The sequence below is a fragment of the Paraburkholderia madseniana genome (assembly GCF_009690905.1).
Classification (GTDB): domain Bacteria; phylum Pseudomonadota; class Gammaproteobacteria; order Burkholderiales; family Burkholderiaceae; genus Paraburkholderia; species Paraburkholderia madseniana.
Genome location: NZ_VOSW01000074.1, coordinates 1 through 46,123 on the forward strand (window position 1 = coordinate 1; position 46,123 = coordinate 46,123).

Genomic DNA, 46,123 nt, shown 5'->3' on the forward strand with positions numbered 1-46,123 from the left:
GCAGGCAGCCGAGACAGGATAACGGAAGGAATTTCGCCGGATTGCCGTGACGATGAAAATGACCATCGTCACGGCAATCCGGCGATGGCTAAACTCGTACCTTGACTTCGGCCGACTAATGGGTGTCACGATAAAGCGGCGGACACCGCGATATAGTTGTTGGCGACATGCCGGTATGCGACCGCACCCATTTTCCGGTAGCGAAAGTGATAGCCCGCGAGCAGGTTGTTGTCGTAGAAATCGTACTGCGTCCCGTCGGCCGCAACCGTCTTGCCATCGCCCCAGTGTTTCGGCAGGTCGAGCCGCAGGTACAGTTCGATCAGCTCGCGCTGCGCGGTTCGAGCTTGTCCAGGCTCATGTGCCGACGGTTGACGAACGACAGCATGTGCGCGGTGACATCCGAGTCGAGATGGCGGGCCGCCTGGGTCGGGTCGAGATTGCAGCCCATCGCGAAAATCGTCAGCAGGTAACGCTCGGCGGCATTGCGAATCTGCGGATCGCTCCCGGACAACGGCCCGAAGTGCCGCGTGAAATGGGTCCAGTGCTCGCGGTCACTTCCCCAGCGACGAAGCCGCCAGCAAACTGCTGTACCTGGCCTTGCGCAACATCGAAAAGGATTGGAAGATGCCACCTATTACCTGGCGGCAAGCAGCCAATCAGTTCGCCATTCTGTTCGGCGAGCGGTTCACCGCCGCCATCAGCTGAGATTTTTAACCGACCTCAGCACACAAAATTCCTGACACCTCCCTGCTTTTCGAACACCAATCTAGTCGTGAGCTGCCGTAGTTAGTCTTCCGGAGACGACTCTGTGTCGGTCCGGCGGCAGATATCATCTTTAACGCTCACATCCAACTCAAAGTCTGACCACCATCAACAACGACGACAGCACCGGTCATATAGCTGCCCGCGCCTGAAGCCAGGAGGAGCGTTGCGCCGTCCAATTGGTCCACTTCACCAATCTTGTGCATTGGGATACGTTGCAGGATATTCCCCTCCAGTCCATTTTCCTGAAAGGAAAGATGCATTTCCGTTCGGAAGTTTCCCGGGCAGAGTGCATTCACCCGTACACCCTTACGCGCAAGTTCAAGAGCCATGGTTTGTGTAAGCTGGATAAGAGCCGCCTTTGAAGCACCGTAGCTCGCCAGATGACCGGCCGCACGCAGGCCCGAAGTCGACGCGATATTAATGATCGAGCCGCCGCCACATTCGACCATACTCTGCGCTGCTCTCTGTGCCAGCAAGAATGCCCCTTTTAGATTTGTGTCGAAGACTCTCTCGATATCCTCGAGCTTTTGGGACAAAAACCGCTCTGCATACAGAACGCCAGCGTTATTGATCAAGATGTCGATCGGTGCACCGATCTCCTCCTGCGCGCTCTGCCATGCCTGAGTGATAGATTGCGGCGATATGACGTCTAGCGCTACGCCGCACGCACGATACCCCTCCCCGCGAAGACTTGCGACTTCGGCTTGCACCTTGTCGACACGCCGCGCCGCCAGCACCACCGCTGCGCCAGCCTGAGCCAACACACGGGCGATGTGAAGTCCGATACCGCCGGAGGCGCCGCTGATAAATGCAGTCTTCCCTGCCAGACTAAACAACGATTGAATGTCATTCACGATATCACCTCGAAGAGTCCGTAGCCGGGCCCAGCCGCGAGCGCGGCATTTCGAGCGAGGTTCTCCGTGACTTCCACCAAGCCGTTCAACGCTGTCCTCAGTGCCTGCGCGAGGCTGGCTAGTTCGGAATCGCCTTCCAGACGTCGGATACCGCCCTACGCGGACACAAATCAAGGCGTCCAGTATGAGAATCTCGTCCTCAAGCTCATATCTGCCCCCTTCCGTCCCGGACAGCCAAGCAAGCAGACCTCGAAACTTTGCGTCCATTGTGAACCGGGGGCGAGTCCCCTTCAACTCCACGATGCGAAAGACCACATCCCTACGCAGCGAACCGGATCACGCTGCGCGCGGGTAAGCATGCATCGCCGGGCGGTCGACTTCAGGCGGGAACACGCACCATGAGCCGTCACCGTGCCAGAAGAAGAAAATGGCAAACGAGCCCGTCGGCCGCGATACCTCAACGCAGACATAGCGCCTTCGATTCAGGCGCGTGCGACTGAATTGACTAACACGAGCCGGCATAGCCGGTGTCGGTGCAAGCCATTTGTCGACCAGAACACGCAGGGACTTCTCGCCGGTATCCATGTCTTACTCCTTCAACCACATTTGCCTATGTTGGCGCCGTGCATGCTTCTGCAAAAATGCACCACGCTGTCCTTGCAGAAGGACTGTCGACGCGAGTCCCGCGCGCGATCAAGCGCAACTGCGCTGAGAGCAACTGAACCCGCAAGCGCATCTATCACTAGACGCGCGTACTGCTGTGTTTATCGCGTCGTAAGTGGTGTCGTGCTCGAATCCCAGCTGTTGCCGCTAACCCTTGCGCCGATGGATCCCAACGCGTTATCAAGTCAAGCGCAGAGCACCCAACGACCAACATGAACCATTATTTTTGTTGTTTGACCTAATTTTACTTGCAAAACGACCTACTTTCCAAGAAAAAACTCGCCTTTCGACATCAGTAAAATCCCTTGCCTCTGGGAATCCCTCTGGCTTTTAAATAGGGAACGGTTTAATCGTCGTATTAATATATTATGGAAATTTTTAGTCAACGAATTTTTTTTATTGGCTGATCGACCTACACGTCGTATGTTGAACTGAACAGCGGGACGTTTTCTGGCACCGCTCTCCCCCGCCTAGATGCGTTTCCCGCGCGCCGCGCCTGGCGGCATTTGAACATGGCGCCGACTGCTGCATCACACCGCTCCGCCCAGGGGCGACTGACCAAGCACGAATGGGGAAGCTTGAGGTTTCCTGTCCCAGGATCGAGCATGTGCTCACGGGCCAAAAATATGTGTTCTATGGCCAAGACGCGGCTCGCACCGGGTGCTGTCGTAGCGAGATTGCCAACACCTTTTTCGATTCAGCACGATGCTTGCCTGCGCGTGAACACGGCCTCGCTTATCGCTGAGAGTGGCCCGGCAATTTCACGCGGAGAGGCCTGCGGATTTCACGTTCCTGTGATTTAGGCGGATTAGGTCGCAGCCATCCGAGCTCCGCAGGAAACCATAGACATTCGCTTCTGCCTGCAATATCCGGTGGAGCGGAGCGGCAGCGAGTTGGTCGTCATGAACTAGAAGGACCTTGCCGATAATCTCAAAGCACTCGGAGTCCATGCGCCATACGCCTGAATTGCGCCCCTTGGAGCGATTGCTCTCAAGGGCGCCCTCCGCGTCTTCGAACAACTTTGGCATGGCTTTCCCGAATCCATCACGCCACAGAAAGTAGGTCATATACAGCGACCGAACCAGCTGACTCATGAGGAAATCATTGCCAGCATCTCCGCGGCATGCCATCAACGACAGATGGTGAGTCAAGCAAAGCTTGGTGGCAAATGTCCTGTCGACGGGCAGAAGCAACTTCTTGTTGAGCCGAGGCGGGACGCAATGAACGCCAGCCGGTGCACCTTTGCGAATCTTGTTCGACTGTTGCAACTTCTTCATCATAAGTCTACTTGCTAGTCTGCAGACAAATCTAAGTCGCCGCCGGCGGCGGGCAAATCCCGGGAACATTCCTGCGCCTTGCGGCCATCACACCCTCTTCGCGGGCGGCGATGCGGGACGGCCAGCAACAGCCTGCGATGCGTTTCAATCTCCCCCAATCAAACCCTGCCCCGGTAAAAGCACCCTCGAAACTATGGCGGCAAAACGGATAAGGATGTTTCCCCTATTTGAGAAAAACAGAGGGCAACCGGTTCGCGAGTTCCCGATAGCCCCCCCTGAAACAGATCCTTCCACGCGCGCAGAAGTATGAACGCAGCGAGCCGATGGGGTACTGGCACACCGAAGCGTTCGATGAGCACATCGTGGATTTCATCCTGCTGTGCGCGCAGGAATGGATTGACGGTCAACTCATGGCCGATGGTCGTCGGTAGCGTCGGTCGGCCCGCCAGACGGAGCGCGGCTGCTTTCTCTTGCCAGCGTCCGATGTGCTCGTTGCCGGGTTCGCATACGCGAGCGAACTCCAGATTGGACAGTGTGTATTCGTGAGCGCAATGCAGGAGCGTAGACGGCGGCAAGGTAGCTAGCTCGTCTAGAGATTCAAGCATTTCTTCAGCCGAGCCTTCGAGCAGTCGGCCGCAGCCACTGGCGAATAGGGTGTCGCCGGCGAAAAGATGGCCTGGCTGACCATCGACGCCACGCTGGAAAAAGACGATGTGGCCGTGCGTGTGTCCCGGCGTGGCAATGACGGTCGCACGAAAATCTAGTTCGCTCACTTCGACTTCGAACCCATCGGCCACCGGGCAGGTAACGCACGCTATCGGTTCCCGCGCAGGTCCATAAACTGGCGTGCCCTGTTGTCCGCACGAGCGCAGCAATGTCCGAACGCCGTCGACATGGTCGCCATGATGGTGCGTAAGCAATACTGCCGTGACGACCAGATTTCGGGACTTGCAGAACAGCTCGATCGGCTCCGCCGCTCCAGGGTCAACGACAATCGCGCAGGCACCGTCAGTGACTACCCACGCGTAGTTATCCTCAAAGAATGGTACCGGGATGTATTCGAGGCTTTTTGCCATGTTGCTTGTCGGCTAGATCGATGAGGTTTAGGACGCCTGGCGCAGCGCCGGGGCTCGGACCCGCCGGAAGTGGGGGAGGAAGGCGCCGCATCCAGGCCGGGTTGTGGGAGTGTCGAGGACTGGGCGCGGGACGGCATGTCCGGAGTCGCCTTGGCTATGGTAGCTACTTTGCCTGCGACTCCGTATGAGATGGGTTTCAACTAATGTTGTCGACTCATACACGTCGCTCGCTAAGGTGAGGCACCGTCTGCGATTGACGAATGTACTCTTCCCAACTCTCATACCCAAGAATGCCATCATCGTCGAAGAAGAGGATTGCACCCTCCATGATGAACAGGTACTCCGTGTCTTCAAGTGCCGTCGTCGCACCGTGAATCATGCCATTTGGCTCGTAGACATAGTCACCGGCCTCCAGCGTGGCATCACGCACTTTCAGCTTACCCTTGATAATCCAGGTGTGCGACGCTCCAATGTGCTTGTGCGGGGGCGCCTGGAATCCCTTCAACCAGCGAAACAATACTGCGAGTCGTCCCGATTCGTGACCTGCCCACAGTACCTTTGTGAAGGAACGTTCAGGATCATTTGGATCAGGATACCAACCCTCAGTATCACTATGTTTTACCAGAGTGTCCATCAACGCGGGGTTAAGCGGGGCAATATTTTGGAGGGGCATGGCTGTTTCCTTGTTTCCAGTGAAAAGACTGTGTGCGGGCTCGCTTACCCTTCACGACACAACGCGCGTAAACGACTCCTTGTCAATGATTTCGACCCAGTAGCCATCCGGGTCTGCCACAAAGGCAATACCTTTCATCGATCCGTCGTTTGGCCGCTTTACGAACGAAACATTTTTCTCAAGAAGCTGGTCACAAAACACATTGACGTCGGGTACAGAAAAGCAGATGTGGCCGAAGCCGCGGGGATCCTTATTGCCGTTGTGATAGCCAGCAAAGTCAGGATCGGATTCGGTTCCCCAATTGTGGGTCAGCTCCAGGAGCCCCCTCTGCGTTGGGATCCAGTCCAAATCGCCAGAATTTTCATCGCAGTCCGAGGGAGCCAGAAAATATAGCGAAAACCGCCCCTCCGGAAAATCAAACTGGCGCACCATCTTCATATGAAAGTGCTCTTGGTAGAACCGTACAGAAATTTGCGGATCACGAACCCGCAACATCGTGTGATTAAGGATGATACTCATAACGAATTTCCCTACGAATTGAGAAAATCCTTGAAATCATATGATTGATATCGAGGCCATGTTACCTTCGCTTCTGACTCAGACTGCCCAGAAAATCACATATTTCAAATGTCAAATGACTATTTGCCCTCTTGCGCGGCGGACAAGAATGCGCGATCTTAAGATTCGGGTATAACGACGTGCCGCTGAAATACATAGGGCATTCCAGAATCCACTTGCCTTTGTTCTTTCGCATTCTTTATGTTCCATGCAGTAACGTTAGCTTAAACGCCGGCACTTAATCGGAACATGTGATAGCAGGACACGGTTTGGTCTCCCGGGGCCACTCATTAAGAGCATTGAAATTCTTAATAAGTACGAGCCAGGATATGCAATTGATCGCATTAACCCGACACCGCTTCCCACGAGGCGCATACCGCGTCGATCCCTTCGTCGGGAGCGCCGGGTTATTGAAAGGGCTGGCAAACCGCACCAGCCCCGGTTCGAGAGTGGAACCTGCTTACTGCACACCACCGATACAGAGGTACTTCAGTTCGAGGTAGTCTTCGATGCCATACTTCGAGCCTTCGCGGCCCAAGCCGCTTTCTTTCACACCACCAAATGGTGCTACTTCTGTTGAAATCAGACCCTCGTTGATACCCACGATTCCATACTCAAGCGCTTCGGCGACCTTCCAGACGCGCGCAATGTCACGGCTATAGAAGTAGGACGCGAGACCAAACTCGGTATCGTTGGCCATCGCGATAGCCTCTTCATCCGTCGAAAACCGGAACACAGGCGCGACCGGGCCGAACGTCTCTTCGCGGAAGATGAGCATGTCAGGTGTCGTGCCTGAAAGGATGGTTGGCTCGTAAAAGTTCTCGCCGGCAGCATGGTTCTTGCCACCGACCACAACCTTCGCACCCTTCGCGATAGCGTCCGCGACGTGTTCCTCGACTTTCGCGACCGCGTTACAGTCAATCAACGGCCCGATAAGTGTTCCATTCTCCAGTCCATTGCCGACCGTTAACTTCAATACCTCGCGGGACAGCCTCTCCACAAATTCGTCGTAGACGCCGTCTTGCACCAGCAGACGGTTGGCGCAGACACAGGTCTGGCCTGCATTGCGATACTTGGAAGCGATTGCACCCTTCACTGCCGCATCAAGGTCTGCATCATCGAATACGATAAAAGGAGCGTTGCCACCAAGCTCCATCGACGCTTTCTTCACGGTGGTCGCGCACTGTGCCAGTAGAACCTTGCCGACTTCGGTAGACCCGGTAAAGGACAGCTTGCGTACCGTGGGATTGCTCGAAAGTTCACCGCCGATAGCGCTGGCCGCCCCCGTTACGCAGGCGATGACGCCGTTCGGCATGCCGGCCCGCTCGGCCAGGACGCACAGTGCGAGCGCCGAGAACGGCGTCTGACTGGCGGGGTTCAGGACCATCGTGCAGCCGGCGGCGAGCGCCGGACCAATCTTGCGTGTCAGCATTGCCGCGGGGAAGTTCCACGGTGTGATCGCAGCGCACACGCCGATCGGCTGCTTCAAGACGATGATTCGCTTGTCGCGGGCGTGACCGGGGATGGTGTCACCGTAGACACGCTTGCCTTCTTCCGCGAACCACTCGAGAAACGACGCTGCGTAGCCGATTTCGCCCCGGCTCTCAGCGAGCGGCTTGCCCTGCTCGGCGGTCATGATGACAGCGAGATCGTCCTGATTCTCGAGCATGAGTTCGTACCAGCGCCGCAGAATGGCAGCGCGCTCCTTACCCGTTTTCGCTCGCCACTCAGGCAATGCCTTCTCGCAGGCTTCGATGGCGCGACGCGTTTCGTTGGCCCCCATCTTCGGTACGATGCCCAACACTTCGCCGGTAGCAGGATTCGTGACCTGGATGATTCCGCCGTTGTCCGCACCGACCCACTCGCCATTGATGAAGCAGGTATTTTTGACAAGGCTCTCGTCCTTCAGAGCGACTGAGGCAGCAAACCGTGTATTCAACATGATGATTCAACCTGAAATAGAGTCGTGTGAGACGTTGGTCTCGAACAAGGCCTTTAGAACGCGGCCTGATAGATAGCCAGCGCGTCCCGCTCAGTCAGCTCGCGAGGATTGTTGACCAGCAGGCGAGTCTGCTTCATCGCATCGGATGCCAGCGTTGTGAGCGCGTCCTCTGGGATACCGACGTCGCGAAGACGCTGCGGCACACACAATTCGCGGCTCAATGCCTGCAGTTGCTCAATCAACAAGGATGCGCGCTCTGCCGCGGGAGAACGGGACAACGCTGGAAAGAGCTCACAAGCCAGTTCCGCATATAAGCCGTCGGCGTGACTCACATTGAAGCGCATAACGTGCGGAAGAACGAGCGCGTTCGAGAGACCATGCGGCACGTGATAGCGCGCACCGACCGGATAGGCGAGCGCATGCACCGCGGCCACTGGAGAATTCGCGAACGCCTGCCCCGCGAGACAGGAGCCGAGCAACATTGCATTGCGAGCGGCTGCGTTCCTGCCGTCAAACACCGCCGTACGAATGTTCGCTCCCAATAATCGCAAAGCTTGAATGGCGAGCGTCTTCGAGATGAGATTGTTGTTTGCAGATGCCGACGTGACGGCTTCGACCGCATGCACGATAGCGTCGATGCCGGTCGCCGCAGTCACTGCTGCTGGAAGGCCAAAGGTCAGTTCGCCATCGAGAATGGCGATATCCGGCAGGAGAAGCGGAGAAACGATTCCCTTCTTTTCGGATTCGCCGGTTGTAACGATGGCGATCGGTGTGACTTCTGAACCCGTGCCCGCAGTCGTCGGAATGAGCGCCAATGGCAACCGCGGGCCCTTTGCAACGCGCACGCCATATGCGTCGCTGAGGGCGCCCTTGTTGCCGGCAAGCAGAGCTGCGACCTTCGCAACGTCCATAGGAGAGCCACCGCCGATGCCTAGCACGCCGGTCACTCCCTTCTCCTTCGCCAGTTCGACGGCGCCGAGGATGTTTGCCTCAGGTGGATCCGCGGCGACGTCGTCGTAAACGCAGACTTCGATTCCAGCAGCGCGGAGGTTCTCTTCCATCGGGCCAAGCAGGCCTACTTTACGGAGACCCACATCAGTGACGATGAGAACTCGTTGCCCAAGCGTCGGCGCGACGATTGCTGCAACATCCTTGCTGATACCGGAGCCACAGCGAATGAATGGAGTGGTTTCAAACGAAAAGGGCTTCACGCATACCTCTTGATATTTCGAATACAGCGAAGGCGCCGGTGCTAGACGTCGACCGCGTTCAATTTCTGTCGCGCATAGGCTGCCGCCCAGCCGAGCACGGTTCTCGCCGCGTTGATACGAAGGCCGAGCGTGAGAAAGCCGTGAATCTGGTCAGCGAGATGGAGATGGTTGACACGCACGCCAGCGTCCTGCAATCGGTGCGCGTATGCCGCGCCTTCTTCACACAACGGGTCGAAACCCGATGTGACGATCAGCGTATCGGGCAAGCTGGTCAGGTCCAGAGCATTCAACGGTGCGAGGCGGATATCGTCTGCGCCCAGAGAGTGCTGCACATAGTGGTCGCGGAACCAGCGCATGGTTGCAGACGTGAAGGGCAACCCGGACGCAACGCGCGAATAGCCTATTGACTCAACGGTGAGGTCAGTTACGGGATAGAACAGTAATTGCAGCTTCGGTCGGATCTCTTCGGCGTAGTCACGTGCGGACAGAGCGACGAACGTCGCGAGAAAGCCTCCCGCGCTGTCGCCAACGACACCCAAACGGGAAGAGTCGATGCCAAGTCCTTCTGCGTTCTGGGCAATCCACCGGTACGAAGCGATTGCGTCGTCGATAGCGGCTGGAAATGGGTGCTCAGGCGCCAGACGGTAATCCACCGCCACTACGCGGCAGCCCGACGCGCGAGCAAGTTCACGGCAAATTGAATCATGCGTGTCCAGCGAGCCGACGACCCAACCACCGCCGTGGAAGAAGACGAGCCCTGCCGCGAGAGGCCGTTCAGTGTCTTCATTTGTCCAGTATGAACGAAGGTTAATCCGGCCGACTGACGTATGCGCAACAACGTCCGCCGTCGCTACCAACTCATCGTGCGGCAGCCCGTTCATCTCGCACCCCAATGCGTATGCGGCGCGCGCTTCCGGCGCGGGCAGTTGGTGCAGCGGCGGTCGTTTCGCCCGCTCGACCAGGTCCAGATAGGCTAGGACGTCTCGATCCAGACTCATGGGTCTCCTCGCTTTGAAGGTTCAAGGGAGCCTCGCCCCCCTCAATATATTAGTTCTCGCGGGCAGTCTCAGAAACGGACAGGATCATGAACTCATCGCTAACAAAACGGCGAGTCTTGTCATGATATTGCTGCACCGTGCCAGACCAGTTATTGATAACCTTCCCTGTGGCATTCTTGTACCAGCTGTTGCAGTCACCCGACCACGCGGCGTCATCCATCTCGCCTTGCAGTTCGGCGTTGAAGCGCGAGACTACGGTCGGCCGTACTTCCAACGCCTCAACGCCAAGTTCGTCCTGCGCGGCCAAAGCCTGAACAACGTAACCGAACTGGGCCTCAAGCATCGACAGAATCGAGTTATGACCCAGATTGGTGTTGGGACCATACATCACAAAGAAGTTCGGGAACCCGCACACACACATGCCAAGGTACGCGTAAGCGCCGTCCTTCCAGGTATCGCGGAGGCTGTGCCCTTCACGCCCGACAACCTCGACAGGTCCCTGGAAAGACTGTGTTTCGAATCCAGTGCCATAGATGATGACGTCGACCGGATGCAATTCGCCATCCTCAGTGACAATGCCTTCCGGCTCCATGCGAGAGACGCCTGACGTGATCAGCGAAACGTTCTCGCGGACGATTGCCGGAAAATAGTCATCTGTACGCAGAATCCGCTTGCAACCGAGCGGATAGTCAGGAGTGAGTTTTTTACGCAGTTCAGGGTCCGGCACCTGATTTTGCAAATGCTCCATCGCGATGCGTTCAAGTTCCTCAGCCTCCGCGCTGCCTTGCTTCATGCGCAGAAAGGTCGTCTCACGCCATTCGAACAGTTCTTCGCGGTGAGTGGCAAATAAGTTCGGGATGGTGCAGTAGTCCTCGATTTCCTTGTCCGTGTACGGACGGTCCATTCTGGGAACAACCCAGTTCGGACTGCGCTGGAAGACGTCGAGGTGCCCAACAACGGGGGCGATTTCGGGGATGTACTGAACGGCGCTCGCAGCATTGCCAATGCTCGCAACACGCTTGCCGCTCAGATCGACGTCATGCCTCCAGCGCGCCGAGTGGAACTGGACACCCTTGAACGCGTCCTGTCCTTCGATGACCGGAGTTTGCGGACGGTTGAGCTGGCCCCACGCAGCAACGAAATTGCGCGCCGTCAGTACACTGCCGTCGGCCAGAGCAACATTCCACATCAGAGTCTCGTCATCCCATTTCACCGACGCAACCCTCGTTCCCAACCGAATATGCGGACGGAGACCATTGTCGTCGACGATGCGCTGCATGTACGCCAGAATCTCCGGCTGGCGCGCGTACACACGGCTCACAGTCGGGTTCAGAGCGAACGAAAAGCAGTACAGGTGCGACTCGGTATCACAACCTGAGCCCGGGTAAGTATTGTCGCGCCACGTGCCGCCGATATCATCGGCCTGCTCAAGAATCGCGAAATTCCGTTTGCCTGCTTCCAGCAACTTGACACCAAGTCCGATTCCGCTAAAACCCGCACCCAAAATGATGACATCGAGATGGCTCTTCATACAACGTCTCCAGTCTTAAACCCTCGAACTGCGATTCGAGAAACCCGCGCGCAGGGAAAACACCGTGCGCTAGAGCTGCGATTTGTGTAATAAATGGCCTTGGCCGGTGCTGCAACCAAGGCATAGCTTGCATGTCCCGACTATTCGTCTTCCACTGAGTAGCGGCAGAGCGTCTCCCCGCCGTCGACCGGAATGAGTGCGCCGTGGATGTAACCTGACTCGTCGCTGGCGAGGAACACCGCCAGATTCGAGATATCATCGACTTCGCCCCAGCGTTTCAACGGAATGGAGTTCGCGAAGGCATTCATGTAGTCGTCGTCATCAAAGTGACCACGCGTCATCGATGTCTTCGCGTAAGTCGGACAAATGCCGTTCGCGCGAATTCCGTTTCGGCCGTATTCAATCGCGACGCACTTCGTCAAGCTCGATACAGCACCCTTCGAGATGTTGTAGACCGATTGCTTTGGATGTCCGCCAAGACCCGCCGTCGAAACGATGTTGACGATAGTGCCGCCGCCTTTACCGAGGAAGACCTTGATTGCCTCCTGGCAACCGAACCAGGTGCCCTTCAGATTCACGTTCCAGCACGCATCGAGGTCCTTCTCATCGAACTCGTGAACGAGCTTTCCTGACCGGTAAATGCCCGCGTTATTCACGATCACATCCAGAGTGCCGAACCGCTGGACGGCAACGCTCACCAAATCGGCCACCTGCTGCTGTCTGCTGACATCGCACGTCGCGAAGAAGGCTGCACCTCCGCTCTTCTCAATCTCTTCGACAGTCGTCGCCGACGTTGCAGCTTCGAAACCACCCTGATTCCGACCTTCATGCAGGTCTGCAACGACGACCTTCGCGCCTTCTTTTGCATACTGGACGGCGATTGCGCGGCCAATGCCCGAGCTTGCCCCGGTGACGATTGCCACCTTGCCTTCAAGTCGATTCACATCTGCTCCCGATTCACGAATTGTTTGAGCGGCTTATTAGCGTGCGACAAATCCGCCGTCGAGGGTGAGCATCGAGCCCGTCATCCATTCCGCGTCGTCCGACGCAAGGAACAATGCGGCCTTCGCCACGTCGTCAACCGTTCCCAGACGTGGCCATGGCGTAAGACCATGCAGCCACTTTCTGATCGCTTCATCTTCGAGCGCTGAACGCACCATGGAGGTCGCGAGGAAGCCCGGGCAAATCGCGTTGACATTGATTCGCTGCTCGGCGAAGTCCACGGCGATTTCCTTCGTAAGCCCGACCACCGCCGCCTTCGACGCGCAATACGCCGGCTCCTTCGCGAGACCGACAAGACCGGCCATCGATGCCATGTTGACGACCCGGCCGCGAACCTCACCGCCATTGGTCATCTTGATCGGCTCCTGCTTCATGAATTGCTCGATGGCGTATTTGCAGCCCAGCCATACCCCTTTGACGTTGACGGCCATGGTGGTGTCGAAGTCCTCTTCGCGTTCCTCTACGACGGTCGCGAAATCGAACGCGACACCTGCGTTGTTGACCATCACGTCCAGCCGGCCAAATTTCTCAACAGCCGCGACTACCAGCGCCTGCACTTCCTTTGACTTGGTGACGTTGCAGGGAACAAATTGCGCTGCACCGCCACGCTGCACGATGAGGTCATCTGTATCGATGTCGAGGTCCGGCTCGTAACCGTCCGCGTTCGCCGACTTACGGATGTCGGAGCACACTACCGACGCACCTTCCTTCGCAAGCACAAGAGCGATGGCACGACCAATTCCTGAGCTGGCGCCGGTGACCACGGCGACGCGGTTCTGCAATTTCAAAGTCATTCGTGAAAGCTCCTGCCAAGGGTGTTGAGGTGTGCGGCGACATCAGTCTTGCGTTGCCATTGCTCGCGAATCCGAAGCGATGTAACCGCCCAGAATTTGGAAAATGTTATGCAGTAGCTGCGTAACAGCACAGGTTTGAGCAGGCCAAAATTCCCCGCCGAATGGCCAATTACAGAGAATCACGCCAGCCAAACCGAACGGATCGAATCGCGAATGTGCGATTCCCGATGTCAATGGATGAATATCTGATTTGCCCAATGACGCATATCGTCATCGGCACTGAGGCTACTCCGCGCGTAACGCCACAGCCTGCAGACAGGCGGGATCTAAAACGCGCAGGGCATCTGGGAATTGAGCGCCGCTGTCGACGCGTCCCGGTGGCGTCAGGCGGAAGCCAAATCGATAGGCCGCCTGTGCCGTCATTCTCCGTAGTTAACCTTGGTGCCCAGCCAACCGTCCCAACGCCTGGACCAGTAAAGGTTGTGCAGTTTCGTGGTCAATGCGCCCGGTCCGCTTTCTCCACCGAGGATGATCCCGTCGACACTGTTAACCGGCATGATGCCGCCAGCAGTTGAAGTGATAAACGCTTCATCAGCGTCGCGCAGTTCGTCGGCAGTAACCGGCTTGACGTGAACAGGCATGCCAAGTTCCGCCGCCAGTTCGAGCGTTGTTTTCCGGGTAATACCCTCAAGACAGCCAGAGTCCGGCGTGAACAATTCGCCGTGCTTGATGAAGAAGATATTTACCCCCGGGCCCTCGGTCAGGTTGCCCTGCGCGTCACATAACACCGTCCACTCGCGCCCTTGTTCTCCCGCTTCGAAAAGTGAAAGCTTCAGGTCCATCCAAAGGAAGTTCTTTGCCGTGGGATCTACGGAATCCGGTGGAATACGGATGTAGCGCTTGCTGACCAGCAACTCCAGACCGCGCTCGCGCTGCTCATCGCTTGCGATAAAGCGATATGGAATAGCGAAAGCATAAAACCGATTGTTGTAGCTGTTCGGATCCGTTCGCTTCGCAGGCGTCGGCCCGCGCGTGACCGCCCACCAGACATATGCTTCGCGCGTACCAGCGAGCGTTACAAGCTTGTTGAGAATCTCGGTCGTTTCGTTCTTATCGTAAGGACTGCGCAGATAGAATTTCTTGCACGCGCTCTCGAAGCGTTCGAGATGGTCTTCCAGCCGGAAGAAGAAGCCCTTGCTAACACTGACAACGTCATATGCCGCGTCTGCCTGCATGAAACCGCCGTCGGTAATCGGCACGCTTGCCTCGTCGATCGAGCAAAAAGTACCGTTGACGTACGCGCTTCCATGGGCAAACTCCGGAGCGTACTCAAGCCGTGTATGTGACGGGTCCGTCAGCATGACGTTAGCGGCGCGCGTGATGTTCATGTGTAGCCTGTCCTTCTCACCGTTCAACGAAATTGCAAAATCCCCTGGCAGTAGTACCGCAACGGGCAATGCATCCGATGATAGGTCCCCACGTATGACGAAACAGGTTAAGAACGGCCAAAAGAAGTCGCTGGCAGGCCAATCATGGAGTGCATTGCGGTCCATCGCCCTATGCTAGCGTGACCTCATAGCGAGCTCATGTGTATTCACAGAGTTCAGTTGGCCATCGCCGCCCGAACGCGGCTCACCCTGGTCGCGATACCCTTTGCAAGTCGATCGGTTCCGTCAGCGAGCCGCTTCATTTCGCTGGCCACGACAGCGAAACCGCGACCGGCTTCGCCGGCTCTCGCGGCTTCGACACGCGCATTGAAAGACAGCAGCGACAACGTCTTGATGGTGGTGAGGATGTCATCAGCATCCGAGAGGATGCCGTTCGTCTCCGTGGTGAGCGCCATGAGGCGCTCCTGCTTCTTCAACTCGGCTGCACGCTCCCCCTCAACCCCCAGCACCAGCCCTTCGATGAACAGAAGTTCACCGTTCTCCCCAAAGACCCCTCCACCAACCTCGTGTATCCAGACGGAGCCACGATCCTTGGTCTTCAGGCGGTAATCAATGGTCCAGGACTCCTGCCTCGACAGAGCTTTGTTGACCATACTCTCCATGTGAACGGCGTCCTCACGGTCGAGCAAAGACGTCATCGTCCTCGGGTGCTCCCCGAAAAATTCTGACGATGCGTACCCGGTCAATGTCTCGATTGAAGGAGTGACATACAGCACCGAATAAGTTGCATCATTCATGCAGCGGTACAGGAAACCATTGAGTCGGTCGGTGATGCTGCGCAGGATGCCGAGTTCGTCGCCGCGACTGGCCGGTGCGAGCTGGCCAGTTGCGTCGATATGGTTCGTTGTTTTCATTGCCGGGCAAAGCGCGGCTAACTTCCGCGCCATGAGATGAGGCACCAAGACTTCGCGGCTACAACCTCTGCGCGATGCGTCCCAATCGTGTTGGTTGTCAGAAGATTATCTGACGCGGATGGCTTTTAACATGTGCCCTACGGTCAAGTGACCGTGCCGTTTAACACACGTACCGGACTGTCGAAAGTGACTAGGAAACGATCTCTTTGCCCTTTCCCGTTGAACCACGAGCAATTTCAACAGATATTGCCTTGAACAGCCGCAGCACCATATCCAGGCCCGGTGTTTGCCGGCCCGCGCTGTATGTATAAACTATTAACCCTTCGATTTGCGCCGCGATGAGAGTTGCGCGGGCCAGACATTCACGGCCGGACGCTACAGGGTCAATTTCCCGCACAAGATTGACGTAAATCTGACGGTACTCAGCGTAGGACTTGCTGAGCAGCTTGTGAGTGATGGCCGAGTGCTCAGCCAAGGCAAACATCTCGAACGAAAAGCGGCACACACGTGGGTCGCATGCCTCCTCAAATACGTCCTCGATGATCTCGCACAGCCGCTCAATCGCGGGCTTGTCCCTCGGCAGGCTCATCTCCGACCAGCGGTCGTAGTATGCGGAGAAGAGCGCATTAATTGTCGAGCTAAGGAGGTCGTCGTGTGTCGGAAAATAGTGTTGCAGACCCGACGTGAGAATTCCGACTTCCTTGGCTATACGCGCTAGCGTAAAGTTCCCATACCCTTCCGAGGCCAGAACATTCGCTGCTGCAGCGATAATTTCATTGATTTTCGCCTCCCGCTTGCGGCTCTGCATCGTCGGACGAAGATAGCTCGGTTCCGAGCCACTCTGCCGAACAGCAATCTCATAGCGGCCGCGCCGCATGTGCTTTTCGGAACCGAACAGGCCCTCCCGAACACCCGTGGCTGCCAGAGCCGATGTAAGTGCTGCCACAGAATGCGCATCATCACGTAGCTCAATCGCAAGCGTTGTGGCCGTCAGGCCTGCGACCGTTTTGACGCTCCGTTTGGTCGTTCGCGCGAATTCCTCATAATCCTTCTCTGAATCGTCACTGCGAGCGGCGAATATCATCATGCCTTCGGCCTGCGCCGTGAGCACCAGCGCGCGCGCCTTGCATTCGTCAGCCGAAAGCGTCGGATTAATCTCGGACAACAATCCTGCGAAAATATCCCGATATGCAGCGTAGGCTCCCTCGACCAAAGCAGAAGCATAGGACTCGTGTTGCGCGAAAGCCCACGTTTCGAACAGGAACTTCTCTACGTTGGGCTCGTTGATATCCTCGAAAATTTGCTCGATAAGCGCCGCGCACCGCCGTTGCGCCGTCGCGCCGCTACGATTCGCGATGCAGAGATACTGATCGAGAAAGCCCTGCAGGAAGTTCTTGATGATGATGGACAGCAGTTCATCTTTATCCGGAAAGTAGTACTGGAGGTTGCTCAGCGTGAGACCGGCCTTCGCCGCGACCTTCCGCGTCGTAAAGCCCGCATAGCCATCGTCACGAAAAATCTCCGTGGCGGCTACCAGAATGTCGCCGATCCGACGTTCACGGTTGCGCCTCTGCACCGAACCGGCCTCAATCGCCTCACCCTGCACCTTCATCGCGCCGGCGCGCGCAGCTAACTTCTCTTGCACGTGTACGTCCCCCACAAAGCACCCTTCGTTATCTAGTCGACATTATAGGTCAAAACACCAGCTTACGATGATCTTGCCAACAATTCGTTCGACCGATAGTGCACCAAGATGGAGCGCATCATGCGCACTATCGGAGCGCTAAAACTCCATCCCATAAGGGATTCTACTGGGTTCGGTTTTTATTTTTTGCCTTGATTTGTTGGTCACTCAACTTCTAAAATTAGGTCATACAACCAGATATTGGTCATGAGCTACGCCGCAATTGGAGTGCCTCACGACACCTGCACCTTTAGCGCCCGGGAGCAAACATGGAAAGGCAAAATATGGATTCGGCTATCGCGTTCGCTGCGCTAAACCCTGCGGAAATCACGTTGATTGCTGATACAGCAACGGCCACCGGCATTCCCTCATCCGCAACGCTGGAGGGAACTGGGCTCTCGCCGGCCGCCTTGCTCCAAGGGAAGTGCAGGACATCAATGCAGCAACACGTCACTGCTCTGAGCAACGCCGTAGGTCTTACTGGTGACCGCCTGATGGCCCTGCGCGCAGGCTCGCGCGCGCACCTGACCGCCTTCGGCATTGTTGGCTATGCACTTTGGAGCAGCGCGACGTTGCGCGAAGCGCTCACCGTGGCCCGTGAATATGCGCCGCTGCTCAACTTGAAATGCGGCCCCACGCTTTCAGTCGAGGGAGGCACAGCGATTCTGCGCTTCATCGAACCGAGCGGGCTGAGCATTGACGAGACTGAATTCTCAGTCGAATTCGAGCTAGTGAAGGTCCTGACGTTCCTTCGAGACTTACAAATTCCGCACTTCCAACCATCGTGCGTGCGCTTGCTCTCCTCGTGTGCCGAGCATCACAGCAGAGCCGGCACTTTGCTGGGTTGCAACGACGTCGGCAAAGACACCGTCGCTCAAATCCGCTTTGACGCTGCGTGGCTTGACCACTCGCTGTCGCAAGCCAATCCACGCACCCATAGAGCCTGTCTCGAAGCGTGCGATCAGCTCCTCGAAACCCAAAGTACCCATGTCGACCTTGCGTCCAGCGTACGTTCGATTCTCGCGAATGCCTCCACTGCAATTCCAACATTGCCAGAGGTGGCGAGCACGTTGTGCATGTCAGCCCGCACGCTTCGCCGCCGTCTCGACCTGATGAATACGTCGTATAGCCAGTTGCTCGAAGATGTGCGCAAGACACTGGCCATCCGGTATGTCGCGTCGACTGGTTTGACCACGGAGGTCATCGCCGAAAAGCTCGGCTACAGCGATGCCGCGAACTTCAGCCACGCATTCAAGCGCTGGACCGGTCAGGCTCCGCGTCAATATCGTGCGACGTCGGTCGCGAAAGTTGCTGTGCCGAGGGCAGCGCCCGTCGCCGTGCCGCACGCCGCGCAACGCTTCGAGTTGCTTCAGACGGCGGCTTAGAGAGGTAGGCAGGACCGCCCGAACCCAGCCGGGTTCGAGCAGGAACAGGCAACATCACAGGCTGAGACGCGGCACTTCTTCCTCCGGCAAAACAGCGCCGTCGACGCCGACGCGGGCCGTGTATCCGCCCTTCCCCGTCGGCAGAACAAGCACGCGCATTAACACATAGTATGCGAGCGCGCTTAGGATTGTAGCGGGAATCCCTGCGCCCAAGAACCGAAACCACGGCTTGACTGCGAGAGAGATCGGATCGTATGGTAACGTATAGATTACGATGGCGGCCACCGATACTACAACGGCAATCCAGTTGACTCCGCCCCAAAACCAGTATTTACCGAGTGGTGAGTGGGTGAAGATGTGAGAGGCGCTAAGCACCTGTTTGCGCAAGATGAAATAGTCGACAAAGCAAATCGCCGTGAAGCCAGAGAAAATTGTGCCGTTATAGGCAAGCCAAGTCATGGTTTCTTTCAGAGTCCATTCGGTGTGGAATGCAACCCAAACGCCTGGAAGTAGAAGAATGGCCACAAGCCAGTGCCATCGAATCAGCGCGAACCATTTAATCTGTTGGATTGATACGCCTGCCTGGTAAATCAGTATTACAGAGGTTGCGATGTTCGCGAACAGAACAAAGGTCATGATGGCAGTACCGATGTACTTGCCTCCGAGCTGAATCATCCAGATCGTTGGATCAGGCGTTCCCGCAGTAACTGCTGCATATGAGGCGACGCAGGCAAGGAAACCCGATCCAATAACGCCGGTACCCAGCACCATGGGCCCCATCATAATCGAGCGTCGCTTTACCAGGCGCGCGAGCCCGCCAGCGAATGGCCACCAGCCGAGTCCCGTAGCGAACCCAAACTCCAGGGCGTACGCGAAGGACATCTTGGGATTAGTGGTTAACGCTTCAGAGGCTGGGACATTGGTGTTCCAAAGTGACGGCCCGAATTTCACGATCAACAGGCCAAGCATCACCGCTGTGATCAGCAAATGACCCGGGGATATGTAGTTCGCGACGCGCTCAAACATTCGGGGCCCCTTGCTCGCTACGACCCAGGTTCCGAGAAGCGTTACGAGTGCCACAATGACAACCAAAGCTTCGTTCGGCGCCGCCCCTCCCCCCCTTACAGTCTGGATCACGTTCGCCGCGCCCCGGCCGGTCAGCGCAAAAATCACGTATGTCCAGCCAGTTGCTGACGCCAGACTCCCAACCAACGGGAGGACGGCGCCGCGCGTCCCAAACGAAGTTTTGACAACCTCAATCCCATCGATACCGAGGCGGAATGAAGGCATTCCCATACTAAGCTGGACCGGAACTACACCGAAAATTAGCCCCACAATAAAACCGGCAATGCCAAGCCTAGTATTTCCAACGAACGGCAGCGCTCCACCTATCAGAAAAGCATAGGTGGCTGCGGCAAATGTGACACCCGTCCACATGTACGAAAAGTAACTGTCGTACAGCCGCTCACTGGCATGCAGTGGTAAGCGCCCCGCGAGTGCTTCGCGCTTTGCTGTTGCGCCCACCGCATCTTCAACCTGGCCCATTCCGCGCCCCTAGACAAGAAAATGTATGGCGAGAACCCAGAGAGCGATACCCGCCAGAATCCACAGGAAGCTTTCCGTCAGCACACCGCGCGCGGACTGTGCACATTCCGAGGCAAGGTGTTCCGGGCTCTCGAGCGCATGAATGCGAATGAAGAGTTCTGTCGTAATCTCTTCGTCCTTCGGAGCAGGGTCTTCTGCTTCACTAAGCCCATCGACTTCGTTTCGGTTGTGCAACATCCGAACCTCTCCGCTCAAACAAAGGCTAGCGCGTGGAAACATAGAGGTTCAAACACGGTCCCGCCCAGCCGGCATCGCGTCGTAGGGTTTTCACTGACGGCCGGTTACGGGGCTACCTCCCGCTGACATTTCACAAAACTAACATATCGGATCTGCCCTGTGAAACACGTTGCGCTCAGGCGGACGTGCGGTGCTCAACGGCGCAACGGTCTATCAACTCAAGAGTCGATCACCAAGATCCGCCGCCACCAAAGATCCTTGAGTGTCGGCGCGGGGTGTGCACTGGTTCGAAGCAGCGACACATTCCTCTTGGTTGCTGCAAGGCCGACTGGCGGGAAGACCCCTGGTAAATGCCATGGGCACATTAAAAGATCACGAAGTGGATTTTTGACGCAACAGGCGGTCACTGGTCAAGCAGGCGTTGCAAGCGACACTGGTACGTCTCAGTCCAAACCACTGGCCGATTGAAGGCTGGCTCGCAATTCAGCAGACGAAATCTCCTTGAGCTCATTAGATCCAGCATCTGAACAGGTCAATCCGGCATAGACAGGAACAGCCTGTATGAGCACTACAAGGCAACTGTTACGGCTCCGTCGTCGATTTGTTGAACCAGTGTTGCCTTGCTCATCGTTCGTGCACCCGCGCCGTATCCGCCCTTATGCAACGGAATAATAATGACTTTAACCGCGATAAAGTATGCAAGCCCCGAGAACACAACCATGGGGATGGACGCACCCAAATACTTGAACGGCTCACTCGAGTCCGATGTCACCGGGTTGTAGAGCAACAGGTATCCCCAGGTCGAGAGCCCGGTAATGACGACGGCAATCCAGTTCACACCACCCCAGAACTCGTACTTGCCTCCCTTGATGGCAAACAGATGGGCCGGGTCCAGTTGCTCCCGCCGGAGAAAGAAGTAGTCGACCAACATAATGCCGGTCACACCGACAAACATCACGCCGTTATACGAAAGCCAGCTCATGACCTCGGACAGCAACCACTCCGTTCGGAAAGCAAAGTAAACCCCTGGAATGAGCATGAGTGCCAACAGAACTTCCCACTTGATTTGGGCGAAAAACTTGACTTGCTGAATCGAAACACCGGCAAGGTAAATCATCACCACCATGGTCGCTATGTTTGCAGCAAGGACCACCGTCATCGTAGCGCTACCCAGTACTGGCCCGGCAAGGGAGATCATCCAGATCGTCGGGTCGTGCGTACCGGCGCTAACGGCCGCAAGCGCTGCAACCGATGAAACGAAGGCCGCTCCCATCAACCCTACGCCGATGACCGCCGGCCCCATGATGTGGGCCCGGCGCTTCACGAGCCGCGTCAGACCGCCCATCACTGGCCACCATGTCATGGCATTCGACATGCCGAATTCAACCGCCAAGGCAAGACCACGAGTCTTGTCATGCGTCAGCATCTTGTCAGCAGGCAGTTGGTTCGTCCAGAGCGAATGCAAGCCAAACCGATGAATCAGGATGCCGAACATCATCAGCGTGATCAGCATATGCATCGGCCCGATATAGCCATTGAGGCGTTCGAACAACTTCGGCCCTTTGCATGCCAGCAGCCATACAAGGATCAGTGACGCAAGCGCCACCACTATCACCAGCCTTTCATGAGTCCCACCCGTTGCGCCCGAACCGGTCACTGACACTGCGATATTCGCGGCCCCGCGCGATGTCAAGGCTTCAACGACATAAGACCAGCCAATCAGTGTCGCGAGGAGGCCAAGCAACGGGACCACCATGCCGCGGTATCCAAAACACGACTTGGCCGTATCGATAACGTCGGTCCCATACTTGTAGGAAGGAACGCCCGAAGCGAGTGACACGATTGCCATTCCTATAACAAGGCCGATGACGTAGCCCATAACGCCCAAGCGCCAGTCTCCGACGTACGGCAAAAAGCCTCCGATGAGAAAGGCCCATGTCGCAGCGCTAAATGCGCAGCACGTCCACATAAACGAGCCGTAACTCCCGTAGATGCGTTCGTTCGCCAGAACAGGAAGGCGACCCGAGAGCGCCTCTTGCTCGACACTGTTCGCGTGTCCCTGATTGGATTCGGTCATGGTAGATCTCCTATGCAGCAATATATAGAGTGACTACCCAGAGGACCGCCCCCAAGGCGATCCAGAGCAGACCTTCAACCAGCATCGGACGACTGGATCCCCAGCATTCTGAGTTGGCGTGCTCGCCCTCCACCATCTCGTTCAACTGATTGACGAGGTCTTGATTCAACTGGATCCCACGGTCGCTCATCTCTGACGAGACCTCAACGCCTGATGTTGCCATATCCATTTCCGCTCCCAAATTCTTCGGTCTTCGTGCTCTCGCTGGCCATACTCGTCGTCGCGTGGTGTTTTGCCCCTACGGCGCCTTCCGCAGGCAAAGCAGTCTTTCGTGGATCTGAACCACGAAAGACTACAGTCAAAATAAGGGCAGGAAGTCGAAAATCGATGAGTAATTCGGACAACGCCAATCGCCCTACCCGTGACGACGACTCCAACTGCGCTCACCATCAGACTAATTCCGCCGAAATTCGACGAAAAGGTGTGCCGAGGCCTCAATGACTGTGAATTGTGGACATCGTTGACTGCTCGAGCGATCAGATCGTGTGATGTAACTTCGGAGATTCTCTCCACCCTGCTTGCAGTTGATTGCAGCGCGCCGAGATGCGTCCGGCGCCCGTTCGCTGTGATTGACCGCCGTCCTTGCGACGCGGGTGGCATATAGCCGCCTTCCCGAAACGATCTCCCCCCCGCTCGGACAAGCGTATTGGCCGCCGCTCACATGGCTGGCCGTCGCCGGTGCCGATACAGTTTGTGCATCACATGTCGTGATAGTGCATATTTCTGCGAGGGTGCATGGACAAGCTAAACGTATCAGTCATCGGGCTTGGGCAAATGGGTGCGGCGCTGGCGCGCGCATACCTGAAAACGGACGCTCGGGTCACGGTTTGGAATCGTTCAGTTGGCAAGGCGACCCCGCTCGTCGAGCAAGGCGCCGAACTGGCGCCGGACATCGAGGCGGCCGTTACTGCCAGCGACCTCATCATCGTGTGCGTGGCCGACTACGCGACGAGCGACGGCCTGCTCAAGCAACGCCATGTAGAACCGTTGCTGAAAGGAAGGACACTGATGCAACTGACCACCGGCACGCGCGCCGACGCGGAGCGTTCCGCTCAATGGGCCGCTGACGCAGGCATTCAGTATCTCGACGGCGCCGTCATGGACTACCCAGTCGCGGTCGGGTCGAATGAGTGCTTGCTACTGGCCTCCGGCTCAAAGGCTGTCTACGAACGCCATGCGCAGGCACTCAAGGTTCTGGGCGGTCGCTTCACGTACGTGGGCGAACAGCCTGGCGCGGCGAGCGTTCTCGATGGGGGACTGCTGACCATCTACTACGCGTCGGCAATCGGCTTCATGCAAAGCGCTGGGATGATGATGGCTGAGCACGTAACGCCCGAGACGCTGAAGCACGCACTTGACGCATTCAGGCCTGTCATCGATAAGACTTTTGAATACTGCACGGATCGTATATCCAGGCATGAGTATGCTGGAACGGAAGCGTCTGTTCATGTGCACATGCTGGGCGTGAGGTCGCTGCTCAACCGCGCGAAGTCTGCCGGCGTCGAACACAGGCTTCTTCAACTCTTCGTGGACTACCTCGAAAAAGCCAGCGCGAGCGGTCATCAGGCCGACGAGCTCCCGGCTGTTTTCGAAGTGTTTCGGCCCCGTGAAGCGACAACCACGTAAGAGGTCCACACGCCCGGGCTATCCACTGCAGGTCTTCGACATCTGGCGCTATTCTGCCAGCGTGTAAACACCGTCTTCTCTGATAAGCGTCCCGAACCCTGGTTCCGGACGCTTTTCCTCTTGTGTAGTTAGACACACCTTCCACCATGACCAAAACACCAGCAGCAATTCGCGACATCGAACACACGCTCCACGGGTTCGTTGAGCTGAACGCTCATCGCGAGAATGGATCAACCGTTATCACTGGCGGCAAAGGCGTGTGGGTATTCGACGAAAAAGGTACGCCCTATCTCGAAGGCGCCGCAGGCATGTGGTGCGCCTCGTTGGGATTCGGTGAACAGGCTCTCATGGATGCGGCAAACGAGCAATTCGCAAAGCTACCCTACTACCACTCAGTAGCATTCAAGACGACGCACCCGGCCATCGATCTTGCAGAGCGGCTCGCGACACGTGTCCCAATCAAGAATGCGAAAGTTAATTTCTGTCTATCCGGCTCGGAGGCGAACGACTTCCTTGTGAAAATCGTTCGGTTTTATAACAACGCAATCGGGCGCCCACGGAAAAAGAAGATCATTGCGCGCGTCAATGGTTACCACGGCGCCACGCTAATGGCAACCAGCCTCACCGGGATTACCGCCAATCATGCCGGGTTCGATTTGCCCTTGCCAGGCGTGCTGCACGTGTCCGATCCAAAGGCGTTTAGCAACGCATTGTCCGGAGAAACTGAAGCAGATTTCGCCGCACGCCTCTGCGGGGAGCTTGAGGAGAAGATTCTGCAGGAGGGGCCGGATACAGTCGCTGCGTTCATCGCGGAACCTGTGACCGGCGCAGGTGGTGTGGTGATCCCTCCGGCCGGCTATTACGAAGGCGTTCAACAAATTCTGAAGCGCTATGACGTTCTATTCCTCGCGGACGAAGTCATCACGGGCTTCTGCCGCACAGGGAAATACTGGGGCTCGACGTCGATGGGTATGACACCGAATACCATGACGCTTGCCAAGGGGCTAACTTCAGCATATCAGCCACTCGCTGCGATCGTGCTGTCTGATGAGATCTATCGAGGACTTGAGCTTGGAAGCGCAAATCTTGGGTGGTTCGGACACGGGACTACGTATGCGGGTCATCCTGTAGGTTGTGCGGTCGCGTTGAAGGTCATGGAATTGATTGAAGAACGCGGGATTGAAGCCCACGTTGCTCGTGTCGCCCAGACATTCTCAAAACGCCTTGATGTGCTGCGCGATTTGCCATTTGTTGGCGATGTACGGTCGATTGGACTGATGGGTGCGGTCGAGTTCGTTGTCGACAAGAAGACAAAGACCCCGTTTAACCCCAAGGGCTCTTTTGCGAAAGCACTCAAGGAACGTGCCGAGCAGAAGTATCACCTGATCTGCCGCACGCTGGCCGGCGGTGACAGTTGCGCATTCTCTCCTCCTCTTATCATCACGGAAGAAGAAATCAATGAAATGTTCGATCGCTTTACAAAGGCTCTGGCCGATGTAGCCGCTGGCTATATGCACTGACCTGAAGCGGTGAGAACCGGCCACGTTCCCGCGGGAGCATGACCGGACTTCGCTCTCGGTACGGCTTAAGAACCAGCGGCTATGATGCGGAGACAGATGCCATCGTCAGGTCGGCCCACGTAAGCACCACGGGTACCCCGGGAGAGGCTTTGAGGACTCTCGAAACAGCCTCAAAAATCACCGACCGACCGATATAGAACGCCTCTTTCCTCGGGATAACGTGGTCCACTAGCGCAGCTGCACTTAAGGCACCTTCTGTGACCAGGCAGTTCACAAGCTCGCCGTCTACGATGGCGTCGAATACCGCGTGCCCGTCTTCAAACGAGACCGCGTCGGGGGTAGGAAATACGATTTCCATGAGTAATGGCTCTGAATGAATTGCGGATGCTCGCTGTGAAAATTCGGTTACAGCTCAAGCAAGTCGCAATGTTGACACGGGTCGATGCATTTGAATCTATTCTGCACAAACGCTAGCAACATTTCGAGGTTCTGAGAGGACATTTACATGTGTGTCCCGGCCTACAGAATACGTGGCATCGCTGGGGTACTCCGGCTAGGATATGCGCTTCATGCAAACCTTCAAGTGCCTTTTTAAACACGATGCCTAGGGCGTATGCAGCGCTATCCACTCAAATCCTGTGATGCGCGGCCCGCGAATACGACTAATGTCCCTTCCGCACATTGTTATTGATTCAGGCCCGACTAGACTTAGTACGCGATTCCTGAATTGCATATCGATCTCTTTGCGTCGACTGGCTTTGACGCTTCGAACCGACGCATCAGCGTATTCGAACTATCTGAATATCCGTTACGGAGCCTTCTCATGTCGTCAACATCAAACAAGCAACGCCTCCAGGAAGTTCCGGCCGGTACGCCGGCGGACGAAGTAAAACGAATCATCGATGCCGATGGCGGCGTCATCGTCAAAGGTCTGTTCGCAGGGCGAGTCGATCGAATGAATGAAGAGCTCGACCCGCTTATCGCGAAATGGCACGAGGGTGTCAAGGGCAACGAGTGGATGGAAGAGTTTGCTGGCCGTCAAACCAAGCGCATGACCCAGCTCGTTGCACGAAGCAAGACCTTTCGCGAAGAGATGATTGACGACGCGACGATGCTCTCTTACATCGACACGATGATGCTGGAGAATGCCGACTCGTACTGGATGAACGCGGCCCAAGTGATCCAGTTGCAACCCGGCGAAAAAGCGCAAATGTTGCATCGTGACCTTGAGAACTATCCCATCTTCCGGAAATACGGCCCGGAAGGTCCCGAGGTGATGTGCAACTGCCTCGTGGCGCTCTCTGACTATACGGAAGAAATGGGCGCGACCCGCGTCATCCCGGATAGTCACAAGTGGGCCGACTTCGAAGACCGAGGCGACCCGGCGCAGACCATTCCTGCCGTCATGGAGAAGGGCGACGCACTCGTTTATTCCGGAAAAATGCTTCATGGCGGGGGCGAAAACCGCAGCAGCAAACCACGCCGCGCTTTGGCGCTCGCCTTCTGCCTTGGGTGGCTAGTGCCGGAAGAAGCCTATCCGTTTGTGGTGCCGCTTGAAATTGCCCGAACGATGAGCCCGCGCGCTCAGCAGTTGATGGGATTCCGCTCATTCCACAACTCCAAACTTGGCGGCGGCAGTCTGTGGCAGGTCGACTACCTCGAGCTCGCTGATTTCCTCAAGCTGAACACGTCCGAAGTAACAACGTCGTAAATCTATCCGGCGCCGTCGCCCTTCCCAGCCCTCAGCCATCCTTCATGACAGGCTGCGGGCCGGGGTGCAAGAGCAGGTTCCACTGCATATCACCCGCCGCGTAATACCCCATACTATCGCACATAAACATGCCGTGGGTCCGATTCCGTTAGGCAAACTGCTGATGCTTGTCGCAGCCCCTGCAAATACAACCCAGCTCCTTACCAATTAACGGCCACTGTGAAACCGTCCGTCGCGGTCAGCCGTATATGAAGCCGACGATCAGACCGTAGCCTCCAATCCGTTTTCGTCGACCCACGCTCGCGCCCACTGCATCGCTGACTCGCGCGCAGCATCCTCACTAGCGAATCGTCCGCTCTCTCGTACTCGCATCAACACCTCGCCTCGGAAGAAGATGATTCCGCGCGCACTGTAGCTGCCATCGGAATTTCTCACTTCCTCAACGGCGAGGATGTGTTCTCGATACCGATTCATGATGCTCAAGATCTCTGATCTCCTGGATAGGCAGGAAAGGCAATCTGCGCGTGGCAAGCAAACTCGCTCCCTACTCGCCACGCACGCTGCTGCCAACCTTAGACGCCTACTGCTATGAGGACAATGCCGTGGAGGCAAGCCCATACCAAGACTATTGCTTTACCGGCCCACTGTCGGAGAAAAGAACCACTCTCCCGTCCTGTGCCTGCGCTGCCGCAGTCAGTGGCAATCTGTCAGAACGTTGTGCTCCGCCAAAGGTCTTTCCGTCGTCGTTGCTCAGCATCGAGACGCCATCCAGCGCAACCGCGAGGACCGTTCCATTCGAACGCTGAATGATGCCGTTCACCGAGCTGTGGAAGCTCGTCGAGACGTTGCTCCAGGTCTGGCCGTCATCACTACTGCGGTAGATTGATCCGCGAAGGCCGCCGACCAGCAGCGTGCCGTCCCTCAACGCCGTACCGCTCCAGAAGCTGCCGGCATATCCGGTCGGAAGGTAGGTCCACGATGTGCCGTTGTCGGCCGACCTTAGTACGAAGCCTTTCTCAGCCGAAATGAACAGCTCGCCCTTCGCATTCGGGAACATGCCGTAGAGGTTGACATCTGCCTTTGTACTGCCCGGCGGCGGCGGCAGGGCAACGTCCTTCCATGTCGCACCGCCATCGGATGTATGCAGCATCAAGGACCAAAGCCCAACGGCCCATCCCTCCGACTTGTCCTTGAAATACACCGAGAAGAATGGTCGATCATTGGCGATGTCGACGCGCTGAAGCCGCCACGTCTCGCCAGCGTCGTCTGTTCTGAGAATGGCGCCCCACTGCCCAACAGCCCAACCCGTCTTATCGTCGACAAAGACCACAGACGTCAACATCGAACTGATCGGCACGCTAGCGGCCTGGCGATAGTGTTCGCCGTTGTCGTCCGACAGCAATATGGCGCCATGGTCGCCAACGCTCACGATCCGCTTTCCTGCCGTGGCAGCGCTAAGCATTGCCGCGCCAAGCGCTCCAACACTGTGCGCAGCCGGCGTAACCGCCAGTACTGGCTTGTCGGCCGGTGCGTCAGCAGCCAGAACATAGTTCGAGAAGACCAGCAGGCAGGCAGCCGCCGCGCATGCCCGGACTCCTCCGCGTGGCGCGCTTACGGGCGAATGGAACAGATTCCGCAGAATACTTTGCATCGAAACACCTCAGTGACTGAGAACGCCGGGCGCGCGTACGGGGCGGCGCCGCGGAAAGAGCTTTTCCAGAACAACGGCGAGCGCAGGCAGCGCTGTCATCGCCATAACGAGATTGACGACAAACATGAATGCGAGCAGCTTGCCCATGTCGGCCTGGAATTTGAGCGCCGAGAAGGACCAGGTCGCAACACCGATCGCGAGCGTGATTGCCGTGAAGATCGTTGCCATGCCAACCTCCAGAATCGAATGCTCCAATGCCTTAACAATCGTTTCACCGCCCGCAAGGTGAGCCTGGAGTCGATTGTAGATATAGAACGCGTAGTCGACGCCAATACCGACGGCCAGCACCATGACCGGAAGCGTGGCGACCGTCAGACCAATCTCGAACTCCTTCATGAACCAATATCCAATGAAAGTGCCCACCGTCAGCGGCAGGCAGCATGCGACCACTGCCCGAAGATCTCGATAGACCGCAAAGACGAGTATGACGATGGCCAGATACACGTAAAGCATCATCGGCAACTCGCTCTTCTCAACCTCGTCGTTTGTCGCCGCGAGCACACCTGCATTGCCTGCGGCCAGCCGGAGTTCGACACCCGCGGTCTTATGGCTCGAAGCAAACGCCTTGGCGGCGGCAATCACCCGGTTGATGGTCGACGCCTTATGGTCAGCAAGGTAGAGATGGACCGCCGTCATGCTGCAGTCCGGGCGCATGTAGCCGCGCACACGGTTGATTTCAGCACTGAGCGACGAGTAGTTCCCCGGGTCGATCGGCACCACACCCATCTTAGGGTTGCCCTCGTTGTATCCCTGATTGTAAGTTCGCAGCATGCCGGCGTATGAACCGACCGACACGACGCCAGGCACGGTATTCATCTCGTAGGCAAGCGCATCACCATATTGCCCGACAGCTGGCGAGTCGCACGAATTCGGCGGTGCTTCGATAACCAGCGTAAGCCAATCAAGACCAACATCGAAGCTGCTGGCAATCGATACGGCATCACGATTGAAGCGCGCGTCAGGGCGCAATTCAGGTGCCCCCGGTTGCAACGTCCCCACTACGCGGTCACGACTTTCCCATACCGCCGCTGAAAAGATTCCGGCAACAACAAACAAGGTGATGACAGCGTTGCGCGGCTCGGCGATACGTGCAAGCACCCGAAGCCATCGGGCACGGCTTTCGCGCTTCTGCATCGCCTTTTGCGCATACTCACGTGTGAAAGTGAAGCAAGACGCGGCAACCGGCAGCATCACCAAGTTAGTGAGGATCTTATACCCGACACCCAGCGACGCCGTTATTGCCAGTTCTCGAATCATCGGAATCGGAATGAGTAGCAGCGTAACGAACGAAACGAACGCGGTGACCAAGGCCAACGTGCCTGGAATCAGCAGGCCAGTAAAACTGTGCCGCGCGGCCTCCTCGGTCGTTTTGCCGTGTGCCAGTTCTCGGACGATGAAGTTAATCTGCTGAACCCCGTGCGACACGCCGATAGCGAAAACCAGAAAGGGAACGAGCACGGCTAACGGGTCCAGCCCGAATCCCAGTAGGCGTAACGTGCCGAACTGCCACACGAGTGATGTAAGAGAACACACGATCGGGAGAATCGTGAAGCGCAGAGAATGGCAATACCAGTAAACCGCAACTCCAGTCAGCACCAACGCAATACAGCAGAACAGCAGAACACCCTCAGCTCCGTCCGCGATATCGCCAATCTGCTTGGCGAAGCCGATGATCTGGACCTCGTACCCCGCGTCCTCAAATGGCTTGCGAACTTTCTCCTCAATCAACTTGTTGTAGGCGACGTAATCGAGAACCTTGCCATCCGCACCGACCTCATTGATCGAGGCGGTCACCATGGCAGCTTTCTGGTCCCGCGAAACCAGCGAGCCCATGTAGCCGCCCTGATCCGTTGCCTTGCGCGCAGCTTCAACCCGCGCGGCATTCATATTTTCCGGTGTGACTGTTCCTGGGATAATCGGCTCGGCGCGAAAGCCCTCCTCCGTGATTTCGTTGACGAAGCTGTTCGGCGTCCACAGAGACTGCACACCAAGCCGGTCTACGTTCGGCAGATAAGCAACAGCCTGCGTGACGTTGTATAGGCGCGTCAGTCCTTCCTTGTTCCAGATGGTGCCGTGTTTGGCGCGGACAACGACTGTAAGCCGGTTGGCACCCAACAAATCATCGCGATATTTCTGGAACGTCTTGATGTATTCGTGGCCGATAGGAATCTGCTTCTCGAAGCCGGCCTCCATCCGCAGCTGGATTGCGAACGCACCCATCACGACGGTGAAGAGCAAGAAAGTGATGAGTGTCATGGCACGATGCGCGAACAACCAACGTTCGAGTCTTCCGATTGCACGTATAAGCACGGTCTTTTCCTCAAAAACAAGTCCCCCATGCGGGGGGACGGAGTGCTAGAAATTGCGGGTCACAAAGGCGCCGACAAAGTCACGGTCCCGATAGTACTGGTACGGAGCCTTGCCCATATATGTAGTCCAGTTGATGCCGGCTTGCCATGTCGCCGGGTTCTGGTTGAAGAGCACATACACGTTGAGCGAACTCGCGTTGTGGAGATAGTTGGCGCTGAACGTCGGCGTATTGCCGAAAAGCGTGCGCGAATAAGTAGCACCCGGAGTAACCTGCCAGCCGTGAATGAGTGTTCCGTCATATGTCCAGTTAAAATCGGCCACCATGCCTGCCGACGTTGACGTTCCGACTCCGATCGGCGTAGCGTTGGGGCTCGAGGGGTCGTTCAGCCACGTCACGTAGCCCGCCGCCGGTATTTGCTTAACGGTCTGTCCGTTGACTGTGCGGGTGATGACACTGTTTGAACTGATGCCAGGAAACTTGGTAACGCCGACCTCCAGAGAAAGGTTGGCCGTGTCCGCACCACCTAAAGCCTTCAGAACTATCGGATAGTTTGCTGGCGTAATGCTCAGCAATGCGTCGATGTCGAGGTTGATATTTTTCTTGTCTTCCCACAACGGACAATACCCACTGGCGGCGTTTGTATTTGCGTCGATGGGTCCGTTCGCACCGTAGCAGCCTGACAAAGAGACCGCGTCATGGGGACGATAGGCGAGTTCACCACCTATAGCCCAGTCCCCAAGTTGAAAGTTCGTGCTCAGCCCGAAGAGTTGCCGACTATTGAGGTATTGATATTGATACTGGCCCGCGGATGTAATGTTCAGCACAGGGCTCTTGTCGTTGTAGCGGAGGTAATACACACCAAAATCTGCCTGTAATGACGTCGGCTTATAGTGCATCGAAATGCCATACTGGCCGCTGTTCTTGCCGTAGACGTTACCTGCCACGGGCACACCGATGGCATTAAACGGCGAGCCCGCGAAGGCACCGTTCACCAAGCCGACGTTCGCCGCCCCGTATCCGCTCCGAGTACCGTTGCCGGCGATGGTCGCGCCATCGGCCGCGCCAATATTCCCGTTCACCGTACTGACGCTTAGCGGAACTGCGCCGTTGTTTAGGGAGTCCGACGTACTGAAGTACGATCCAACCGCAGGATAGATGTTGCCATTCCATCCGAGCTGGTAATAGGCAGACATATTGAGACCGCGACCAAGCGCCGATTCAAATTCGATCATTGGCGCCGGAAGGACAGCTTCTTTTAGTTGCGTCCCCGGGATCAGAAGCTTTTGATAGTCATACGAGTTGGTTGCGTTGATACCACCTGCCAGGAAGAGACTCTCGCCCCAGTTGACAACCTGATTACCAACGCGAATGTGTGCGGACTGGTCTGCGAGACGAAAGTCCTTCTCGGCCCACAGGTCTAGCAACCGGATGTTGCGGACCATTTGTGCATAGGCGGCAGAACTCAGTTCCGTCCGACTGGTATTCGCCGCTGCAAAGTCATAGAAATATGTCGCGCGCGCCAAGAACTTTAAACCGTACTCCGGATCATCGAGGAACAATTCGTTGGTGCCTTTCAGGTACGCCGTGAACAGTCGATTACGCCGATAGTTAAGATCGCCGTCGTCGCCGTTCGACCATTGTGCTGTGTTAGCGGTTCCGCCGCATGAGACAGAGTCGCCGGTCAATGCACAACTTGGATCGTGAAGACGATATCCAATGCCTGCAGTATATGCGGAGTCGAAGTTCCCCTGGATACCACCGTATGTAAACGTAAAGGCATGCGCACACGATGCTGCCACTGCGGTTAGAACACCAACAGACGCCAACTTTGTTTTCCGAATCTTCATGCCTCTCCCCTAACGTTTCAATTTTGCGCACGAGTGGACATTCCTTGCCGCTGACGTCATAGCGTGCGACGTTTTCATCACGGTGATTTCCGGAACCACTATGCATAAGAGTCCGACAACCGCACAGTAATAAGCGGAAATTTCTCCGCCAATGTTGGTAATGGCCATGCGAATGGTTTGCGGGGCCACTTTTGATGAAGTGTGGTCAATGCATTCACCGAGACCGGATTCCGCTCCATGCCTCACAGTGAATTTTTCTATCTGTAGTTCCAGAGGCATGCTGATGGACTGCAATGCAGACGGGCGTGCGACGAACCGTTCGCCTATGAGGCTCTCTACAAATGGCCGAAGTGGTGAAATAATGTGAATACGTAGAAAAAAGGCCTGACCACTGGGTGCAGTCAGGCCGAAACTGAAGGTACTACTCTTCGAGAGGAATCACGCGAAGCGTGGATTCGCGTGACGCAGCCGGTTTAGCGGCTGCTTTGTTGCTGGAGACTTTGCATCGTGTAGAAATCGTCACGGAGAATCGCATTGTCGCCGCTGTCCTCGTAGTACTTAGCATCCTTGGTCGCGCCGAACACGAGACCGTCACCAACATAGCGGCTCGAATTGACGTCGTACATGACGAATTGGTCCGCGCTACATGCGCCACCCAATTCGGCAATCGGAATCGCCGGTGACTCCTTCACTTTCCAGACCTTGCCTTGGGTGTCGTAGTCATCGCCAGCAACCGCAATCCACGAATCCTCGTCCAGATAGAGCAGCTTCTTGGGCATAGTGTGACGCATGCCGGATTTCACCGTGCCCTCAATCACCCACACACGATGCAATTCGTAGCGTCGGTTGTTCGGGTTGATGAAGTGGTCTTGCGCGCCGTCAGTAGCAGAGGTCTTGGTATCAACCATACCGAATGCGTTGTACGGTACGTAGATTTCCTTCTTGCCTAGGAGCTTCCAGTCAAAACGATCCGGAAGTCCGAAGAAGTTCAAGCTCTGGTCGACGGTATACTGGTTTTCGAAACCAATGAGGGGAGCATCGTACGCATAGCTTGGTAGACGACGAACTCGGCGCTGCCCAGTGAAATAGTAATAGGATTCGCTGTCTTCCTTAAAGTAGACGCGGTTCACAACGGCTTGTCCTGCCAAGGCGGCCGGCGTGTTGTACCCATAGTACGCACCCATCAGAAGCGCGTTGCTTGACATTGGGGTAGTTTGTCCTTTCCTACCCCATGGGAAGTAGTAGGTTTGCTTCCAACGAATATCGATGCGATTGCTCTGGCCAGGACTTGCAGAGACCATCGTGTAACCATCTTGCCATTCCATCCCAACGCCGTGATAGCGTGTGAGAAAGTTCCACATGGCTTCGATACCGGACTTCGGCTCGGGAAACGGTACGCTCGGCATTTGCGCGTTCGTCAGCGACCAGCCATCAGGGCCAATAGCGGCCTTGCCAGCGGCAGCCTTTGTGTTCGCCTGCACGAAGGCCGGTAGCACACAGTCACGATGCGACGGGTACACCGGCATCGTGTAGCCCTTGTTCGTTTTGAGAAGAGCAATTTGCCCCGGCGTCAGCTTGTCCGCATACTTCTCGACGTTCGACGCGTCGATTACGACTGAAGGTTTCTCGCCTTTGTACTTCCAAAAATCCGCGCGACTCTTACCAGGCCCCCAACCCGAGCTAACGCTGCTGGCATCGTCGAATGCGGGAACTCCGTCTTTGCTTGCGCCCGCGTCGGCACCTGCGTACGTCAAGTCAGCAGCAAAAGCAGCTGCTGTGGAATCAAACAATACAGCCGCCAATGAAATCGCGGCAAATAGTTTCGTCCGGGAAATCGCCATCACATCCTCTACGGTTTTACGCCGCGCTAACGGCTGGGCCCATCGCGCAATCGAGAGAGAACGAGGCGCTGGGCCTGGTTCAGGCGGCAAGGTCCGAATATTCTTGCCACTCACACTCTTTTGACTTCAACAAGCGATTGGTTTGTAGGTTAGAGTGGCTGGGCTGGTCGAAACATGTTCCAGCAGGACAAAATGTCAGTGACAGGAGGTCAACCGCGCGGGAACGCTTTGTACGGCGTAGAAAGAGGTGTCGCACGCGAAACATCAGTGATGCCTTCGCTTTGCCGAGACGAAATATCGTGAGTTATTGGTTTCGTAATGATCGGGGGAAACGCTTCCCTAGGCGATGCCCCCTTGTGCGAAACCGCTATAGGGGGCATCGCCACGAAGGACTAACTGCCGTCTTTCACGGATGCGTACATGATAGAAATGTCTCTCTGACCGTTTCCCGCCCGTTGCGCTTTCTCGAGATAGCTCAGATAGGCCTTTGTGGTCTCATAACCGATATTTTCCGCGACATACGCGTCGCGAACGACAAGCTGTCCTGCATGGTGCACGTCAATCGTAGCCTGGTCGCCCGAGTAGTCGCCTTCGGCTATCCGCCTGGTAATGTCACATAGCCCGTCCGCGAGCATCGTATTCATGATGCCGGAGATCCTCCGGAACGACTCAGGGTTTACTGCAGCCCGCTCCGCAAGCGCAGCGCCTTCAAAAAAAGCGGTCAGCGCGCCAAAATAGTATGCGTACAGCGCAAGATAAACCACGGACGCAGTACCCGGATCGTCACCGAAGAATTCGGCTTTGCCTGCCATGGCTTGCAACACAGCTTTGTGTTCGGCAAACCCCTGTGCGTCGCCCGAATAAAGAATGGTCGTCTCCGGTTTGCCAATGTCCCGAGGGTAGGCCATGATTCCGCCGTCAACGTACCTCCCGCCCTTTTCTTGAACGTAGCTGGAGATACGGCGTGCGTCGTCGGAACTGCCGGTGCTCAGATTGACGACAGTCTTTCCCAGCAGCATTTGTCCGACGCTTTCGGTCCGAAGAACCGCTTCTGTCGCAGCTTTATCAATGGTGCACATCACAAGTAAGGGACTCGCGGCGGTTGCCACTTCTGCAGCCTCAGCACCGGTCGCGCCTTCGTTGACAAGCTCAGCCATACGACCTGCCGAACGGTTCCAGACGGTGACATCGTGACCAGCGCGCAGCAATGCACGCGCCAGCGTGCTTCCCATTGCGCCAAGTCCAAAAACCGATACCCTGCGATTTCTTACAGTTTCATTCATTACGAATCCCCTCATTTCAAGTGACAAATTGATGCACCCGTCATCCCTACACCTGCGGCGTACTCCCCATCCATGGCCGCTGCTGACATGAACCCCAGGCACTCGGTGCGGCCTATTCTCGGCCAGAGAAAGGCTTAGCGCCATGTTATTCAAGGACAATCGAAAACGTGCCGCAGTGGATTTATCACATCGGCGCTCGTTCGTGGCCGCTCGGCGTCGGGTGGTCGCCTCTTTGGTGATTGACGGCACCGTCAAACGGAAATGATGCTGACTTTTGACTGCTCCTTAGCTATGAGGAAACGCTTCGCTAAAGGGAATGTTTCTTTGAACGCCTACCCGACCGACAGGACTCCCTTTATCGGAGACCGCGCCAAAGCTGGGGCTGGAGTCTGACCTGCGAATATGGCCGAACGGAGCAGCTATAGTGGGTCGATGTTCGGCGATTCTTCCCAAACCACTTCCTTGCTCCAGTTGCGAATCAGTCTGCGGGGCGTCAGCCGTTCGGTCTGGCGGCGCCTGCTGATTTCCCAGCAGATCACGATCGCGCAACTGCATCATGTGATGCAGCTCGCTATGGTCTGGAACGACGAACACCTGCACCAGTTCATCATTCGCGGCTCCGAGCTATGGCGGGCATCGCGACGGCGCACTGCAGTTCTTTGATGGTTCTGCCGGACAGCGGCCATTGACGGAGCATGTCGCGCATCCACCGATGGCATGCGGCCAGTTACAAATGCACGCCCTAATGGGGTCGCTAAGATAAGTATGCCTATCATAACCATAGTGTTATTCGCCTAATCCGGCACTGTCGAAAACGCGGCTCGTTCGGCAAACCGTCGCAGGTCCCCCGACCTAGGGCCGTCGGCGACCCGCTGATTTCATCGGAAATCGATGTTGGGAGAGGGGCCCGTGCTGCACGATGCGAAGTGGCATTTAATACGCGTAGAGCGAAGCAAAGTTGTCACCGAAGGGGAAGTAAAGTTGTCACCCATTGAAAGGCCAGAGTAAAAGGATATATTTATCCCCTCAAGGGTCAGGCCTTGCAGCGTTGTAGAATCGTTTTAGCCATCCTGGTGATGAGAAGCTTGATGACGCGTCCGGTTTCTCATCGTCTGGCTACGGAACTGATCCGCACCAGTCATCCATCGGGATCAAGGCGAGTGCCGGTGTTCTGGCCGTCGCCCCTGGCTCATTCGAGCTCCAGAAAATCGTCGGTGCCAGGCCAATGTCCAAAGGAGTACACGTCAATTCCATGGTTGCCCGCGTGCAGGCACAAGACTGTTGTCGGCTCATGGCCTGGGCGTCTCAGGGTTCGCTGCATCGGGATGGCCGGGGGTCGGGCACAATCAACTCAATGGTTTGACGCCAACAAATTTACCGGGCTCTCGGCCCCCCGCCAAACTTAGCTAAAGCATCGTTTAACCTCGAAGGGTTTGCCGTCACGCATCATGTAATAGGCCGCACGCGCCAGCTTGTGCGCGAGTGCCTTCATCGCGACAACCGGCAAGCGTTTTGCCTTCTTGCGTTCATAAAAGCGCCTTGCCTGCGGGCAGCAACGCAGCGCCACTGCGGCGGCTTCGATGAACGCCCAGGCGAGATACTTGTTGCCGTTCTTGACGTTGCCTTCGCCCTTTTTCTTGCCGTTCGAGATCCGCTTGCTGTCAACGCATCGGCAATAGGAACTGAAGTGGCCGACGTCGGCAAACCGAGTGATGGTGCCGGTCTCAAGCATGATCGTGGCAGCGAGCACGTTTTCGATGCCGGGCGTGCTCTTCAGGGTCTCGAACTCGGGGCGTAGCTGTGCCTCCTGATGCAGGATCGTCTCAAGCGCAGTAATTGTTGGAGATCGTTAATTTTGCTAGCGGTGTCCATTCGAGCGCTAATGCTGTCCATTAATTCTGCTAGCGCAGGCGGCCCGTGGCCCGAAACAAGCATTTTTCGCGGTAGCGGCTGATCGCCCGAAGCGCGGCGTCGAAATGATTTGATAGCCGGAACACGGACGCCGGCACCGTTTCAAGGGGCCTGTGGTGCACGCTACAGAATTCGGCGGTCGGATCAAGCCACTCACGTTTCCAGCGTGGCGCTGACACGTCCGCGTCATTTAGCACGAGGCATCTGAAGCAGTACGGCATGCAGCGACGGTCAGCGAGCCATGCCGGTGGCGTCTGTATGTGGCTCAACCTGCCGTCATCAAGACGCGCGAGCGTCGCGAATCGCCGTAGTGCTGATTGCGAAATCGCCGGGAAAAGTATCCATCCCGCAGTTCCCAGCACAGGCATATCTTCCGAAACGCTGAGTTCCCATAGCGTCCCAACGCTAATCTGATAACGCGTCGCAACCCTGCCTAGCCAGCTTCCGAAAGCTTCTTCATAAAATGGCCTCGGGGCGACCGGCCACGAGGCCGCGTTACGGCGTGGTTCGACAGACATGCTCAAGGTGTGTCATGTCGATCAATTCGTCACCGTTGCGAATCGCCAACTCCGCGGCGTTGTTCAGCATCGTCGATATTTCACCGGTTAATCCGCCGCTCGCGCTCAAGACAAACTGAACGATCTCGCGTCGCGCGAGGTCCGAAGGTTTGCGCAGCGGCAACACTCGTTCAAATGCGGCAAGCAGCCGTCGCAGGCCCTCGCTTTCGCGCCAGCGGGGAATCTCAAATGGCGTATAACGGCTGATCATCTGGGTGTCGGTTTGAAGCGCCAATACTGCATCGCGGGTTCCGACCAGAACCATGCAGATCTGCAAATCATTGGCGAGAAACTTGAGAAGATTCAGGGACACACGCTGCTCGCGATAACTGCCGGCCAACAGATGATGGATCTCATCGACAACCAACATCCGAGGGGATACGCGTCTCAGAATGTCACGAGCCAGGCGTTCCAGGGACGCCAGACCGGCAGCAGCATTGTGCGGAGCTCCTAGCTCGAAAAGAAGCCCCGAATAAAATCGGTGCTGGTCTGGAGTCGGCGGCATCTGCATGGAAACGACCGAACAACGTTCGACCCCGCTTCGTTCGTCAAACTCGTTGGGATGCGCTCGCCGGAATTTGGCGGTGATTTTTGTCTTGCCAATATTTGAATCGCCATGCAAAAGGAGGCACGGCATCCGGTCTCGGCGAGGCGTCTCGTATAGACGCTCAAGTTGCTGCAAGGCTTGCGTGGCGCGCGGGTAGTCTATCAAGCGATCGCGAAGAAGCCCAATAATGCGTTCGTCGTTCCCCAACTCGGCCTGCTTTCTGGCGGCTGGCAGCAAATGCGCGAGCGTGCCATTTTTCATCTTTCACCTCACCATTGCTCGACATCGAATGCCTGAACGGGTGCATCGTAATCGACCGTCTCGACCTCGTGCTCCGACGTCTCGCTCCTGAATTGCACGACTCTCTCAAGCACCTCCTCCAACGGAACATACTTTCTACGTGACCGCCGACGTGCACTGACCGTCGTCCGTCTGGCGTTAGCGATTAGGCGTCGCTGCTCCTCTACGGTTCGGAAAATCAGCGCCTCAGAGACGGATTGCTGTCCTTCCGACCGGATGGCCTTTAGCGCGGTTCGCTGTTCGAAAAGCGAAATCGCCGGGCGCCGCATATCTGCGTATTGGACTTCGAGGTAGTCACGCGTTCCTGCGGTCACGAACACGCGAGAGAGATCCTCCGGATGGTACCGAACAGTTACCGTGCGCCGGGCCTCGCGCCATGCAACGAATATTGGATGCCGATGACGAATATGGAAAAGCGTCAGTCCATACGCCTGTATTGTCCTTTGCGCTGCAGGCAAGAAGCGAATCAGGAACCGCAACTCTGCGCCTCCAGTTGCTGGCAATTGTCGTGAATCGGCACTACGCGCCTGCATTCGCCACATGTCGGCTGGCGTCGCGCCGAGTAGCCCGTGATGTGCGGCGTGATGGTATCGTCTGGCGACCTCGATCGCGAGCCACTGCTCAAACTCCCGCAGTGTCAACGCGGCCGTCTTTTCGGACTGTCGCGCCTTGCGACCTTTCGGTGACGATCCGGTCGCCCCCGGCAGGCCCCGCACCCTTTCCATTAGAGTCCGGTTCAGGCGCTCTATATGGCCACCGAAATGAGGACGCCCTACTGGACGATACATAAGGTCGATGCCGTATTCCCGGCAACCGCTGCGAAGGGCCTTGCTTTTGAACTCGGCAGCATTGTCGAGATGCAGGACTTGCGGAATTCCACGCATCGGCCAATCCGCGTCCACCTCAATCGTCGCGAGCCATGGCGCCTTGCATAGTGCCGCTCTGGTCAGTAGCAGACCCACCGTTGCCGCCCCGGACGGTCCATGCTCACGTAGAAACTCAGCACGCACTTGGTCGCAACGTCCAGAGCGAGGGTCAGCCAAGGGCGGCCGATCACACGTCTGTCGTACTCGCTCACCAGGAGCACATCCGCTTGTGTGTGGTCGACCTGGACGATCTCCAGGGGATATTTGGCGACATGCGACCCTGGCGCTTTCAGGGCGTCGGGGAGCGCCGCGCGCTTTAAAGCATCCGACTCACGATGCTTCGCCCATCGCCGTCCGATCGTCGTTCGACTCGGCAGTTGGAGACCAGCGAGCGCACATCTGCGTCGAACCTCCAGCACAAGATTCGTTGCAGGATGGGCGAGTTGTCGTTGCTTCGGAAGCCAGACATGCACTACTTCGTCGATCACTTTATCGACGTCATCCCCCAACCGACCGCCGTCCGGTGACGGGCCTCGGCGATACGGAGCGACTGAGCTCGCGACGGGGTCTGCCAGGAATCTCCGGCGCAGACGATACACAGTCGTCCAGTGCACGCCGAGGAGTTGCCCAGCGACAACTGCCTGTTCTCGCGAGAGCGGTCCTCGCCCCAATGGTCGAAGCACCGATGCCACTTTCTCAGCGCGGCTGCTCCTCTCGTTCGCACCCGCCATCGCCGCTCCCCATCGACTTTCGTCGAACGCATTAGCAGAATTAATGGACACCAACAACTTCACCCATCCGTACGTCAATATCAAAGCCCTCAGCGAGCAAATCAACACGGCGGTTCATCAGCTCGAGCCATATCTCGAGGCCGGGATGCGCGCGATTCAACTCTGCGAGCATCCTGCGTCTCCGGTATGAGCGTGCATAAGCATTCGCGCCGGCGCGCGCGGCGCGAATTCAGAGTAAAGAATTTGCCGATAGATTATTAGAAGGAATGCTGGATGCTCACATAAGCACCCGACTGCGTATGCCCTGGTAGTGGGTTATCGGGGTTAGTCGGCGAGTTCGCTTCGAGGCTGAAGTTTGCCGTCGAACTGTTTCGCACGCTTGCCAGCTGGACATCCAGTTGCGTCCGTTTTGAAAGGAAGTACGCGGCGCCCACGGTGTACATCGTCGCGTTGCCGCCGCCCCCGTTGGCGTTCACATGGAACACAGCGGCCTTCAGGTCAATGTCGGGTTGCGCAGTCCAGTTGACCGCCCCCCACTCCTGCTGAAGGGTAGTCGTACTGCCCGAGTCTGCGTGCAGGGTCTGGAATGCGCCCTGCAGCTTGAACTGGCCGAGGTACAGATTGGCGCCGACGAAATATTCCCGCGAGTACTGGAAGATATTGTCGAACTTGCCGTTCGTCGGGTCTCGAATTTCGTCATAAATGCCCCGCACCATCACCCACGGCGATGTATACGTAACCTGCAGGCCGGCCATACGGCCCTGGGACGTCGTGCCGTTGCCGTTCCAGTTGGTCGCGTTCGACAGCGCATATTGCCCGTATACGTCGATGCCCGCAATCTTCGGCGACTGGTACGACACGGCGTTGCTCGCCTTGATCCAGCTTCTGCCGCGCGTCAGCGAGGTCGATGCCCATGACCCGAGCAGGTATGGATCGAAGCTGACGATGTTGTTGGCGACAAAGAGTTGGCGCCCGATCTGGAACGCGCCGTAGTTATCGTTCTTCAGCCCGACGGTGGCCCATCGGTTGAACAGCCCATCGGGCGAGCCCTGTCCGGTGTTGGCAAGAAACGCACTTTCCAGATGGAAGGTGGCCTTTGTTCCGCCGCCGATGTCTTCTGCGCCGATCATGGCGAAATAGCTTCCGCTCCAGTTGCCGCTCTCGGCGCGCACGCGTGATGTGGTGCCGCCGGTCGCCGTCGGGATGCCTGACATATACTCGATGCCGCTATCGATCCGGCCATAGAGCAGGACGCTGCTTTGTGCATGGGCGGAGATGCTGGCGATTGTGCCGGCCGCGGCCGTGATGCACTGTATTGCGAGGAATCTTGCTTTACGCATGGTCATCTCTTGAGTAGCTATCGTCCGAATCAGCCGCGCGGTAGCGGTGCGCTCAATCGCAGATCGCGGGACGACGCCCCAACGAACACCTGACGTCCATCACGCATGGTCACCCAGCCATCCTGCTTCGTGGACCAGTACTGCAGCCGTCGCGGAGCAACGTGCAGCACAACCCGCTTGTGTTCGCCAGGCTTCAGGGTGATGCGATCGAAAGCCACCAGCGCACGGACCGGGAACTGGGCGCCCTCGGGTGCCTCTTGCGGCGCGCCGAGATAGACCTGCGGTACTTCATCTCCCGCCACCGGGCCGGTGTTGCGGATGTCGACGCCGATATCGATTCCGCCGTCCTTCACATTGCGGACGGTGAGCGACGAATATTTGAAACTGGTGTAGGAAAGCCCGTAGCCGAATGCATACAGGGGCTCGGTCTTTTGCCTGTCGAACCAGCGATAGCCCACATCGACGCCTTCGGAGAACACGGTCTTGCCGTTCACACCCTGTCCGGAGCGTTCAGGATGGGCCGGGTCTGTGGCGGCATAGTCCTCGAGGTGGTTGGCCCAGGTGAATGGCAGACGGCCCGCCGGGCTGCGCTTGCCGAGCAGCACATTCGCCGTCGCCACGCCACCAAGGTCACCCGACCACCACATCTCGACCACGGCGCGCGTCTTGTCCAGCCACGGCATTGCGATCGGCTGGCTGGTGTTGAGCACGACGATCGTGTTCGGGTTCACGGCAGCCACGTCGTCGACGAGCTTGTCCTGGTCGGCCGGCAGCCCGAATGCAGGAGCGCCCCGGCTCCAGAGGAACACCACGGCAGTCTTTGCCTGTTTCGCCGCCGCGATCGCCGCTGCGTGATTGGCCTCGCGTACCTCCGGTGTCACCCAGTTAAGCCGGACCTGTTGAGGCTGGTTGGACGTGTCCCCGGATATCGACACAGCGATTTCATGTGTGCCTGCGGTGAGGTCAACGGCTGAGCGCACGTTGTCCAGACCATCGGTAGTCGGCAGAAGGCTGTCGAGGTTGGCATGCACGGTGTCGCCATGCAGTGCGCCTGTCATTGAGCCGGTGCCGGAGACGCGCTTGCCGTCGACGAACAACGTGCCGCGTGCGCCGAGTATCTGCAGGTAGAGCCAGTACGAACCTGCCGAAGGCACCGTAAGCGTGCCCTTCCAGGTGACGTTGCCGTTTGCAGGCAACGCATTGCCGCCCCGGGTGGTGAAGTCGATGGACGGGTCGATCGTTGTGCCAGTATTGTCGGCGACCGTGCGAGCGAGGCCCGGCTTGCCGTTGTGAGACAGGAGGGAGGCGGGGATCGGCGAGCCCGTCATGTCATCGTCGACGGCATACCTGATGTTTGTGCCGGGCACATTCGCCGCCAGTTTCCTGATCGCGTCAAGCGGGCCGACCTGATTCGCAGAAATGCCGACCGAACGCTCGCCCGCCTTGCCGATCGCGACGACCTGTCCCGCGCCCGGGCCGATCAGCGCGAGCGATTGCAGGTCGCTTCCCTTCAGCGGCAATGCGCCGTTCTCGTTGCGCAGCAGTACCGCGGAATCCTCGCTCGTTTTCTCAATGACAGCATTGACTCGCAGATCCGCGGCTTTCTGCGCGTTATCGCGCGCTCTGGCGTGCACGCCACCGAGGTAGCCGAACCGATCCATCTGGTTCAGCACGCGCCCCGCCGCCCCCGTGATCATCGCCTCGTCGGCCGTGCCGTCGTTCATCGCGTTCCAGAGGTTCTGCGGATCAGGATCAGCCGGGAACTCGGCCGCCCACTTCACGGGAGGGTGCTTCGGTTCCTCCGGGATGCTTCCTTCGAACAGCGCTGCCAGCACGCCGAACTTCGGGTCCATCGCGGCCTGTTTTCCACTGGCGATGTCGAAGTAGGAGTTCATCATGCCGGCGAACGGGCTCGACGCGGGCACGATACCGGGCATCTCCATGTCGAGGCCGTTTTTCAGGTAGTCGTTGCCGTGCACGGCGCCCCAGTCGGAGGTGACGAAGCCCTTGAAGCCCATTTCCTGCTTTAGCACCTTGTTAAGCACCGCGTTGTTGCCGCATGCAAACGCGCCATTGATCTTGTTGTAGGAACACATGATCGACGAGACGCCAACCTTGATGGCGTCGGCAAACGGGGCGAGATAGACCTCGTGCAGCGCCTGTGCGCCGATGGTCACGTCGTGTGCGTTGGTGTCGAAGCCGACGAAGTGCTTCGCCTGAGCCATTACGCCCCGGTCCTGGGTCCCGCTGATTTGTGCGGCGCCGATCGCACCGGTGAGGACGGGATCCTCACCGTAGGTGTTGTAGCCGCGCCGGAACGTCACGTCGCGGTCGATATTGATGAACGGTTCGAGTACCACGTCGATGCCGAGGCGCCTCGCTTCCTGCGCGATGACCTCGCCATTTTTACGAGCGTCGCTTTTGCTGAAGGTGGCCGCCAGGCCCATGGTCGCGGTCAGCGCGGGAGAGGGAGTGCGGGTCAGGATGCCCGGGGGGCCATCGGCGAGACGCAGCGGTGGAATGCCGAGGCGCGGCACGCCCTGCAGATAGCCGGCCTGTCCCTGGTTCGTTGCCGCCGCCTCTGCGATACCGCGAATCATGGCAATCTTCTCGCCCAGCGTCATCTGCTGGAGCAATGCGTCGACCTTCGGATTGCTGGTGCCGGAAAGCGATGTTGCGTCGGTGGCTGCGGCACAAAAGGACGAGGCCAGCAACATACCTGCTACGACCACGGAAGTCTTGAGTTTGCTTACTTTCCTTACGCGAGATATTTTAATATACTTAGGCATACGAAATACATCGTCCTGTACATCGATTTTCGGGTGGGTCATTGCGGCTTCCGGTGAATTAGGAGGGATTCTGGGCGGCTACATGTGAAGGTAACGGTCCGCCTTGGAGTCTCAAGGCAGAGGCGGGTCGAATTTGGACGCGGATGCTGGTCGGACGGCACTCGTGACGGCGAACATAGGGGTGTATCCTGGTAAGGTACTCATGCTGCGGAGTCTAGAAGTGTCAAATTTCGTGAACAATTGGGGGGGTGGCCAGATCGTCTAGGTAGCACGCGGGGAAAGAGTAAAGAATTCTTTATGTGTGTCCGACTCGTGCATGCTGTCAACTCGCTGACGTCTCGCGACGCGCTTATTGGGCGCTGTCACGTTGGCGGGGTGTTCGCGTAACATGAAGCGATGACGAAAACTAAATCGCTTTATCACGGCCACCGGTTCCCGGCGACGATCATCAGCCATGCGGTGCGGTGGTACTGATATGACTTTGCGTGTCAATCGCGAAATTGGTTTCCAGGTTGCATTGACGCATGAATTTCCTGAGGGCGGCGCAGCAGTAAGTCTCGACGGTGGATCACACTGACATCCGCGGGTTGGATACCGC

36 protein-coding genes and 4 pseudogenes are annotated in these 46,123 nt (G+C 57.1%); 8 read left to right on the forward strand and 32 right to left on the reverse strand.

Annotation, left to right across the window (positions count from 1 at the left end):
• Positions 1-143 precede the first annotated feature (143 nt).
• Positions 144-547, reverse strand: a pseudogene (locus FSO04_RS31350) (Tn3 family transposase); the annotation flags it as partial.
• Between FSO04_RS31350 and FSO04_RS47120 the strand changes: the two are divergent.
• Positions 544-705 (forward strand): annotated as a pseudogene (locus FSO04_RS47120) (IS256 family transposase); the annotation flags it as partial. The pseudogenes FSO04_RS31350 and FSO04_RS47120 sit on opposite strands and share 4 nt — an antisense overlap.
• A gap of 137 nt (positions 706-842) precedes the next feature.
• On the opposite strand, the gene FSO04_RS31355 reads toward FSO04_RS47120, so the two are convergent.
• From FSO04_RS31355 to FSO04_RS31425, 15 genes are all read right to left on the reverse strand, one after another.
• A complete protein-coding gene (locus FSO04_RS31355; protein WP_233465040.1) occupies positions 843-1,619 on the reverse strand; it encodes an SDR family NAD(P)-dependent oxidoreductase in 777 nt (258 codons plus the stop codon).
• A 336-nt stretch (positions 1,620-1,955) separates the two neighbouring features.
• Positions 1,956-2,204 (reverse strand): hypothetical protein, encoded by a 249-nt coding sequence (locus FSO04_RS31360; RefSeq protein ID WP_154565485.1) that lies wholly within the window; start codon positions 2,202-2,204, stop codon positions 1,956-1,958.
• Positions 2,205-3,043: 839 nt separating this feature from the next.
• Positions 3,044-3,562, reverse strand: a complete 519-nt coding sequence (locus FSO04_RS31365) for a hypothetical protein (protein WP_154565486.1) — start codon at positions 3,560-3,562, stop codon at positions 3,044-3,046.
• A gap of 188 nt (positions 3,563-3,750) precedes the next feature.
• Complete coding sequence (gene gloB, locus FSO04_RS31370) at positions 3,751-4,635, reverse strand: hydroxyacylglutathione hydrolase (RefSeq protein WP_154565487.1); 885 nt, start codon at positions 4,633-4,635, stop codon at positions 3,751-3,753.
• Positions 4,636-4,849: 214 nt separating this feature from the next.
• The gene (locus FSO04_RS31375) at positions 4,850-5,308 is read right to left on the reverse strand and encodes a cupin domain-containing protein (protein ID WP_154565488.1); all 459 of its coding nucleotides are present in this window, start codon (positions 5,306-5,308) and stop codon (positions 4,850-4,852) included.
• 51 nt (positions 5,309-5,359) lie between these two features.
• On the reverse strand, positions 5,360-5,827 hold the full coding sequence (gene gloA / locus FSO04_RS31380; RefSeq protein ID WP_154565489.1) for a lactoylglutathione lyase: 468 nt from the start codon (positions 5,825-5,827) through the stop codon (positions 5,360-5,362).
• A gap of 499 nt (positions 5,828-6,326) precedes the next feature.
• Entirely contained in the window at positions 6,327-7,808 is a 1,482-nt protein-coding gene (gene gabD, locus FSO04_RS31385; RefSeq protein ID WP_154565490.1) for an NADP-dependent succinate-semialdehyde dehydrogenase, read from the reverse strand.
• 53 nt (positions 7,809-7,861) lie between these two features.
• Positions 7,862-9,019 (reverse strand): iron-containing alcohol dehydrogenase, encoded by a 1,158-nt coding sequence (locus tag FSO04_RS31390; RefSeq protein WP_168435914.1) that lies wholly within the window; start codon positions 9,017-9,019, stop codon positions 7,862-7,864.
• A 41-nt stretch (positions 9,020-9,060) separates the two neighbouring features.
• Positions 9,061-10,017 (reverse strand): alpha/beta hydrolase, encoded by a 957-nt coding sequence (locus tag FSO04_RS31395; protein ID WP_154565492.1) that lies wholly within the window; start codon positions 10,015-10,017, stop codon positions 9,061-9,063.
• A 49-nt stretch (positions 10,018-10,066) separates the two neighbouring features.
• Entirely contained in the window at positions 10,067-11,548 is a 1,482-nt protein-coding gene (locus FSO04_RS31400; RefSeq protein WP_154565493.1) for a flavin-containing monooxygenase, read from the reverse strand.
• Positions 11,549-11,688: 140 nt separating this feature from the next.
• Positions 11,689-12,492, reverse strand: coding sequence for an SDR family NAD(P)-dependent oxidoreductase (locus FSO04_RS31405; RefSeq protein WP_168435915.1), 804 nt, complete (start codon positions 12,490-12,492; stop codon positions 11,689-11,691).
• A 36-nt stretch (positions 12,493-12,528) separates the two neighbouring features.
• Complete coding sequence (locus FSO04_RS31410) at positions 12,529-13,344, reverse strand: SDR family NAD(P)-dependent oxidoreductase (RefSeq protein ID WP_154565494.1); 816 nt, start codon at positions 13,342-13,344, stop codon at positions 12,529-12,531.
• 419 nt (positions 13,345-13,763) lie between these two features.
• Positions 13,764-14,732: an aminotransferase class IV gene (locus FSO04_RS31415; protein ID WP_154565495.1), complete on the reverse strand. Its 969-nt coding sequence runs from the start codon at positions 14,730-14,732 to the stop codon at positions 13,764-13,766.
• A 215-nt stretch (positions 14,733-14,947) separates the two neighbouring features.
• A complete protein-coding gene (locus tag FSO04_RS48365; RefSeq protein ID WP_166618291.1) occupies positions 14,948-15,646 on the reverse strand; it encodes a PAS domain-containing protein in 699 nt (232 codons plus the stop codon).
• A 190-nt stretch (positions 15,647-15,836) separates the two neighbouring features.
• A complete protein-coding gene (locus FSO04_RS31425; protein ID WP_154565497.1) occupies positions 15,837-17,291 on the reverse strand; it encodes a TetR/AcrR family transcriptional regulator in 1,455 nt (484 codons plus the stop codon).
• 323 nt (positions 17,292-17,614) lie between these two features.
• On the opposite strand from FSO04_RS31425, the gene FSO04_RS31430 reads away from it, so the two are divergent.
• Complete coding sequence (locus FSO04_RS31430) at positions 17,615-18,715, forward strand: AraC family transcriptional regulator (protein WP_166618292.1); 1,101 nt, start codon at positions 17,615-17,617, stop codon at positions 18,713-18,715.
• Between the two features lie 54 nt (positions 18,716-18,769).
• On the opposite strand, the gene FSO04_RS31435 is transcribed toward FSO04_RS31430, so the two are convergent.
• The 4 genes from FSO04_RS31435 to FSO04_RS31450 form a co-directional block, all read right to left on the reverse strand.
• Complete coding sequence (locus FSO04_RS31435; protein WP_154565499.1) at positions 18,770-20,260, reverse strand: cytosine permease; 1,491 nt, start codon at positions 20,258-20,260, stop codon at positions 18,770-18,772.
• 9 nt (positions 20,261-20,269) lie between these two features.
• Entirely contained in the window at positions 20,270-20,497 is a 228-nt protein-coding gene (locus FSO04_RS31440; protein WP_154565500.1) for a hypothetical protein, read from the reverse strand.
• Positions 20,498-21,065: 568 nt separating this feature from the next.
• Positions 21,066-22,574 carry a cytosine permease gene (locus tag FSO04_RS31445; RefSeq protein ID WP_166618293.1) on the reverse strand — a complete coding sequence of 503 codons (1,509 nt, stop codon included), beginning with the start codon at positions 22,572-22,574 and terminating at the stop codon, positions 21,066-21,068.
• Between the two features lie 10 nt (positions 22,575-22,584).
• Entirely contained in the window at positions 22,585-22,803 is a 219-nt protein-coding gene (locus tag FSO04_RS31450) for a hypothetical protein (RefSeq protein WP_154565501.1), read from the reverse strand.
• A 566-nt stretch (positions 22,804-23,369) separates the two neighbouring features.
• On the opposite strand from FSO04_RS31450, the gene FSO04_RS31455 reads away from it, so the two are divergent.
• Positions 23,370-24,260: an NAD(P)-dependent oxidoreductase gene (locus FSO04_RS31455; RefSeq protein ID WP_154565502.1), complete on the forward strand. Its 891-nt coding sequence runs from the start codon at positions 23,370-23,372 to the stop codon at positions 24,258-24,260.
• Positions 24,261-24,406: 146 nt separating this feature from the next.
• A complete protein-coding gene (locus FSO04_RS31460; RefSeq protein WP_154565503.1) occupies positions 24,407-25,780 on the forward strand; it encodes an aminotransferase in 1,374 nt (457 codons plus the stop codon).
• 79 nt (positions 25,781-25,859) lie between these two features.
• Here the strand turns inward: FSO04_RS31460 and FSO04_RS31465 are convergent, their stop codons facing one another.
• Positions 25,860-26,138 (reverse strand): DUF1488 family protein, encoded by a 279-nt coding sequence (locus FSO04_RS31465; RefSeq protein ID WP_154565504.1) that lies wholly within the window; start codon positions 26,136-26,138, stop codon positions 25,860-25,862.
• 465 nt (positions 26,139-26,603) lie between these two features.
• On the opposite strand from FSO04_RS31465, the gene FSO04_RS31470 reads away from it, so the two are divergent.
• Positions 26,604-27,491: a phytanoyl-CoA dioxygenase family protein gene (locus FSO04_RS31470; RefSeq protein WP_154565505.1), complete on the forward strand. Its 888-nt coding sequence runs from the start codon at positions 26,604-26,606 to the stop codon at positions 27,489-27,491.
• A gap of 625 nt (positions 27,492-28,116) precedes the next feature.
• On the opposite strand, the gene FSO04_RS31475 is transcribed toward FSO04_RS31470, so the two are convergent.
• The 5 genes from FSO04_RS31475 to FSO04_RS31495 all read right to left on the reverse strand — a co-directional run bounded on the left by FSO04_RS31475 (position 28,117) and on the right by FSO04_RS31495 (position 36,484).
• The gene (locus FSO04_RS31475; protein WP_154565506.1) at positions 28,117-29,142 is read right to left on the reverse strand and encodes a YCF48-related protein; all 1,026 of its coding nucleotides are present in this window, start codon (positions 29,140-29,142) and stop codon (positions 28,117-28,119) included.
• 9 nt (positions 29,143-29,151) lie between these two features.
• Complete coding sequence (locus FSO04_RS31480) at positions 29,152-31,512, reverse strand: efflux RND transporter permease subunit (RefSeq protein WP_174825324.1); 2,361 nt, start codon at positions 31,510-31,512, stop codon at positions 29,152-29,154.
• Between the two features lie 45 nt (positions 31,513-31,557).
• The gene (locus tag FSO04_RS31485; protein WP_154565508.1) at positions 31,558-33,360 is read right to left on the reverse strand and encodes a DUF1302 domain-containing protein; all 1,803 of its coding nucleotides are present in this window, start codon (positions 33,358-33,360) and stop codon (positions 31,558-31,560) included.
• 473 nt (positions 33,361-33,833) lie between these two features.
• A complete protein-coding gene (locus FSO04_RS31490; RefSeq protein ID WP_154565509.1) occupies positions 33,834-35,201 on the reverse strand; it encodes a DUF1329 domain-containing protein in 1,368 nt (455 codons plus the stop codon).
• A 392-nt stretch (positions 35,202-35,593) separates the two neighbouring features.
• The gene (locus FSO04_RS31495) at positions 35,594-36,484 is read right to left on the reverse strand and encodes an NAD(P)-dependent oxidoreductase (protein WP_166618294.1); all 891 of its coding nucleotides are present in this window, start codon (positions 36,482-36,484) and stop codon (positions 35,594-35,596) included.
• A gap of 402 nt (positions 36,485-36,886) precedes the next feature.
• On the opposite strand from FSO04_RS31495, the gene FSO04_RS31500 reads away from it, so the two are divergent.
• Positions 36,887-37,147, forward strand: coding sequence for an IS1096 element passenger TnpR family protein (locus FSO04_RS31500; protein ID WP_154565511.1), 261 nt, complete (start codon positions 36,887-36,889; stop codon positions 37,145-37,147).
• Between the two features lie 739 nt (positions 37,148-37,886).
• Here FSO04_RS31500 and FSO04_RS31505 read toward each other — a convergent pair.
• The 4 genes and pseudogenes from FSO04_RS31505 to FSO04_RS47765 all read right to left on the reverse strand — a co-directional run.
• Positions 37,887-38,321, reverse strand: a pseudogene (locus FSO04_RS31505) (transposase); the annotation flags it as partial.
• A gap of 64 nt (positions 38,322-38,385) precedes the next feature.
• Entirely contained in the window at positions 38,386-38,913 is a 528-nt protein-coding gene (locus FSO04_RS31510) for a TniQ family protein (RefSeq protein ID WP_154565512.1), read from the reverse strand.
• Entirely contained in the window at positions 38,891-39,760 is an 870-nt protein-coding gene (locus FSO04_RS31515) for a TniB family NTP-binding protein (RefSeq protein WP_154565513.1), read from the reverse strand. The genes FSO04_RS31510 and FSO04_RS31515 overlap by 23 nt, the downstream gene beginning before the upstream one ends.
• A gap of 8 nt (positions 39,761-39,768) precedes the next feature.
• Positions 39,769-40,761: a Mu transposase C-terminal domain-containing protein gene (locus FSO04_RS47765; RefSeq protein WP_233465043.1), complete on the reverse strand. Its 993-nt coding sequence runs from the start codon at positions 40,759-40,761 to the stop codon at positions 39,769-39,771.
• 678 nt (positions 40,762-41,439) lie between these two features.
• On the opposite strand from FSO04_RS47765, the gene FSO04_RS48570 reads away from it, so the two are divergent.
• A complete protein-coding gene (locus FSO04_RS48570) occupies positions 41,440-41,586 on the forward strand; it encodes a hypothetical protein (RefSeq protein WP_154565514.1) in 147 nt (48 codons plus the stop codon).
• A 67-nt stretch (positions 41,587-41,653) separates the two neighbouring features.
• On the opposite strand, the gene FSO04_RS31530 is transcribed toward FSO04_RS48570, so the two are convergent.
• Positions 41,654-42,736 (reverse strand): porin, encoded by a 1,083-nt coding sequence (locus FSO04_RS31530; protein WP_154565515.1) that lies wholly within the window; start codon positions 42,734-42,736, stop codon positions 41,654-41,656.
• Positions 42,737-42,765: 29 nt separating this feature from the next.
• Positions 42,766-45,453 (reverse strand): glycoside hydrolase family 3 protein, encoded by a 2,688-nt coding sequence (locus tag FSO04_RS31535; RefSeq protein ID WP_154565517.1) that lies wholly within the window; start codon positions 45,451-45,453, stop codon positions 42,766-42,768.
• Between the two features lie 468 nt (positions 45,454-45,921).
• Between FSO04_RS31535 and FSO04_RS47775 the strand changes: the two are divergent.
• Positions 45,922-45,996 (forward strand): annotated as a pseudogene (locus FSO04_RS47775) (IS6 family transposase); the annotation flags it as partial.
• Between the last annotated feature and the right edge of the window lie 127 nt (positions 45,997-46,123).

Bases quoted from the DNA above. Each gene is read 5' to 3' on its own strand.
- FSO04_RS31470 (WP_154565505.1), top strand. From the start codon at position 26,604: ATGTCGTCAACATCAAACAAGCAACGCCTCCAGGAAGTTCCGGCCGGT.
- FSO04_RS48570 (WP_154565514.1), top strand. From the start codon at position 41,440: ATGGACACCAACAACTTCACCCATCCGTACGTCAATATCAAAGCCCTC.
- FSO04_RS31375 (WP_154565488.1), bottom strand. From the start codon at position 5,308: ATGCCCCTCCAAAATATTGCCCCGCTTAACCCCGCGTTGATGGACACT.
- FSO04_RS31465 (WP_154565504.1), bottom strand. From the start codon at position 26,138: ATGGAAATCGTATTTCCTACCCCCGACGCGGTCTCGTTTGAAGACGGG.
- FSO04_RS31455 (WP_154565502.1), top strand. From the start codon at position 23,370: ATGGACAAGCTAAACGTATCAGTCATCGGGCTTGGGCAAATGGGTGCG.
- FSO04_RS31460 (WP_154565503.1), top strand. From the start codon at position 24,407: ATGACCAAAACACCAGCAGCAATTCGCGACATCGAACACACGCTCCAC.
- FSO04_RS31495 (WP_166618294.1), bottom strand. From the start codon at position 36,484: ATGAATGAAACTGTAAGAAATCGCAGGGTATCGGTTTTTGGACTTGGC.
- FSO04_RS31360 (WP_154565485.1), bottom strand. From the start codon at position 2,204: ATGGATACCGGCGAGAAGTCCCTGCGTGTTCTGGTCGACAAATGGCTT.
- FSO04_RS31515 (WP_154565513.1), bottom strand. From the start codon at position 39,760: ATGAAAAATGGCACGCTCGCGCATTTGCTGCCAGCCGCCAGAAAGCAG.
- FSO04_RS31440 (WP_154565500.1), bottom strand. From the start codon at position 20,497: ATGTTGCACAACCGAAACGAAGTCGATGGGCTTAGTGAAGCAGAAGAC.
- FSO04_RS31530 (WP_154565515.1), bottom strand. From the start codon at position 42,736: ATGCGTAAAGCAAGATTCCTCGCAATACAGTGCATCACGGCCGCGGCC.
- FSO04_RS31415 (WP_154565495.1), bottom strand. From the start codon at position 14,732: ATGAACATCACGCGCGCCGCTAACGTCATGCTGACGGACCCGTCACAT.
- FSO04_RS31490 (WP_154565509.1), bottom strand. From the start codon at position 35,201: ATGGCGATTTCCCGGACGAAACTATTTGCCGCGATTTCATTGGCGGCT.
- FSO04_RS31485 (WP_154565508.1), bottom strand. From the start codon at position 33,360: ATGAAGATTCGGAAAACAAAGTTGGCGTCTGTTGGTGTTCTAACCGCA.
- FSO04_RS31410 (WP_154565494.1), bottom strand. From the start codon at position 13,344: ATGACTTTGAAATTGCAGAACCGCGTCGCCGTGGTCACCGGCGCCAGC.
- FSO04_RS31450 (WP_154565501.1), bottom strand. From the start codon at position 22,803: ATGGATATGGCAACATCAGGCGTTGAGGTCTCGTCAGAGATGAGCGAC.
- gloA (WP_154565489.1), bottom strand. From the start codon at position 5,827: ATGAGTATCATCCTTAATCACACGATGTTGCGGGTTCGTGATCCGCAA.
- FSO04_RS31535 (WP_154565517.1), bottom strand. From the start codon at position 45,453: ATGTTGCTGGCCTCGTCCTTTTGTGCCGCAGCCACCGACGCAACATCG.
- FSO04_RS31365 (WP_154565486.1), bottom strand. From the start codon at position 3,562: ATGATGAAGAAGTTGCAACAGTCGAACAAGATTCGCAAAGGTGCACCG.
- FSO04_RS31400 (WP_154565493.1), bottom strand. From the start codon at position 11,548: ATGAAGAGCCATCTCGATGTCATCATTTTGGGTGCGGGTTTTAGCGGA.
- FSO04_RS31430 (WP_166618292.1), top strand. From the start codon at position 17,615: ATGGATTCGGCTATCGCGTTCGCTGCGCTAAACCCTGCGGAAATCACG.
- FSO04_RS48365 (WP_166618291.1), bottom strand. From the start codon at position 15,646: ATGAAAACAACGAACCATATCGACGCAACTGGCCAGCTCGCACCGGCC.
- FSO04_RS31510 (WP_154565512.1), bottom strand. From the start codon at position 38,913: ATGTCTGTCGAACCACGCCGTAACGCGGCCTCGTGGCCGGTCGCCCCG.
- gabD (WP_154565490.1), bottom strand. From the start codon at position 7,808: ATGTTGAATACACGGTTTGCTGCCTCAGTCGCTCTGAAGGACGAGAGC.
- FSO04_RS31435 (WP_154565499.1), bottom strand. From the start codon at position 20,260: ATGGGCCAGGTTGAAGATGCGGTGGGCGCAACAGCAAAGCGCGAAGCA.
- gloB (WP_154565487.1), bottom strand. From the start codon at position 4,635: ATGGCAAAAAGCCTCGAATACATCCCGGTACCATTCTTTGAGGATAAC.
- FSO04_RS31395 (WP_154565492.1), bottom strand. From the start codon at position 10,017: ATGAGTCTGGATCGAGACGTCCTAGCCTATCTGGACCTGGTCGAGCGG.
- FSO04_RS31445 (WP_166618293.1), bottom strand. From the start codon at position 22,574: ATGACCGAATCCAATCAGGGACACGCGAACAGTGTCGAGCAAGAGGCG.
- FSO04_RS31475 (WP_154565506.1), bottom strand. From the start codon at position 29,142: ATGCAAAGTATTCTGCGGAATCTGTTCCATTCGCCCGTAAGCGCGCCA.
- FSO04_RS31500 (WP_154565511.1), top strand. From the start codon at position 36,887: ATGGCCGAACGGAGCAGCTATAGTGGGTCGATGTTCGGCGATTCTTCC.